Origin of the sequence: Alkalimarinus alittae (assembly GCF_026016465.1) — a bacterium.
Classification (GTDB): domain Bacteria; phylum Pseudomonadota; class Gammaproteobacteria; order Pseudomonadales; family Oleiphilaceae; genus Alkalimarinus; species Alkalimarinus alittae.
This window is the reverse complement of sequence record NZ_CP100390.1, coordinates 2,772,501-2,830,171: the sequence shown is the minus strand read 5'-3', so window position 1 is coordinate 2,830,171 and position 57,671 is coordinate 2,772,501. Positions and strand designations below refer to the sequence as shown.

At 43.1% G+C, this 57,671-nt stretch carries 54 protein-coding genes (2 of these 54 cut by a window edge); 41 read left to right on the top strand and 13 right to left on the bottom strand.

From position 1 onward, the window contains the following. The 24 genes from NKI27_RS12845 to NKI27_RS12730 form a co-directional block, all read left to right on the top strand. A protein-coding gene (locus NKI27_RS12845) for a flagellar basal body-associated FliL family protein (protein WP_265046440.1) crosses the window boundary here: on the top strand, positions 1–30 show its end. It extends 480 nt beyond the left edge of the window; 30 of the gene's 510 nt are visible here — the last part of the coding sequence; its start codon lies beyond the left edge, outside the window; its stop codon occupies positions 28–30. An 11-nt stretch (positions 31–41) separates the two neighbouring features. Then, on the top strand, positions 42–1,049 hold the full coding sequence (fliM, locus tag NKI27_RS12840; RefSeq protein ID WP_265046439.1) for a flagellar motor switch protein FliM: 1,008 nt from the start codon (positions 42–44) through the stop codon (positions 1,047–1,049). A 76-nt stretch (positions 1,050–1,125) separates the two neighbouring features. After that, positions 1,126–1,554: a flagellar motor switch protein FliN gene (fliN, locus tag NKI27_RS12835; RefSeq protein WP_265049519.1), complete on the top strand. Its 429-nt coding sequence runs from the start codon at positions 1,126–1,128 to the stop codon at positions 1,552–1,554. A 4-nt stretch (positions 1,555–1,558) separates the two neighbouring features. Then, entirely contained in the window at positions 1,559–2,092 is a 534-nt protein-coding gene (gene fliO, locus NKI27_RS12830; protein WP_265046438.1) for a flagellar biosynthetic protein FliO, read from the top strand. A 52-nt stretch (positions 2,093–2,144) separates the two neighbouring features. Beyond that, a complete protein-coding gene (gene fliP / locus NKI27_RS12825) occupies positions 2,145–2,846 on the top strand; it encodes a flagellar type III secretion system pore protein FliP (RefSeq protein WP_265049518.1) in 702 nt (233 codons plus the stop codon). A gap of 12 nt (positions 2,847–2,858) precedes the next feature. Then, the gene (fliQ, locus tag NKI27_RS12820; RefSeq protein WP_265046437.1) at positions 2,859–3,128 is read left to right on the top strand and encodes a flagellar biosynthesis protein FliQ; all 270 of its coding nucleotides are present in this window, start codon (positions 2,859–2,861) and stop codon (positions 3,126–3,128) included. A gap of 16 nt (positions 3,129–3,144) precedes the next feature. Continuing rightward, positions 3,145–3,933, top strand: coding sequence for a flagellar biosynthetic protein FliR (fliR, locus tag NKI27_RS12815; RefSeq protein ID WP_265046436.1), 789 nt, complete (start codon positions 3,145–3,147; stop codon positions 3,931–3,933). 1 nt (position 3,934) lies between these two features. Next, complete coding sequence (flhB, locus tag NKI27_RS12810; protein ID WP_265046435.1) at positions 3,935–5,068, top strand: flagellar biosynthesis protein FlhB; 1,134 nt, start codon at positions 3,935–3,937, stop codon at positions 5,066–5,068. 195 nt (positions 5,069–5,263) lie between these two features. Next, positions 5,264–7,438, top strand: a complete 2,175-nt coding sequence (gene flhA / locus NKI27_RS12805; RefSeq protein WP_265046434.1) for a flagellar biosynthesis protein FlhA — start codon at positions 5,264–5,266, stop codon at positions 7,436–7,438. A gap of 141 nt (positions 7,439–7,579) precedes the next feature. Continuing rightward, positions 7,580–8,926 carry a flagellar biosynthesis protein FlhF gene (gene flhF / locus NKI27_RS12800; protein WP_265046433.1) on the top strand — a complete coding sequence of 449 codons (1,347 nt, stop codon included), beginning with the start codon at positions 7,580–7,582 and terminating at the stop codon, positions 8,924–8,926. Between the two features lie 263 nt (positions 8,927–9,189). Beyond that, positions 9,190–10,002, top strand: a complete 813-nt coding sequence (locus NKI27_RS12795; RefSeq protein WP_265046432.1) for a MinD/ParA family protein — start codon at positions 9,190–9,192, stop codon at positions 10,000–10,002. A gap of 32 nt (positions 10,003–10,034) precedes the next feature. After that, complete coding sequence (locus tag NKI27_RS12790) at positions 10,035–10,745, top strand: RNA polymerase sigma factor FliA (protein WP_320109464.1); 711 nt, start codon at positions 10,035–10,037, stop codon at positions 10,743–10,745. A 175-nt stretch (positions 10,746–10,920) separates the two neighbouring features. Beyond that, positions 10,921–11,307 (top strand): chemotaxis response regulator CheY, encoded by a 387-nt coding sequence (gene cheY, locus NKI27_RS12785; RefSeq protein WP_265046430.1) that lies wholly within the window; start codon positions 10,921–10,923, stop codon positions 11,305–11,307. 14 nt (positions 11,308–11,321) lie between these two features. Continuing rightward, the gene (locus NKI27_RS12780) at positions 11,322–12,110 is read left to right on the top strand and encodes a protein phosphatase CheZ (protein ID WP_265046429.1); all 789 of its coding nucleotides are present in this window, start codon (positions 11,322–11,324) and stop codon (positions 12,108–12,110) included. Between the two features lie 10 nt (positions 12,111–12,120). After that, entirely contained in the window at positions 12,121–14,313 is a 2,193-nt protein-coding gene (locus NKI27_RS12775) for a chemotaxis protein CheA (RefSeq protein WP_265046428.1), read from the top strand. Positions 14,314–14,410: 97 nt separating this feature from the next. Then, entirely contained in the window at positions 14,411–15,619 is a 1,209-nt protein-coding gene (locus tag NKI27_RS12770) for a protein-glutamate methylesterase/protein-glutamine glutaminase (RefSeq protein WP_265046427.1), read from the top strand. Beyond that, positions 15,619–16,359, top strand: a complete 741-nt coding sequence (locus tag NKI27_RS12765; protein ID WP_265046426.1) for a flagellar motor protein — start codon at positions 15,619–15,621, stop codon at positions 16,357–16,359. Before NKI27_RS12770 ends, NKI27_RS12765 begins: the two co-directional genes overlap by 1 nt. A gap of 17 nt (positions 16,360–16,376) precedes the next feature. Then, on the top strand, positions 16,377–17,159 hold the full coding sequence (motD, locus tag NKI27_RS12760; RefSeq protein WP_265049517.1) for a flagellar motor protein MotD: 783 nt from the start codon (positions 16,377–16,379) through the stop codon (positions 17,157–17,159). A gap of 244 nt (positions 17,160–17,403) precedes the next feature. Further along, positions 17,404–18,186 (top strand): ParA family protein, encoded by a 783-nt coding sequence (locus tag NKI27_RS12755; protein WP_265046425.1) that lies wholly within the window; start codon positions 17,404–17,406, stop codon positions 18,184–18,186. Positions 18,187–18,283: 97 nt separating this feature from the next. Further along, complete coding sequence (locus tag NKI27_RS12750; protein WP_265046424.1) at positions 18,284–19,432, top strand: CheW domain-containing protein; 1,149 nt, start codon at positions 18,284–18,286, stop codon at positions 19,430–19,432. A 236-nt stretch (positions 19,433–19,668) separates the two neighbouring features. Continuing rightward, a complete protein-coding gene (locus NKI27_RS12745; protein ID WP_265046423.1) occupies positions 19,669–20,157 on the top strand; it encodes a chemotaxis protein CheW in 489 nt (162 codons plus the stop codon). Positions 20,158–20,180: 23 nt separating this feature from the next. After that, a complete protein-coding gene (locus NKI27_RS12740; RefSeq protein ID WP_265046422.1) occupies positions 20,181–20,579 on the top strand; it encodes a DUF2802 domain-containing protein in 399 nt (132 codons plus the stop codon). A 241-nt stretch (positions 20,580–20,820) separates the two neighbouring features. Continuing rightward, positions 20,821–22,497, top strand: a complete 1,677-nt coding sequence (locus NKI27_RS12735) for a sensor domain-containing diguanylate cyclase (protein WP_265046421.1) — start codon at positions 20,821–20,823, stop codon at positions 22,495–22,497. After that, positions 22,490–23,827, top strand: a complete 1,338-nt coding sequence (locus NKI27_RS12730; protein ID WP_265046420.1) for a DUF1329 domain-containing protein — start codon at positions 22,490–22,492, stop codon at positions 23,825–23,827. Before NKI27_RS12735 ends, NKI27_RS12730 begins: the two co-directional genes overlap by 8 nt. Positions 23,828–23,837: 10 nt before the next feature. Here the strand turns inward: NKI27_RS12730 and NKI27_RS12725 are convergent, their stop codons facing one another. Together NKI27_RS12725 and fliK are read right to left on the bottom strand one after the other, a co-directional pair. Next, a complete protein-coding gene (locus NKI27_RS12725; protein WP_265046419.1) occupies positions 23,838–24,164 on the bottom strand; it encodes an EscU/YscU/HrcU family type III secretion system export apparatus switch protein in 327 nt (108 codons plus the stop codon). Positions 24,165–24,197: 33 nt separating this feature from the next. Continuing rightward, on the bottom strand, positions 24,198–25,676 hold the full coding sequence (gene fliK, locus NKI27_RS12720; RefSeq protein WP_265046418.1) for a flagellar hook-length control protein FliK: 1,479 nt from the start codon (positions 25,674–25,676) through the stop codon (positions 24,198–24,200). Positions 25,677–25,909: 233 nt separating this feature from the next. Here fliK and ccmA point away from each other — a divergent pair, with 233 nt between their 5' ends. From ccmA to ccmI, 9 genes are all read left to right on the top strand, one after another. Next, entirely contained in the window at positions 25,910–26,638 is a 729-nt protein-coding gene (ccmA, locus tag NKI27_RS12715; protein ID WP_265046417.1) for a cytochrome c biogenesis heme-transporting ATPase CcmA, read from the top strand. Then, positions 26,635–27,354 carry a heme exporter protein CcmB gene (ccmB, locus tag NKI27_RS12710; protein WP_406802424.1) on the top strand — a complete coding sequence of 240 codons (720 nt, stop codon included), beginning with the start codon at positions 26,635–26,637 and terminating at the stop codon, positions 27,352–27,354. The genes ccmA and ccmB overlap by 4 nt, the downstream gene beginning before the upstream one ends. 69 nt (positions 27,355–27,423) lie before the next feature. After that, positions 27,424–28,170 carry a heme ABC transporter permease gene (locus NKI27_RS12705; protein WP_265046416.1) on the top strand — a complete coding sequence of 249 codons (747 nt, stop codon included), beginning with the start codon at positions 27,424–27,426 and terminating at the stop codon, positions 28,168–28,170. After that, the gene (ccmD, locus tag NKI27_RS12700) at positions 28,167–28,346 is read left to right on the top strand and encodes a heme exporter protein CcmD (protein WP_265046415.1); all 180 of its coding nucleotides are present in this window, start codon (positions 28,167–28,169) and stop codon (positions 28,344–28,346) included. Before NKI27_RS12705 ends, ccmD begins: the two co-directional genes overlap by 4 nt. After that, positions 28,343–28,819: a cytochrome c maturation protein CcmE gene (ccmE, locus tag NKI27_RS12695; RefSeq protein WP_265046414.1), complete on the top strand. Its 477-nt coding sequence runs from the start codon at positions 28,343–28,345 to the stop codon at positions 28,817–28,819. The genes ccmD and ccmE overlap by 4 nt, the downstream gene beginning before the upstream one ends. A 73-nt stretch (positions 28,820–28,892) precedes the next feature. Beyond that, the gene (locus tag NKI27_RS12690) at positions 28,893–30,923 is read left to right on the top strand and encodes a heme lyase CcmF/NrfE family subunit (protein ID WP_265046413.1); all 2,031 of its coding nucleotides are present in this window, start codon (positions 28,893–28,895) and stop codon (positions 30,921–30,923) included. Positions 30,924–30,981: 58 nt separating this feature from the next. Continuing rightward, on the top strand, positions 30,982–31,518 hold the full coding sequence (locus NKI27_RS12685) for a DsbE family thiol:disulfide interchange protein (RefSeq protein ID WP_265046412.1): 537 nt from the start codon (positions 30,982–30,984) through the stop codon (positions 31,516–31,518). A 33-nt stretch (positions 31,519–31,551) separates the two neighbouring features. Continuing rightward, positions 31,552–32,034 carry a cytochrome c-type biogenesis protein gene (locus tag NKI27_RS12680; RefSeq protein WP_265046411.1) on the top strand — a complete coding sequence of 161 codons (483 nt, stop codon included), beginning with the start codon at positions 31,552–31,554 and terminating at the stop codon, positions 32,032–32,034. 3 nt (positions 32,035–32,037) lie between these two features. Beyond that, positions 32,038–33,387, top strand: a complete 1,350-nt coding sequence (ccmI, locus tag NKI27_RS12675; protein ID WP_265046410.1) for a c-type cytochrome biogenesis protein CcmI — start codon at positions 32,038–32,040, stop codon at positions 33,385–33,387. A gap of 100 nt (positions 33,388–33,487) precedes the next feature. Here the strand turns inward: ccmI and NKI27_RS12670 are convergent, their stop codons facing one another. From NKI27_RS12670 to NKI27_RS12655, 4 genes are all read right to left on the bottom strand, one after another. Further along, a complete protein-coding gene (locus NKI27_RS12670; RefSeq protein ID WP_265046409.1) occupies positions 33,488–34,237 on the bottom strand; it encodes a YciK family oxidoreductase in 750 nt (249 codons plus the stop codon). 20 nt (positions 34,238–34,257) lie between these two features. Next, on the bottom strand, positions 34,258–34,929 hold the full coding sequence (locus tag NKI27_RS12665; RefSeq protein WP_265046408.1) for an HAD-IA family hydrolase: 672 nt from the start codon (positions 34,927–34,929) through the stop codon (positions 34,258–34,260). A gap of 27 nt (positions 34,930–34,956) precedes the next feature. Further along, positions 34,957–35,670 carry a bifunctional 2-polyprenyl-6-hydroxyphenol methylase/3-demethylubiquinol 3-O-methyltransferase UbiG gene (ubiG, locus tag NKI27_RS12660; protein ID WP_265046407.1) on the bottom strand — a complete coding sequence of 238 codons (714 nt, stop codon included), beginning with the start codon at positions 35,668–35,670 and terminating at the stop codon, positions 34,957–34,959. A 95-nt stretch (positions 35,671–35,765) separates the two neighbouring features. After that, entirely contained in the window at positions 35,766–37,097 is a 1,332-nt protein-coding gene (locus NKI27_RS12655; protein ID WP_265046406.1) for a TRZ/ATZ family hydrolase, read from the bottom strand. Positions 37,098–37,291: 194 nt separating this feature from the next. Between NKI27_RS12655 and mtnA the strand changes: the two genes are divergently transcribed. Further along, positions 37,292–38,341 carry an S-methyl-5-thioribose-1-phosphate isomerase gene (mtnA, locus tag NKI27_RS12650; protein WP_265046405.1) on the top strand — a complete coding sequence of 350 codons (1,050 nt, stop codon included), beginning with the start codon at positions 37,292–37,294 and terminating at the stop codon, positions 38,339–38,341. Between the two features lie 25 nt (positions 38,342–38,366). Then, positions 38,367–38,657, top strand: coding sequence for a hypothetical protein (locus NKI27_RS12645; protein WP_265046404.1), 291 nt, complete (start codon positions 38,367–38,369; stop codon positions 38,655–38,657). 52 nt (positions 38,658–38,709) lie between these two features. Here the strand turns inward: NKI27_RS12645 and NKI27_RS12640 are convergent, their stop codons facing one another. The 4 genes from NKI27_RS12640 to NKI27_RS12625 all read right to left on the bottom strand — a co-directional run bounded on the left by NKI27_RS12640 (position 38,710) and on the right by NKI27_RS12625 (position 45,615). Next, a complete protein-coding gene (locus NKI27_RS12640) occupies positions 38,710–39,582 on the bottom strand; it encodes a helix-turn-helix domain-containing protein (RefSeq protein WP_265046403.1) in 873 nt (290 codons plus the stop codon). A gap of 69 nt (positions 39,583–39,651) precedes the next feature. Further along, the gene (locus tag NKI27_RS12635) at positions 39,652–41,811 is read right to left on the bottom strand and encodes a carboxy terminal-processing peptidase (RefSeq protein WP_265046402.1); all 2,160 of its coding nucleotides are present in this window, start codon (positions 41,809–41,811) and stop codon (positions 39,652–39,654) included. Between the two features lie 375 nt (positions 41,812–42,186). After that, the gene (locus tag NKI27_RS12630) at positions 42,187–44,334 is read right to left on the bottom strand and encodes a 3-hydroxyacyl-CoA dehydrogenase NAD-binding domain-containing protein (RefSeq protein WP_265046401.1); all 2,148 of its coding nucleotides are present in this window, start codon (positions 44,332–44,334) and stop codon (positions 42,187–42,189) included. A 72-nt stretch (positions 44,335–44,406) separates the two neighbouring features. Then, positions 44,407–45,615: an acetyl-CoA C-acetyltransferase gene (locus NKI27_RS12625; protein ID WP_265046400.1), complete on the bottom strand. Its 1,209-nt coding sequence runs from the start codon at positions 45,613–45,615 to the stop codon at positions 44,407–44,409. Positions 45,616–45,906: 291 nt separating this feature from the next. Here NKI27_RS12625 and NKI27_RS12620 point away from each other — a divergent pair, with 291 nt between their 5' ends. Beyond that, on the top strand, positions 45,907–46,173 hold the full coding sequence (locus tag NKI27_RS12620) for a late competence development ComFB family protein (RefSeq protein ID WP_265046399.1): 267 nt from the start codon (positions 45,907–45,909) through the stop codon (positions 46,171–46,173). A gap of 100 nt (positions 46,174–46,273) precedes the next feature. On the opposite strand, the gene NKI27_RS12615 is transcribed toward NKI27_RS12620, so the two are convergent. Further along, complete coding sequence (locus NKI27_RS12615; protein ID WP_265046398.1) at positions 46,274–49,093, bottom strand: DUF349 domain-containing protein; 2,820 nt, start codon at positions 49,091–49,093, stop codon at positions 46,274–46,276. A gap of 144 nt (positions 49,094–49,237) precedes the next feature. On the opposite strand from NKI27_RS12615, the gene NKI27_RS12610 reads away from it, so the two are divergent. Continuing rightward, positions 49,238–49,729: a regulatory protein RecX gene (locus tag NKI27_RS12610; RefSeq protein ID WP_265046397.1), complete on the top strand. Its 492-nt coding sequence runs from the start codon at positions 49,238–49,240 to the stop codon at positions 49,727–49,729. Positions 49,730–49,749: 20 nt separating this feature from the next. Here NKI27_RS12610 and mltF read toward each other — a convergent pair whose 3' ends face one another. Further along, positions 49,750–51,240, bottom strand: coding sequence for a membrane-bound lytic murein transglycosylase MltF (mltF, locus tag NKI27_RS12605; protein ID WP_265046396.1), 1,491 nt, complete (start codon positions 51,238–51,240; stop codon positions 49,750–49,752). A gap of 311 nt (positions 51,241–51,551) precedes the next feature. On the opposite strand from mltF, the gene purL reads away from it, so the two are divergent. Further along, positions 51,552–55,454, top strand: coding sequence for a phosphoribosylformylglycinamidine synthase (gene purL / locus NKI27_RS12600; protein WP_265049515.1), 3,903 nt, complete (start codon positions 51,552–51,554; stop codon positions 55,452–55,454). A 494-nt stretch (positions 55,455–55,948) separates the two neighbouring features. After that, a complete protein-coding gene (locus NKI27_RS12595) occupies positions 55,949–56,260 on the top strand; it encodes a Nif3-like dinuclear metal center hexameric protein (RefSeq protein ID WP_265046395.1) in 312 nt (103 codons plus the stop codon). A gap of 21 nt (positions 56,261–56,281) precedes the next feature. Here NKI27_RS12595 and NKI27_RS12590 read toward each other — a convergent pair whose 3' ends face one another. Then, positions 56,282–56,818 carry an NUDIX hydrolase gene (locus NKI27_RS12590; RefSeq protein ID WP_265046394.1) on the bottom strand — a complete coding sequence of 179 codons (537 nt, stop codon included), beginning with the start codon at positions 56,816–56,818 and terminating at the stop codon, positions 56,282–56,284. A 137-nt stretch (positions 56,819–56,955) separates the two neighbouring features. Here NKI27_RS12590 and NKI27_RS12585 point away from each other — a divergent pair, with 137 nt between their 5' ends. Together NKI27_RS12585 and NKI27_RS12580 are read left to right on the top strand one after the other, a co-directional pair. Continuing rightward, the gene (locus NKI27_RS12585) at positions 56,956–57,480 is read left to right on the top strand and encodes a gamma carbonic anhydrase family protein (RefSeq protein WP_265046393.1); all 525 of its coding nucleotides are present in this window, start codon (positions 56,956–56,958) and stop codon (positions 57,478–57,480) included. A 29-nt stretch (positions 57,481–57,509) separates the two neighbouring features. Further along, on the top strand, positions 57,510–57,671 hold the 5' portion of the coding sequence (locus NKI27_RS12580) for a DUF1289 domain-containing protein (RefSeq protein WP_265046392.1). Its footprint extends 27 nt past the window's final position; the window shows 162 of its 189 coding nt (coding positions 1–162); the start codon lies at positions 57,510–57,512; its stop codon lies off the right edge, out of view.

Here is a 57,671-nt window from a genome sequence, read left to right as displayed (position 1 = left end):
GTATTATTTACTAATTTTGTCATGCAATAACGGGAAGCCAAGTGCAAGATTTACTATCACAAGACGAAATTGATGCGCTCTTACACGGTGTCGATGACGGTGACATTGATACAGATGATGATCTGGATGATGAGGGTGTCAGAAGTTATGACCTCGCAAGTCAAGATCGAATAGTTCGTGGGCGAATGCCCACGCTTGAAATGATCAATGAGCGATTTGCTAGGTATACGCGCATTAGCTTATTTAACTTATTGGGTCGCAATGCCGATGTTGCAACAGGCGGTATCCAAATTCTTAAATTTGGCGAATATATCCATACGCTTTATGTACCTACCAGTTTAAATCTTGTAAAAATTCGCCCGCTTAGGGGGACCTCACTATTTATTTTTGATGCAAAGCTTGTCTTTAAGTTGGTTGACAACTTCTTTGGTGGTGATGGTCGGCATGCAAAAATAGAAGGGCGTGAGTTTACACCCACCGAAATTCGTGTCGTACAGATGGTGCTAGAGCAAATCTTTGTTGATATGAAAGAGGCTTGGAATGCCGTCATGAAAGTTGACTTTGAGTATGTTAACTCAGAAGTTAACCCTTCAATGGCTAATATTGTGAGCCCCAGTGAGGTCGTGGTTGTTAGCACCTTTCATATAGAGTTAGATGGCGGTGGTGGTGATTTACATGTCGCAGTCCCTTATTCAATGATAGAGCCTGTTCGCGAAGTTCTTGATGCGGGTGTACAAAGTGACATTGATGATATTGATGAGCGATGGGTTAACGCGCTTCGACGAGATATTCTTGATGCTCGAGTTCCTATTAATGCAACGCTGGTTGAAAAGAGAGTCTCGTTAAGAGATATATCTAAGCTCAAAGCTGGGGATGTTATACCGGTTGAGCTGCCAGATGTTGTCACCATGACAGCCAATAAAATTCCAATGTTTACAGCTAAAGTGGGTCAATTGGGACCTAGTTTGGCGCTTAAAATCGAGAATCGTGTTGGACGCGAAGGCTCTAACTTGAGCAAAAAAGCCGGGAGTGAAGTAAGCGATGAGTGAAAATGATCTACCTGATGAGCAAGGCGAAGCAGGCAAGAGCGAAGATGAAAAGTTAGCTGATGAGTGGGGCGCCGCTATGGCTGAGTCCGGCGATGCTGATAATAGCGTCGATGACGAATGGGCTGCGGCAATGGCTGAAGCGGAAGCCACAGGCGATGATGATGGTGGTGATGGACTCGATGTTCAGGCGGCCCCTTTAGAGGCTTTTGATAGTGGGCCAATGCAAGCAGGAGGCGGTGGGCTAAACCCAGATCTTGATGTTATTCTTGATATTCCTGTGATGATATCTATGGAAGTTGGAAGTACACAAATACCTATTAGAAACCTGCTACAGCTTAACCAAGGCTCAGTTGTTGAGCTCGACCGACTAGCAGGTGAGCCTCTAGATGTGCTGGTCAACGGTACCCTCATTGCCCATGGCGAAGTTGTTATGGTTAATGAAAAGTTCGGTATCCGTTTAACGGATGTTGTGAGTCCTTCTGAACGAATTAAGCGATTGAAATAGACCTATGGATGCTGACAAAGAGAAGCAACATCGCTGGTTTATAACGGTGTTGTTAAAAACATCCACACGCATCGCTATTTTGCTTTTTTTTGTTTGTATTGCAGGAAAAACGCTAGCGGAGGCAGCAAAAGAAACGCCGCTGAGTGATGAACCCGTTGTTGAGGTTGTGGTGGAAAGCTCGCCCGCTAAATTGCCTGCATCGCCAGGGGTTAATTCGTCAGATTGGCTTAAAGCAATACTCGGGCTTATTTCAGTGGTTGTACTGATTTTTGCTATTGCATGGTTTGTGAAGCGGTTCACCGGGCTTGCTGTATCAAATCAGCAGCAGATGCGAATTATTTCAGCTATTCCTGTTGGGGCCAAAGAACGTATTGCGCTAATTGAAGTTGCGGATAAACAAGTTTTGGTAGGGATAACCCAGCACAATATTAATTTATTACACTCATTTGAAGAACCGGTCGTTAATAACAATGATAAAACAACTGTTGATTTTTCTAGCCGACTACAGGCCATTCTTAGTAAAGGGCCTTCAGATTAAGGCGTTAGCCAGAAAGGTGAGCGGATTACTTGCCTTAATAGTATTGGCCGGAATGTCTTTTTCGGTAGCGGCTGAACCTACCGGCATCCCCGCACTCACGCTGGTGACCGATGAAAGTGGCGGTCAGCAATATACGGTGACGATTCAGATTTTGGCGTTAATGACTGCATTAACGTTCTTGCCCGCTGCATTAATGATGATGACGTCGTTTACGCGTATTATTATTTCCTTCTCGATCTTACGTCAAGCAATGGGCCTTCAGCAGACACCATCAAACCAGATATTGATTGGCCTCGCGTTGTTTTTGACTATTTTTATCATGACGCCAGTTTTAGAGGAGGCGAATCGTACTGCAATTCAGCCATACCTAGATGAACAGCTTGCCCCGATGGAAGCGTTGGAAAAGGCTAGTATACCCTTCAGGAATTTTATGCTGGCTCAAACGCGAGAAGATGACTTAAACCTATTTGTGCGTATCTCAGGCAAGGAGTTTCAAACGCTTGAGGATGTATCATTTTGGGTATTGATGCCGGCGTTTGTGACGAGCGAGTTAAAAACCGCGTTTCAGATCGGTTTTATATTATTTATACCATTCTTAATTATCGATATGGTGGTAGCGAGTGTCTTGATGGCGATGGGTATGATGATGTTGTCGCCGATGATTATCTCGTTACCCTTTAAAATCATGTTATTCGTACTCGTTGATGGCTGGGCGCTCATTATCGGCACCCTGGCGGCTAGTTTTGGAATTTAGGGGGCGAACCTTATGACGCCAGAAGTTGCAGTAGAAATAGTTCGTGAAGCACTTTATCTTATACTGCTGATGGTGACGGTTATTATAACCCCAAGCCTCATTATAGGCCTGATGGTGAGTGTCTTTCAGGCCGCCACACAAATTAACGAGCAAACCTTAAGTTTTCTACCCCGATTATTAGTAACGCTTGCGGTTATTATCGTCATGGGACCTTGGATGGTGCAGCGCTTGTTAGAGTATTTTGAGCGACTAGTGACCAATATTCCTATGTTGATTGGTTAGTCTGGGATGGTGTTGAGTGCAATTCACTGAGCAAGTGATATTTAACTGGATCGCAGGTCATTTATGGCCGCTATTTCGCATCGCCAGTTTTTTTATGATTATCCCTATTATTGGTACTCAATTAGTACCTGCACGGATCAGATTAGGTTTAGCGTTGATGATAACCATTTTGGTTGCTCCGTTAATTGACAATATTCCAGTGATCGACCCTCTTTCATTATCATCCATCGGAGTGCTGATTCAGCAAATGTTTATCGGCAGTACGATGGGCTTTATGTTTGTGCTGTTTGTGCAGTTGTTTGTGGTGGCAGGACAAATAATCGCCATGCAAATGGGGTTGGGGTTTGCTTCAATGGTTGACCCCACCAATGGCGTATCAGTGCCTGTTTTATCTCAAATTTTCTTAATTTGTGTCACCTTGTTATTTTTGGCAACTAACGGACACTTGGTGATGATTGAGTTATTTCTAGAGAGTTTTCGAGTATGGCCAATTTCGGGAAGTTTATTTACACCCGGAGGTTTTACGCCTGAAATACTTTGGCAAATGATACACCGTATCTCTTGGATGTTTGCATCAGCGCTATTAGTTGCCTTGCCGGTTATTACATCGGTGCTGGTGATTAATATTTCCTTCGGCATTATGTCCAGAGCGTCCCCTCAAATGAACGTTTTTGCACTGGGTTTTCCAATCTCACAGCTATTTGGAATGTTAATTATCTGGATCGGTTTTATCGGTTTTATGCCTCAATTTCATCGCTTTACCGGAGATGTTTTTGAGTTTCTTCGGTTAATGCTAGGGGTGTAATATGGCTGAAGGGCAAGATAGCAGCGCAGACAAAAGTGAGGACCCCACCGCCAAACGGCTACAAAAGTCCCGTGATGAGGGGCAAATTCCGCGTTCCAAAGAACTTAATACCATGGCGATACTTATCGGGGGAGCGGCAGGCTTATTAATGTTTGGCGATCACTTGGGGATGGCTCTCAAAAGTGTTATGCAGCATAGCTTTTCGTTTGATCGTGAGGTGTTGTTTGATATACGGCAAATGGGGCTGTTCTTAGGGCATAGTTTCACTGAAGTGGCTTGGGCTATGGCCCCTTTTTTGGGTATTTTATTGGTGGCCTCTATTTTAGGGCCGATTAGTTTAGGTGGGTGGCTGTTTTCTGCCAAAGCGCTAGCGCCTAAGTTTAGTCGTTTGAATCCTGTTGAGGGAATTAAGCGAATGTTTGCAATAAAGTCGCTAGTTGAGTTGGTTAAGAGTATTGCGAAAGTGACTGTTGTTGTAACAGTGGCGCTGTTAATGCTCGATGCTTATACGGCGGAGTTATTGGCAGTTGGTACGTTGCCGGTTATTCCTGCGATGGGGAAGGCAGTCAATATTTTGGCCTGGATAGTCTTTTGGCTTGCCTGTTCAATGATAGCGATCGCCGTCGTGGATGTGCCTTTTCAGATATATGACCACAATAAAAAACTTAAAATGACCAAGCAGGAAGTTAAAGACGAATACAAAGATACCGAGGGTAAGCCCGAAGTTAAGCAGAAAATTCGACAGTTGCAGATGGAAATGGCGCAGCGTCGAATGATGCAAGATGTGCCGCAAGCTGATGTCGTTATTACCAACCCCACACACTTTTCTGTGGCATTAAAATACGATGGTGACACCATGGTAGCGCCTGTTGTATTGGCCAAAGGTGGAGACGAGCTAGCACTTAAAATCAGAGAGATTGCAAACGAGCACAGCGTTGAGATTGTACAAGCGCCGCCTTTAGCGCGCTCTATTTACTATAACTCAGAAGTTGGAGATGAGATTCCTAGCGGCCTTTATGTGGCTGTCGCGCAAATTCTAGCTTATATCTTCCAGTTACGCCGTTTCCGCGCAGGCGCTAACCCGAAACCCGAAATGCCTGATTTTCCTATCCCTAACGATTTGAAACACGATTGATGCCTATTTCAAAAGGGAGATTTATATCACCTCATGTTAACTTGAAACCTCAGCATTAACGCGACGTCTGACCAGTACCGGAAACAAAATAAGATAAAACACTAAAGTCGGTATGGTTCCTGCAATCAACATTATTATCTAATAATTTATGTCAAAAAAGCGTCAGTGCGCTTTTATGTGTTGATTGGAATACCTATGGTACAAGCATTCAGCTTAGAAAATTTTAAAAGCCTTACGCAGGGTAATCTTGGCATACCGTTATTGTTGCTAGTGATTTTAGGCATGATGATTTTGCCTATGCCTCCCTTTCTGCTGGATTTACTTTTTACCTTTAATATTGCGTTAGCGATTGTCGTTCTACTTGTCTGCGTATATGCCATGCGCCCAGTTGATTTTGCAATTTTCCCAACCATATTGCTGGTTGCTACTCTTCTAAGGCTTGCACTTAACGTGGCATCGACACGCGTTGTGTTGCTGTATGGCCATGAAGGTGGAGATGCTGCGGGTAAAGTGATAGAGGCATTCGGTGAGGTTGTCATTGGCGGTAACTATGCCGTAGGTTTAGTCGTGTTTGCGATACTGATGATCATTAACTTTGCGGTAGTGACTAAAGGTGCCGGTCGCGTTTCAGAGGTTAGCGCGCGCTTTACCCTAGATGCTATGCCAGGTAAGCAAATGGCAATAGATGCAGATCTTAATGCCGGTTTAATTGGGCAAGAAGACGCAAAAGCTCGACGTGAAGATATTGCCCAAGAGGCCGATTTTTACGGTTCAATGGATGGTGCTAGTAAGTTTGTACGGGGTGATGCGGTTGCGGGCCTGATGATACTGGTCATAAATATCATTGGTGGTTTGACTATTGGTATGGTTCAGCATGGGTTAGATTTTAGCCAAGCCATGGAAAACTATTCGCTGTTAACGATTGGTGATGGTTTGGTTGCACAGATACCTTCGTTATTATTATCAACCGCAGCCGCTATTATGGTGACGCGTGTCAGTACTACACAAGATATGTCTCACCAAATGTATAACCAAATGTTTGCCTCGCCACGATCGCTTGCGGTGGCAGCCGGGATTTTGATTATTATGGGGCTTATTCCAGGGATGCCTCATATGGCATTTCTAGGTTTAGGAGCGCTTGCAGCGGCGGGGGCATATTATATTTGGTATCGAACTAATCGCGGTCAGGTTGATGAGGGTGTGGTCAGGCCTGGCGCGCCTAGTGGAGGGGCTTCAGGCGGGGCTTCGGGTGTTGCGCCTTCATCGGCTTCTGGCAGTAGTCCTCAGGCAGTGCAGCCATCAGGCGAGCCTAAAGAGTTGGGTTGGGATGACGTGCTTACGGTTGATGTTGTTGGGCTTGAAGTGGGTTATCGATTGATTCCATTAGTTGATAAGTCTCAAGGCGGGCAGCTTTTAGGAAGGATAAAGGGGGTTAGGAAGAAGCTTTCTCAAGAGCTGGGCTTTTTGATGCCGTCTGTACACATTAGAGATAACCTCGACCTCATGCCTAACGTCTATCGCATTACGTTAATGGGTGTTAATTTGGCAGAGGCGGAAATTCACCCTGATCGTGAGCTAGCGATAAACCCCGGACAGGTATTCGGAAAGCTTGAAGGGATCGAAGGTAAAGACCCTGCTTTTGGCTTAGATGCCGTTTGGATTGAGTCTAGCCAAAAAGACCATGCACAAACGCTTGGATATACCGTAGTAGATGCAAGTACTGTGGTCGCGACGCATCTCAACCAAATCTTACAAAAGCACGCTCATGAGTTGATAGGGCATGAAGAGGTACAGCAGTGGCTAGAGCAGTTGATTAAAGCTTCACCTAAGTTAGGTGAGGAGCTTGTTCCGTCAACACTATCGGTTAGTTTGTTACTGAAAATACTACAAAACTTATTGATAGAAAACGTGCCTATTCGCGATATGAGAAGCATTGCAGAAGCGATTGTGAACGTTACGCCTAAGAGTCAAGACCCTGTGATATTAGTGGCTGCAGCGCGACAATCTTTGAAACGTCTGATTATTCAAAATATTTGCGGGGCAGAAGGTGAGATACCGGTGATTACATTGGACCCTGAGTTGGAACAACTATTGCTTAAGTCTGTACAGCAGGCACAAAAAGTTGGCGCGGGAGACGATGTTGGGCTGGTGCTTGAGCCTAGAATGATTGAAAAACTACAGCGGTCGTTAAATGATGCCGCTCAGCGTCAAGAGGTCATGGGTAAGCCGCCGATACTACTGGTATCAGCTCCTTTAAGGCCTGTGCTAGCAAAATTTGTAAGGTTTGGAATAGAACGGCTACATGTGCTCTCTTATCAGGAAGTACCTGATAACAAGCAGATAACGATAGTGGCAACAGTCGGACAGTAAGCGCGTTCGTAAAGCCGCCACAATAAGACAGTAATTTGACGGTTAAGAATCATGACCACTCAATAAACGTCAAATAATAAGCTAAATGATATGGGGTGCTTGGACAATACCAAGTACCAGAAAGAGTTGAGGAGAGTTGCCATGAAAGTAAAACGTTTTTTTGCCGCAACAATGCAAGAAGCCTTGCGTATGGTTCGCGAAGAGATGGGTGCCGACGCGGTGATTCTTTCTAACCAAAAGGTCGGTGGCGGAGTAGAAATAGTGACTGCGCTGGACTATGACGAACAGCTTGCGATGAGCCAAGTCGAACTAACGAGCGCAGAAGATAAGGCTCCTTCACCTACGCAGATTGGCCGAATGCAGGCTGAGCGTCACGTTCGCTTGCAAGAGGAAATGGAAAGAGCGCGAGAGAAGATTAGCGGTGTTAAAGGTCGTCGAACAAATGAGACTGAAAATGAACCTCGTGTGACACAGTCAAACGCTACCACGAATACAGATGCGCAACCTGTCTCTGAGCTTGAGACGATGAGAGCAGAGCTGCACCACCTAAGAGATTTACTTAATCAGCAGCTTAAAACCAATGACGAGACACGCAAAGAGCAAGAAACAGAGTCTTCAATTGTCAGATCGAATATTGCTGATAGATTAGGTCGAATGGGGATAGAAAAGACGCTGATAGATGCTTTGTTACCTGGAATTAAGGCTGGGGCCGATATTAGTGAAGCCTGGAATAGAGTATTAGCAGAGCTTTCCCACGTATTGGCTGTCGAAAGTGAAGAGCTTATTGATCGCGGCGGAATCTATGCATTAGTGGGTCAAACCGGCTCTGGTAAAACGACCACCATCGGTAAAATGGCTGCACGGTACGTGTTAGAGCATGGGCCTGAGTCAGTAGCGCTAATAACCACTGACCGTTACCGAATAGCTGCGCATGAGCAGTTAATGGTATTTGGGCGTATTCTAAATATACCTGTAAGGATCGTCGATGAGCATAATTCGTTAGATGATGTTATTGACTCTCTGCAGGATAAAAAGCTCGTACTTATTGATACAGCAGGCTTAAATCATCAGGACCCAGATTGGGCTGAACAACTGCATGAGATTCGTGACTCTAAATATGCTATTAAAAGTTATCTAGTGCTATCGGCTATCACCCAAACGCAAATAATGAAATCTACCTATCACTATTATAAGATGGTTGGCCTTGCAGGTTGTTTGGTGACTAAGTTGGACGAAGCTGTCAGCTTAGGTGAGGTTATAAGCTTTTTGTATTTGAGCGGTTTATCGGTTGCCTATGTGACGGATGGGCAGAAAATACCAGATGATATTCACCTTGCTAAAGCGCACTCGATTATCAGTCGAGGGGTTAGTTTATTTAAAGAGCAAGAGAAGTTTGAGTCGGAGTTACTGTCTAATACTCAGGGGCGAATACAAAATACGGGCAGGGCGAATGAGTTTTCATCAATGTATTTTGGTCACACCGCCTGAAATTAAAAACATAAAACAGTATCCTCTGCTAAACTGATGAAAAGTTTAGTTGTTTTACTGTCAGCTAGGTGACTTGATAGTCTATTTATTAGTCAATGTTAAGGCTGGAATCGAAAACGTTTGATCGTGATGTTGCTTCATCCGCTAGAGGCACTACTCTCATATGGCTGCAAAGAGTGGCTGGAGGTGAACCAGAATGAGTACTTATTCGTTAAGCACAGTGAGCAGCAAATCGTTAGTAGTAATAGGGGAAAAACACCTGTATGAGTAATTCAAATTCAGTCCAGGTTATTGCGGTTACCGGCGGTAAAGGTGGTATTGGCAAAAGTAATGTTTCTATCAACCTTGCGTTGGGGCTTGCTGCAATGGGTCGCAGGGTTGTTGTGCTGGATGCCGACTTAGGGTTGGCAAATATTGATGTCCTTTTAGGTATTACGTCAAATAAAAATTTATCCGATGTGTTATCGGGTGAGTGTGGTTTGAGAGAAGTAATGGTCAATGGACCTGGGGGGATTAAGGTTGTTCCTGCTTCGTCAGGCACTCAAAAGATGGTGTCGTTAAGTCCGCTTGAGCATGCAGGATTAATCAATGCATTTAGTGAGATCTCTGGCGACCTTGATGTTCTTATTGTAGATACTGCAGCCGGTATTTCTGATGGTGTTATAAGCTTTTTAAGGGCCGCTCAAGAAATACTCGTAGTCGTTGTTGATGAACCTACTTCAATTACAGATTCCTATGCGCTGATTAAACTATTAAACCGCGATTACGGTATTCACCGGTTTAGAGTGCTGGCCAATATGGTTAAAACCCAGCAAGAGGGACGTCATTTATACTCAAAGCTGGTAAAAGTTACCGATCGGTTTCTTGATGTGGCGCTTCAATATGTGGGAAGTATTCCATTTGATGAAGCGGTGAAAAAATCAGTGCAACGTCAACGTGCTGTGCTAGACGCTTATCCTCGTGCAAAGGCCTCATTAGCCTATAAATCGTTAGCGCAAAAAGCTGATAGCTGGCCTCTACCGTCATCACCTAGAGGTCATCTTGAGTTTTTTGTAGAACGATTGTTGCAGGCTTAAATTATTAATTTATGGCATTGGTACACGGCCAGATGATGTATAGTGATTCAAACATTGAACGGGCTGATAGTTTAGTTCGACAACACGCACCTTTGGTGAAGCGTATTGCTTATCATTTAATGGCAAGGCTTCCCGCTAGCGTGCAGGTCGACGATCTCATTCAGTCTGGGATGATGGGGCTATTAGAAGCCTCTAAAAAATATGAACCATCGAAAGGAGCGTCATTCGAAACCTATGCAGGTATTCGTATACGTGGCGCAATGATGGATGAGATTCGTAAAGGTGACTGGGTACCCCGGTCGGTTCATAGAAATACGCGAAAAATATCAGAAGCGATCAAGCGGGTTGAAGATCTTAAAGGAGGCGACGCAAAAGATCATGAAGTGGCCGCTGAGCTCGATATGGAATTGGATGAGTATTACGCTTGTGTAAAAGATAGTGCGAGTGGAAAACTTTTCAGTTTTGAGGAAATACTAGAGGGGGGGGATGCAGCCGTTGATCAAACCCCTGAAGCTGTGGATAATCCCTACGCAGAATTACAGGATGATGCGTTTAAAGAAGGATTAGTAAAAGCCATTGCTTCGTTGCCCGAGCGCGAGCGGCTAGTGCTCTCGCTTTACTATGATCAAGAGCTCAACCTGAAAGAAATCGGGGAGGTGCTTTCGGTAAGCGAATCGAGGGTTAGCCAAATACATAGTCAGGCGGCGTTGCGCTTACGTTCTCGGCTTATTGACTGGCATTAAAATTGATATGCACATAGCTACTTGAATTTTTTAAGAAAAAGAGAGTAGTGATTTTGCGAAACTTTAAAAAAAACTGGATACCCCTCGAACTCAAGCTAGACTTATATTTATACCATAAACCTGAATAGAGTTCGGGCTAGATAAGGGTTCCAGCTTCGGCATTTTGGAGGTCGACTTGGATAAAAATATGAAAATTCTGGTAGTTGATGATTTTTCAACTATGAGAAGAATTATAAAGAACCTATTAAGGGATCTTGGCTTTACCAATGCAGATGAAGCAGATGACGGGAATACCGCTCTGCCAATGCTTCAGACGGGCAAGTATGATTTTTTGGTAACCGACTGGAATATGCCAGGGATGACTGGTATAGACTTGCTGCGTGCAGTACGAGCAGATGCAAACTTGAAAGGGTTGCCTGTTTTGATGGTGACAGCTGAGGCCAAGCGGGATCAAATTGTTGCTGCGGCTCAGGCAGGGGTTAACGGTTATGTTGTTAAGCCTTTTACTGCGGCAGTGCTAAAAGAGAAAATTGATAAAATCTTTGAGCGTATCGATTCTTGAGCGCGGGTTAGTGCATGACAAATAAAGAAGAAAACACGCAATATACGCCAGAATTTGAAGCGCAACTAAAGCGTCAGGCTTCTGACCTAAAAGACTTAGTAGACGCAGGCAATATCACTGAAGCAATAAAGGTTGTTGCTGAACTCAACTCCACGCGAGATCAAAGTCTGTATAAAGAAGTCGGGCGTTTAACGCGTACTCTTCATGAGTCAATTAGAAATTTTCACCTTGATTCTGCTGCAGATACAAATCAAGACGAGCTCTCTAAGATAGATGATGCCACTGATCGACTCTCTTACGTTGTTGATATGACGAATAAGGCTGCAAATAAAACGCTAGACCTTGTAGAAGAGAGTATGCCAATTGCTTCAGAAATGAAGCAAGAGGCCGATATTCTGAAGGGAGATTGGAGTAAGTTAAGGCGTAGAGAGATGAAGCCTGAAGAGTTTCGTCTTTTATACAAGAGAATGGACTTGTTTCTTAATAAGCTAAGTCAGCAGTCAGACCAAGTTTATCGAAACTTGTCAGAAATCCTGCTTGCCCAAGATTTTCAGGACCTTACCGGTCAAGTGATCAAACGGGTAACAGGCTTGGTGCAGGAAGTAGAAGAAAATCTTGTAAACTTAGTGGCTATGGCGGGTAAAGTCGATCAAATTACCGGTACTGTTCATGAGTGGTTAGAACAAAAAGAAGAAAATAATATTGAGCGTGGTGAAGGACCTCAGATGAACGCCGAAGAGCGTATCGATGTGGTTTCGAGTCAAGATGATGTGGATGATTTACTCTCCAGTCTAGGTTTTTGAGGAGTGCTGCATGGGGTTTGAAGCGGATGAAGAGATTCTTCAAGACTTTTTAGTAGAGTCTGGGGAAATTCTTGAGCTTCTGTCAGAGCAACTGGTGGATTTGGAGCAAAATCCGGATGATACGGATTTGCTTAACGCGATTTTTCGTGGGTTTCATACAGTAAAAGGCGGAGCTGGTTTTCTACAGCTTGATGCGTTGGTTGAGTGCTGTCACGTAGCGGAGAATGTGTTTGATATTCTTCGTAATGGCAAGCGCAGGGTCGACGCAGAGTTGATGGATGTAGTACTGCAAGCGCTTGACGTCGTTAATGAAATGTTTGATCAGTGCCGAAACAGAGAGGAACTTGTTCCGGCTAATCCTGCTCTTATAGAAGCCCTCGCAAAACTTGCAGTGCCTGAAGTCGCAGGCGCAGCTGTATCAGACGATACGTCTATAACAGTTGATGAGGCCCCTTCAGTAGACAATGCTCCAGAAGACGGTGATATTACAGATGATGAGTTTGAGCAATTACTCAATGCGCTTGATTCACCAGAAACGCCTTCGGACGCGACGTCTAATGTAGACGCACCTTCAGTCTCATCTGATGATGAAATTACTGATGAAGAGTTTGAAAAACTGTTAGATGACTTACATGGAACGGGTAAACACAGTAGCGCAGACGATAATGTCGCCTCTGAGCTTGCTGCCCCTGAGTCCGGTGAAATTACCGATGATGAATTTGAGCGTTTACTTGATGACTTGCACGGTAAAGGCCAGTTTAAAGATGAAGTAGCGAGTGGAGGTGCTTCTACGCCTGCTGATGCGCCATCAACAGGGGCGCCAGCGAGTGATGAATCATCTGATGTAATCGACGACAGTGAATTCGATAAACTACTCGACGACTTACATGGACAAGGGAAAGGCCCTACTGTGGGCGGTAGCAAGCCAACTCCAGAAAGTAAGCCAAAGCCCGAACCCGCTCCCAAAGCGGCACCTAAGCCAGCTGCGCCTGTCACTCCCGCAGCCGCAAAAAAACCTGCAAGCAAAGAACAATCGATCGCTACTGAAACAACCGTGCGCGTTGATACTAAGCGACTCGATGACATCATGAATATGGTCGGTGAGTTAGTCTTGGTTAGAAATCGACTCAAGCGGCTTGGCGACGAAAGTGAAAATGAAGCAATGCATAAAGCGGTGTCTAATTTAGATGTCGTGACTGGCGATTTACAATCTGCTGTGATGCAAACGAGGATGCAGCCGATTAAAAAGGTATTTGGCCGATTCCCTCGAGTGGTAAGAGATCTCGCCAGAAACTTGAAGAAAGAAGTTAATCTTGTTTTGAAAGGTGAAGATACCGACCTAGATAAAAACTTGGTTGAAGCGTTATCTGATCCCCTTGTTCACTTGGTGAGAAACGCAGTTGATCATGGAGTCGAATTACCTGACATCAGAGAAGCCAATGGTAAACCAAGAATAGGTCAGGTTATTTTAGCGGCAGAGCAGGAAGGTGACCATATCCTTCTCTCTATTAAGGATGACGGGGCGGGTATGGACCCCGATGTTCTGCGACGAAAAGCTGTTGAAAAAGGGTTGTTTGACGAAGATGCCGCTGAAAGACTAACTGATACAGAGTGCTTCAATTTGATCTTTGCGCCTGGTTTTTCTACCAAAGTAGAAATCTCGGATGTATCAGGGCGTGGTGTTGGGATGGATGTTGTTAAGACTAAAATTACGCAACTTAACGGCACCATCGCTATAGACTCTGTCTTGGGTAGCGGCTCTCACATTGTTATTAAAGTACCGTTAACGTTGGCAATTATGCCGACGCTAATGGTGTTACTCGATGACCAGTCGTTTGCATTTCCGCTTGTAAGTGTTGTTGAAATTTTTCATCTCGACTTATCGAGTACAAATATTGTTGATGGTCAAGAGTGTGTCGTGGTGAGAGATAACGTGTATCCACTTTTCCATATTAAACGATGGTTAGTTAAGGGTACGCCAAATCAGCCTGAAGCAGAATCTGCACATGTTGTTATAGTATCGGTAGGGACTAAACGAGTAGGCTTTGTTGTGGACCAATTGGTTGGCCAAGAAGAAGTGGTTATTAAACCGTTAGGGCGAATGCTGCATGGCACACCGGGTATGTCTGGGGCAACGATAACGGGTGATGGACGGATAGCGTTAATTCTTGATATTCCCAGTTTGTTACAGCGTTATGCATAACCTTGCCGAGTATATTTAATAAACCGTTAGAGCGATTATAGAAACGTCCTGAGGTGTAAAAGCATCTGGGGACGCATTTCTATCTGGAGATTCATGAATGACGGTTACCGTCTTAGTAGTTGATGATTCCGGATTTTTCAGGCGGCGAGTCTGCGAAATACTAGGATCGATAAGCTCAATTAAGGTCGTTGGTACTGCTAGTAATGGTCAGGAAGCACTTGAGTTGGTCAAAAAACTTAAGCCTGATGTGGTGACCATGGACTACGAGATGCCAGTAATGAACGGTGTGGCTGCAGTTAAGCTGATCATGCAAGAAGCGCCTACACCTGTGTTAATGTTTTCTTCTCTTACTTATGAAGGTGCGCGTGTAACCCTTGATGCACTAGAAGCCGGTGCTGTTGATTTTTTACCCAAGAATTTTGAAGATATTGCGAGAGACTCAAGCAATATTCAATCGTTGCTTAAGCAGCGAATATTAGCGGTTGCAGCTACTAATAAAAATCGATTGTCTTCCCCACGCACCTTCTCTCAAGATACACATAAATCCACTTCACCACAGCTAAGTTCGACACGGTTAAATAGTCGAACCACTATAGACAGGAAAACAGTAGATAGTGTAAAAAAGTCTACAATGGGTGCTGTACCAGCACCCGATAGTCAGAATGCAGAAAGGCGGCCTTTTTATGAAAAAAAAGCACCTGCATCTAAGTCTGTTTCAAGTAACAAACTCAACCATCCTGTAAGTCTGGTTGCGATAGGCACCTCAACAGGCGGGCCTATTGCGTTACAGAAAATACTCACCCAATTGCCATCCAACTTTCCCAAACCCATCCTGCTTGTACAGCACATGCCTGCGTCTTTTACGCAGGCGTTTGCTGATCGGCTGAACCGACTTTGTCAGATAACTGTCAAGCAAGCTGAAGACGGAGATGTGCTGACGCCCGGTGTAGCTTTATTGGCGCCAGGGGGAAAGCAGATGATTATTGAAAACCGCTCAGGTGTGGGGCGCATTAAAATTCTTGAAGGTGATGGTCGGATACATTACAAACCGAGTGTTGATCTAACATTTGGTTCAGCAGCGAGGAATTATCCGGGTAAAACGCTAGGCATCATTCTCACCGGAATGGGGGCAGACGGTAAGGACGGTTGCCGGTTAATGAAGCAGACTGGATCAACGGTCTGGGCACAAGATGAAAAAAGCAGCGTGATTTACGGTATGCCGATGTCTGTGGTTAAGGCAGGATTAGCTGATGAAATATTGAATATATCGGATATTGCAGGGCGCATTGTGACTGGAGTGATGTAATGGATTTACTCAGTATTATTGGCGTTATTTTAGCCTTTGGTGCAGTTATTGGGGGTAACTTCCTAGAAGGGGGGACCATTGATGCATTGATAAACCTGCCAGCGACCATCATTGTTATTGGCGGTACCTTTGCCGCCATTATGTTGCAAACATCACTCAAACTTTTAAAGCACGCAGGGCGTATGCTGCTTTGGGTTTTTGTGCCGCCATATGTCAGTTTGGAAGATGGTGTCGATAAAGTAGTGCAATGGAGCATGAGAGCCCGAAAAGAAGGGTTGCTCGGGTTAGAGGCTATTGCAGGTAAAGAAACAGAACCGTTTGCCAAAAAAGGGTTGCAGCTGTTAGTCGATGGGGCAGAACCCGATATGATTAGAAGTGTCATGGAGTTAGACCTTATAGCCAAAGAAAATCGCGACTTTGATGGTGCAAAAGTGTATGAAAGTATGGGGGGGTATTCGCCTACCATCGGTATCATTGGGGCGGTTATGGGCTTGATTCATGTGATGAGCAACTTAGAAGATCCTGCCTCCCTAGGAGGGGGGATTGCAACTGCATTCGTAGCTACAATTTATGGTGTCGCGTTTGCTAACTTATTGCTGTTTCCTGTTGCGAGTAAGTTAAAAGCGGTAATAAAGCTTGAATCCTTGTATCGAGAGCTGATTATTGAAGGACTAATATCAATCTCTGAAGGCGAGAACCCCCGCTCAATAGAGTTAAAGCTACGTGGCTTCCTTCATTAACATAGGATCAACGAGTGATGAGACGACATAAAGAAGAGGAAGAGTCTCACAACAAAGAGCGTTGGTTGGTGTCTTATGCTGACTTCATAACCCTATTGTTTGCATTTTTTGTTGTTATGTATTCAGTATCTTCGGTGAATGAAGGTAAATATAAAGTGCTGTCTAAAACCCTAGAAGGAGCTTTTAACACCGTTCAACGCACGACAAAACCTATCCAGGTGGGTGAGTTTTCGCCTCTGTCAGAGGATGATAACGCAAGTGATCAGCAGATTCAGCCTATCGACACAATTCCCCGAGGAAGCGATGGGCAAATAAACGATAGAACCAAAGGAATGAGAGCGCTTGCCGATAAATTCTCGGCTGAATTTTCTGGGCTTATCACGGATGGATTGGTTTCCGTCAACGAAAATAAAGACTGGGTAGAAGTATCTCTATCAAATAAAATCTTGTTTAAAAGTGGTGACATTGAACCCGATGCGGGCGCCTTTCCTATTCTTGAACAGATCGCGGCCATTTTAAAGCCACAAGATAACGCCCTGTTGATTGAGGGGTTTACAGATAACATACCTATTCGTACTCGAGCGCACCCCTCTAATTGGGAGTTATCTTCAGCTCGTTCAGCCGCGGTTGTTCGCTTATTGGCGGAAGAAGGCCTTGACCCTTCAAAAATGGCTGCGATAGGCTATGGTCAGTTTCAGCCTGTTGCAAGAAATGATACGCCTGAAGGCCGCAGTCGAAATCGTAGGATTGTGTTAGTCATTTCAAAAGACCCTAATGTTAGAGCCACCTTACGCAACTAAGGTTAAAACGCCTCTACTTTTCTTTACATTTTTCTATGGCATGATTCCTGCTCTTTAGTACTAATATAGTACTAATATAGTACTAATCGAGTAATAGCGGCAAAGTGATGCCCCTTGGTTTGTATGTTGTGGCGATGAGAATCCCATTTAATTACTAAACCTGTTGTTAAGTTATTGAGATTGTTGTCGATATAACTAGCTTGGGTCTTTTATTTTAATAGACAGAAAATGAAGAGGTTACGCTGTGCGTATCTGGGCAATTGCAAATCAGAAGGGTGGTGTAGGTAAAACGACGACCACTGTTGCGCTGGGCGGGATATTAGCTAAAGAAGGTAAGCGCGTGCTATTGATGGATCTTGATCCACACGGCTCACTGACTAGTTATTTTAAATACGACCCTGATACCATCGAACATAGCGCATTTGATTTGTTTTTGCATCAGGGTAAAGTGCCAGAAGACTTGCCATCAACATTGATTGTGAAAACATCAATGCCTGGCTTAAAGTTAATGCCTGCATCGACAGCATTAGCCACACTAGAGCGACGCATGGTTGGGGTTGAGGGTATGGGGCTCATTATCTCGCGTGCTTTGGCTATACTCTGGGATGATTTTGACTACGTATTGATTGATAACACGCCGTCACTGGGTGTTTTAATGATCAATGCGCTCGCGGCTAGTCAGCACCTTATGATACCTGTGCAGACTGAATTTTTAGCCCTTAAAGGCCTAGAAAGGATGATGCACACACTTGAGATGGTGATAAAATCTCAGAAAAGTAAATTGACGTACACCATTATACCGACCATGTTTGATAGACGAACTCAGGCGTCAGTGCAGAGCCTTAGATCGGTCAAAAATACATGGGGTCAACAAGTCTGGAAGTATGCCATTCCGGTTGATACAAAATTTAGAGACGCCAGTAGGATTGGCATCGTACCTTCTGAGCTGGATGCGTCAACTCATGGTGTGCGAGCTTATAAAAAGTTATTAGAAAATATCAGGGAAGGCGAAACAGTCAATGCCTGATTGTGTACGGGTAAATACGGTCAATGACCTGTCATTTACCGGTTGCATCATTCGTTATAAACGTTCGATATAAAGTGTTCGATATGAGTAGTTCGATATGAGTCGTAAACGATATACCGATACCATAAATCCTCAAATTGCGGTGCAAGACTATCTTAACGATTTATTGCAAGCGCAACCTACCACGTCACCGTTGGACAAGCTAAGGCAGGAAGAGGAAGACAAGGCTCTGCAAGCAGAGGCAGACAAAAACGCTCAAATTTTCAGAAAAAAGGAACAAGATAAGCTTGTTCAAAAGCCTGTTATCGCAGCACCGAGTACGCAAGCGTTAAGCGTCAGACCTCAATCGTCCTATACTAGTGTTAGTGCGGCATATTCTGCTGGCAGAGAAACGTCACTGGCAGCCCAAAGACTTGAGAAAAAAAGAGCTTTAGGAAGAGCGTCTCAGCGGGACTTTCGTGAGCCGTTATCAATTAAGCCGTTGCCATTAAAGGTCATGCCGGTTGTTCAGTCGCTTGAAGGCAGTGTAGTGGAAACGACTCAAGCACCTGCTTCAGCACCAACCATTAGCATTAAGGAAAAACTGGAAAAAACAGTAACAAGACCTGCTGCCACATTAGCTAAACATAAACCGACAGAAATCCTTCAGCACCCCGAAAACCTCCAATCCGCTGAGCGGGCATTAACTCAACCCGTTGAAACCTCGGTCGAGATAATAGAGGAAGTACCTCCCGTATCGACTGAAGACCAGAAATCTTCAGGTGAATGGCTCGAAAATGGAAGACCGCAATGGGCTCAAGGGCGTTTTGAGTGTTTACTTTTTACCGTTGCAGGGCTGAAATTGGCTGTGCCGTTAGTGTCTTTGGGGGCTATTCATACTATTGATCAAGAGCTAACACCACTCGTTGGGCGGCCTCGTTGGTTTTTGGGTTTACTGCCGGTTGGTGAAAAAAATATTCGAGTGGTTGATTCTGCTTTATGGATTATGCCTGAGCGTTATCATGAAGGCGTTAAAGATGGGTATCGGTTTGTGATTCGGCTTGATAATAGCGAATGGGGCATGGCGTGTGACTCAGTTGCTCAATCGATCACTATTTCGCCTGAGGAGGTTCGTTGGAGAACTAATAGAGGTAAAAGGCCTTGGTTAGCCGGCACTGTGATTGATCATATGTGCGCGTTAATGGATGTTGCCGCTGTTGCTCGTCTTCTTGATACTGCAGAAAAAACCAACCATTCCCCGATTTAAACCGTTAAATCCTTTAATTTTAGCTTACGCTAAATCTTATTCTTATCACGGTTCTGTCACTTATCTAAACTCTGTCTATACTATACCTAAGCATTTATGACTTTTTATTTATAACGTGGCATGAATTGTGCGATAGAGAACTAAATTAAGTTTAAAAGATGATTTTTTGACAGCTTTTTTGGTATAAACAATTTTTGACGCTCGATTATTAAAAATAGGATCAAGAGGTTCGGAATATGGCATCTAGTACAGCTCATAGTGGTCAAACTGCAGAAGATCCTATCTTCCAGTATGTAACCTTTCGTTTAGATGATGAAACATACGGTATAAACGTAATGCAGATTCAAGAAGTGTTACGTTACACCGAAATTGCACCGGTGCCAGGTGCGCCAGATTATGTATTGGGAATTATCAATCTTCGCGGTAATGTGGTTACGGTAATTGATACACGAAAGCGGTTTGGACTTACTCAGTCTGATATTTCTGATCATACCCGTATTGTGGTGTTGGAAATAGACAATCAGGTGGTAGGTGTATTAGTCGACTCTGTGGCAGAAGTGGTTTATTTAAAACAGTCAGAAGTTGAGACTGCGCCGAATGTTGGTAATGAAGAGAGTGCTCGATTTATTCAAGGCGTGTGTAATAAAAATGGTGAGCTTATTATTCTTGTTGAGTTTGAAAAAATGCTCAGCGAAGATGAATGGGCTGATATGTCAAGCCTGTAAGGTTTGAGAGTAAGGAGAAATATATGCTAGAGCAATATGCACCATTATTAAGTTTGGCTGTGTCTGCCGCGTTGGTGGGGTATGTCGTTTATCTTAGGCATACGATTAGTAAGCAGACAGCAAAACAAAATGAACTGATTAAATCGGTGAGTCAGGAGCTGCAAGCGATTGGCAGTGGCTCTATGGGTATTGGTCGAAAGCTTATTTCACTTGAAAAACAAATATCAGAATTAAAGCATAATCAGGATGAAATGGTTAAAAATGATCCGAATAGGGTTTCTTACACTGAAGCAACACGCTTAGTTGAACTAGGTGCAGATGTAGAAGACCTTATGAATAGTTGTGGTATCTCGCGCCCTGAAGCTGAGTTAGTGACAGCGTTAAGTCAGAAAAATCAGTCTTGTGATATAACTGTAAATTAGTTTTTAGAGTGCATGCGAACCGCTATTTGAACTCCCGCTAAAGGCGGGATTTTTTATGCGTACTACCATATTTTTAGAGTAATAAGGGGGGCTATATCTAGCGGCACTGCTACACTTAATAGTAACGTTGGTCGATGGGGTGTGGATTACGTAGCACAATCCATTGGTTTAAAATTGTCTCGGTATCGGACTATATAACTAAACGATGTTTCATTATTTTTTCTTACCTGCTCGCAGTCTCATGAACCGCTTTACGTTTCCTGCGAAGTTCTTTTTGGTATCAATGCTTTTTGCTGTACCACTGAGCATCACGAGTATTCAGTCGACTATTGATAGCAATCAACAACTGAGAGCTACACATCTTAAATATATAGGCGCTAAAAATATCAGTGATTTTTTGCCAGTTATCGTGGCCTTGGAAACATTACGAGATCTAAGTGTCGTAAAACGGTTTCATAGTTCACCGATAACCGAAGAGAAATACGATAGTGCTAAGAATGATGTATTAGCGAAACTAAATTACTTTATTGAACATAAGCTGAGCAATGCAAGTCAGTTGATTAGTATGGAGCTATTTGCTTTAAAGCGATCAATTCAGGTGTTGAGTCTGTCATCAGGGTCTGAAGCTGATTTAGAAAGTGCCATATTTGATAAAGTAAACTTGATTGTAGACTCGGCTTATTCTATTCAGTATCAAATCGCTAATATGAATGGTTTGCTGGGGGATATAGACCCACTGGCGAACCACTTAGTGGTGATTCTAACCGCTGAGTTGCAAAAATCGTTTGAGGCTATGGGTGAAGTGCGTGCTTATGGCAGCTATTTTATAACGAATAAAGTATTGAGTTCTTCTGGGGTTGAACTAATTAATAATGGGCAAGCTAAATTGAAAGATGGCGAAGGGCACCTAAGAGATCGCTTAACGGGTCTGCTGTCATCGTATCCTAAAATCAATAATAGTCATATTATTGACACCACTGCGGTCAATCACTTGGACGAAATATACCTACAAATTGATGATCAAATTTTGTTAGACCCAGACTTAACAACCCCTATCGATGTGTTTTGGCTGCAGTCTAGTGATTCTATTAACGGCTTTAACCAATTTAGACGAGGATTAATCAGCTTTTTAGAAGATCATTATGTAACTGAAGAAGAGGAAATGCAGGTTAAGCGCAGTACTTATGCTTTTGCTATAGGCGGGTTGGTTTGTGTGTTTCTTTACCTTTTTATTGGGTTCTATTTAGGTGTTAAAGGCTCATTAAAACAATTATCAAAAGCGGCAGTACAGGTTGCAAATGGGGCGTTAGATAAGCCTATTATGATAAAGTCGCATGACGAATTAAGCCATCTAGCGGCTCTCTTTGAAGCCATGAGAATCCAACTCAAAGAGAGGCAACAAGAACTTATTGAAACGACCATTACAGACGCTTTAACAGGTATTAGAAATAGAAAGTATTTTAATGACAGTCTAAAAGAGCGCTTTAATCTTAGTCGTAAAGCCGACCAGACTACGAGTTTATTAATGATGGATATTGATCATTTTAAACGTGTTAATGATACCTATGGGCACACGGCGGGGGATAAGTGTTTGCAGTTAGTCGCACAGTGTCTGCAAGATAGCCTTGGTCGCCCCGGCGATGTGGTTGCTAGGTATGGCGGAGAAGAGTTTGCTATCTTGTTGCCTGACACTGATGAAAAAGGGGCTACCATTATTGCGGATAAAATTTGTAATAATATTAGAAAATTACCTATCGATATCGAAGGCGAGATTATAACGATTACCATTAGTATTGGTATTTCAACATCCAGTTTAATACCCGACTGTAAAGAGGAACGTTTGGTTAATTTGGCAGATGAAGCACTGTATAAAGCCAAAGAGACGGGGCGTGATAAGTGGGTATCGGCTCATGCATAATCAACGGGCCTTTATTATCGCGTTAGCGCTGATGCTATATTCCTCTTTTGCCTATAGTACAGAGAGTAGTGGTAAGACGCCGTTAGCAGCATTAGGGCTTACACCTTTGGGAGCAGAGGCAGGGGGTAATGCAACCGGTGTTATACCTGCGTGGAATAAAAGTGACATTTTGACTCGGCAACAGTTAGCAGCAATAGCAAATGAGCAGCCTTTGTTTTATATCGCTAAGGACAACCTAAATAATTACAAAGACAATCTTAGTTTAGGGCAGCAAGCGTTAATAAAGGCTTATCCAGACAGCTTTAAAATGCCCATCTATAAAACATATCGTACTCATCATGTACCTGAGTATGTCTATCAGGCGACGCAAAAAAATTATTTGTCGGCACGTCTGATAGATGACGGAAACGGCATTACAGATGTTTGGCAGGGAGTACCTTTTCCAGTCCCTCAAAATGCTTTAGAAGCTTTGTGGAATCACCTTGTTGCGTGGCGAGGGGTTCACATGAAGGCAAATGTGTCAGAGGTATTAGTGCAGGCAAATGGACACTATCAAGAAATACTTTCAAAAGGGGAGATAGCCAGCCCATATTATGCGCCCGATAGAGGTATTTTTTCTGAAAAACATGTGAAAACCTACTATCTCACCCGAACCGTTTCTCCTCCTAGTATGGCGGGAGGCGGACTACTGATTTATGACACCTTAAATCAACGACTGAACCCCAGAAAGTCATGGTTTTACGACGCTCAACAGCGACGAGTAAAGCGGATTCCTGTTTTGGCATACGATACGCCTAACCCCAACTCAGAGATGGTGAGAGTAGTGGATGAGGTTGATTTATTTAATGGGTTACCTGACCGGTACGACTGGGAGCTTCTGGGAAAACAGGAGGTTTATATCCCTTATAACAATGAATTACTTGTCGATATCGGGATAGAGGCGCTATCCACTAAACATCATATTAACCTCGATCGTACAAGGTATGAGTTGCACAGAGTTTGGGTGCTAGAAGCCAAGTTAAAGGAGCGTGAGAACCATATATATGGACGAAGGCGACTTTACCTTGATGAAGATTCTTGGTTAACGCTGATAACGGAACAGTATGACAAAAGTGATAAATTGTGGCGGGTTAGCTTATCCTACACGAAGTTTTTTCCGCAGATGCCGGGTATATGGAAAGTCGCAGATACGTATCATGATTTAAAAAGTGGGCAGCATTTTACCCAGTCATGGAAAGAACTTGAAAATTCGCCAGTAGAGTTCTTTGGTGAGCTGCCAAGCAAGCGATATTTTTCACCTTCTTCACTCAGACAATCAAGTCATCGATGATATTGTTTTTCTAATTTATTGGTTTTTCTCTTCGTTCCATCTCCCCACTCTCCCTATTAAAACCTTCTGGTACTTTGTTTTGAATGTGATAAGCAAAGGCAATTATTTCGGCAATGACCTTATATAGAACTTCAGGAATGTTATCTCCAAGTTCTAGTTTGGAAAGCAGTGCTACTAAGTCGGCATTTTCATAAAGAGGAACATTAGATTCTTTTGCAATACGAATTATCTCATCAGCGACAGAGCCTTCACCGGTTGCAGTAATGGTAGGGGCCTCTTCACCATCGTATTTTAATGCGACAGCTGTATTCGTCTTCTGTTCTTCAGATTTTGCCATGGTCACTTCTATGAACGGATTATTAGGGTGTCGTTATGCTTTTATATCCACAATTTGCTGGTCTATGCGTGTTTTTCGCATATTAGGCTGCCCTTGTCGACAGGTGATATCTTCAACAGTTAGACCTAACTCAGAAAAGCTGTCTCTTAAGTTATGAGTTTCCTGATTAATTAACTTCAGTGTTTTTTGTTCCTCGGCCCAAATAGTGGTTGAAACTGTGGGAGGCGAAAGATTGACTTGAATGAAAATAGGGCCAAGCCCTTCTAGATCGAATGTGAGTGCCAGTTTCCATTTTGACTTCTTCTCTGTGTCAGCGTCATTATCATTATTATCTTTTTCTTCATCTATTCTTAATTGCACTGAATCAATTTGATTTTGCGACGTTAGAAATGGAAGCTCCATTTGCCATGTTTGCACAGATGTTGTATCTGTAGAAGCTGTTTGAGCTTGATACAGGCTATTGAGCTGTTGGAACTGAATGCGGTTAAGGGCGCCAGCCAAGCGTTTTAATAGATCGCCGACTGACAAGTTTTTGTCATACTGCGAGGTTGATTTTGTGGCACTGAGTGGCGAAGGAAAATTAAACGGATTAACCAATAGGTTAGGATCGGCTTCGGCCATAAAGCGGGGGATTTGACCTGTCGCAGAGTGTTTGGCTGCGTAAATGCTATTTAAGCTGTTAATTAATTGACTGATAGTTGACTTTAAGTCGGTGGGGGTTGCCATGCCTGTCGTAGTGAGTAATGCATTTGCTGAGTTTGTAGTAGTTGATGAGGCACTTGTTGTACTGGTTGACGTAGCAGACTTTATAGCCTGAGCGAGGGCTATTGTTGCGTTGCTTAGTAGTGAGCCACTGAGCGAGGTCGAGCTTGCTTGGGATAAAGTCTGTTGTTTACCTGCACTGGCAAAGGTGCTTTCCATAAAAATGCCCGATTGAGACATGGCTTGTTTAACGAGCTGAGCAGGGTTCGACTGCTGATTGTTGCTAATGTTTGTAGAGAAACTAGCCGCTTTGGGCAGCAGGGCGGTTAACTGTTCGGTCAGTCGCGCTACTTGGCTATTCTCAGCTCCGAGAGTGGGGAGGTTTTGTAAAAGGGTCGTTAAAACTTTACCAACGGGCTGCTGGTAAGGCAGTACTTTTGAAAGTGCCGAAATTAACGTAGCAGCATCATTGTTTGCTGGTTTCGGGAGAATCAACTCGCCTTTGTTGTTAACATTTAGGTTAACTATTTGGCCTGGCTGTAGCAATATGTTGGTTTTAACTGCAAGCTTTTCGCCACCGATCTCTAGGGTAACATTAAACTGGTTTTGCGTGGCGCGTGCTGTCGCTATGTTCAAGGTTTCGAGAACTTTTGCGCGAACGGCCTGACCCACTTTTATATTAATGCTGTCTAGAGAGGTCGCAGGCTTGTCTGAAGGCGCTGCCGACTGGGCTTCAGGCCGGTTTGAAGAAGGCTTTGATGACGATGAACGTGTTTGGGTGCTATTGTTATTGGGCGCATCGATCGACATGAAATTATAGTGTCCTCATCTTCTTACTCGGAGCCTTTAAGCTAAAACCTTAACGAGTTGTAATCTTTGCCCCAATTTAACGTGAGTTAGGTCAAGGGATTTGTTTCAAACCTTACTATATAATAGGCCTGAGTTAAGCATTAGGGAAGTTTATTCCGTTTGTGTATACTGTGCGGCCTTAAAGGCTGATGGTGCTGCAAACAGATTAGCCAAATTGTTGTTGAAGGTTATAAATGTCTGCTGTTCCGCCTACTGTTATCGACACATCTACTAGCGAATTATTGCGCGCCGAATCACTGTTTTGTGAACGTGATGAACGTGTATTGTTTGAAGACCTTAACTTTTCAATAAATGCCGGCGAGATAATCCAAGTAGAAGGCCCTAATGGTTCAGGGAAAACAACATTGCTGCGTATTATGAGTGGGCTGTCGGGCGCTTACGAAGGGGCTATTTTCTGGAAAGGTGAGCCGGTTAACGCCTCTCGAATAGACTTCCTTTCAAATCTTCTTTATTTAGGTCATAAACCTGGTGTTAAAGCGATCCTTACGCCAGTTGAAAACTTACGAGCCCTGATGGGGGTGCGTCAACATGTATCTGATGACCAAATACACTATGCATTAGAAAAAGTCGGGCTATATGGTTATGAGGATGTGCCCTGCCACAACTTATCGGCTGGACAGCACCGTAGAGTCGCACTCGCTCGACTTTATTTATCCACGGATGCGCTATGGATACTTGATGAAGCATTCACTGCGATCGATAAAAAAGGCGTCAAAGAACTCGAGACACTTTTACAAACGCGCGCACAACAAGGCGGTGCGGTTCTGTTAACGACTCACCATGAGCTACAACTTGAAAGCGGGTTTAAAAAATTACAGCTTGGCAAGCCTGCTGGTGCTTGTACTTTGATGGCCGGTACTTCGGTGACAGGTACCTCGATAGTTGGTGGAGCTGAAATATGAGTAACGGAATGCCTACTATTGCGGCCGCTACAACGCCTCCATCGGTAATGAATACCTTTATTGCCGTATTAAAAAGAGACCTGACCCTCGCTTATAGACGTCGTCAAGATCTTGTTAATCCGCTGATCTTCTTTACGATTGTCGTGAGCTTATTTCCTCTAGGGGTTAGTCCTGAAAAATCCTTTTTGCAAGAAGCGGGTGCTGGTGTTGTATGGGTGGCGGCATTACTTGCGACGTTATTATCATTAGATAGTCTTTTTAGATCGGATTTCGAAGATGGTTCATTAGAACAGATTATTTTAACGCCTCAACCTTTGTTTATAATGGTTTTAGCTAAAATATGTGCCCATTGGTTGGTGACTGGAGTGCCACTTATTATTTTATCGCCAATGCTAGGTGTTATGATGCACCTCGATTTTGAGACGATTAAAGTGTTAATGCTTACATTATTGTTGGGTACCCCGGTACTAAGCCTAATTGGGGCAATTGGTGCGGCATTAACCGTAGGGCTTAGAGTAGGGGGCGTGTTAATTTCATTGTTGATTTTACCCCTGTATATCCCTGTGTTAATTTTCGGGACCGGAACGGTTCAAGCTGCGGCTAACCTGTTGCCTATTGATGGTTACATTGCGTTAATGGGCGCTATATTTGCGCTGTCATTGACATTGTCACCCATAGCGGCGGCGGCAGCATTAAAAATTAGTTTATCCAATTAAATCTATTTAGATTAATTATTGTTAATGGATAAACAAAACTTTTTTAATTTAAAGTACGAGAAATTATAAATGTGGACTTTTTTTCACAAGCTAGGCTCCCCTAAATGGTTTTACGATATATCGGGTAAATGGCTGCCATGGTTTGCTATTGTATCTACTTTATTGCTTGTTGCAGGGAGTGTGTGGGCGCTTGCGTTTGCCCCCGCTGATTACCAACAAGGGAATAGCTTTAGAATTATTTATATACATGTGCCTTCAGCCATCCTGGCTCAATCCTGTTTTATGATGATGGCGGTTGCAGGTGCTATTGGCTTGATATGGAAAATGAAGCTAGCTGATGTGTTTGTTAAAGCAGCGGCCCCTGTTGGAGCGTCTTTTACATTTTTGGCATTATTGACCGGCGCCGTATGGGGTAAACCCACATGGGGAACTTGGTGGGTGTGGGATGCACGCTTAACCTCAATGTTAATATTATTGTTTCTTTATTTTGGCATTATGGCGCTCCAGTCTGCTATTGAAGACGCGTCTACTGCGGCTAAAGCGAGTGCGGTCTTAGCATTAGTGGGAATGGTCAATATTCCAATTATCAAGTACTCCGTGGAATGGTGGAATACCCTTCATCAGCCAGCCACATTTACATTGACCGAAAAGCCGGCTATGCCTGCAGAGATGTGGGTGCCTTTACTGGTAATGCTAATCGGCTTTTACTGTTTTTTTACAACCGTTATTTTGCTGCGTACTAGAAATGAAATTCTTGTACGTGAGCGCCGAACAAATTGGGTTAAGAAGCTAGTCACTAAAGGAGGCGCTTTATGAGTTTTGAGAGTTTCTCAGATCTTTTAGCCATGGGAGGACACGGGCTGTATGTCTGGTTGTCCTATGGCGTGGCAGTTTTGATTTTTGTCGCTAACGTGATAGTGCCGATACAAAAAAAGAAAGACATTATTAAGAAACACTTACAACGATTGAAGCGGGAGAAAGTCGCGCAATGAACCCAAAACGTAAGCAACGATTAATATTGGTACTGTTTCTAGTCTTCGGATGTGCTGCAGTGGTCGGTTTAGTATTAGTTGCATTGCAAGAGAACATTAACCTTTTCTATAACCCAACCCAGATATCAGAAGGTGAAGCACCTGAAGGGGCTCGAATTAGAGCTGGCGGCATGGTAGTAGATGGGAGTATTAAAAGAGATGACGCTAGTTTATTAGTGAACTTTGAACTGACTGATTTCAATGCTAGCATCCCAGTTGCCTATACAGGAATATTGCCTGACTTGTTCAGAGAAGGACAGGGCGTTGTTGCAATGGGTAATGTAGATGCTAATGGCGTTTTTCAAGCCGATGAAGTGCTCGCTAAGCATGATGAAAAGTATATGCCCCCTGAAGTGCAAGATGCACTCGATAAATCAGGAAAAACTGCAGACGGTCAAGACGTTAAATCGTATACCGAAAAGCAGACATACTAACTATCGAACTTGTTGTTTGATGACACTTAAACATTGTAACGCGTTTAAATAACGCTAAAAACAGGAAGTAGATATGTACTCTGAGCTAATACCAGAGCTAGGTCATTTTGCGTTAATACTCGCATTTGCCATTGCTATTATCCAGGCAATAGTTCCGCTGGTAGGTACCATTATAAGAAGTGAACTATGGATGAGCTTTGCTCGGCCTATGGCGACAGGGCAGTTTGTATTCATGATGCTCAGCTTTGTATGTCTAGCGCTGGCCTTTGTTGCCGATGACTTTTCGGTGCAATATGTTGCGACGCACTCAAACTCTCACTTACCTTTTTACTTTAAGCTAAGCGCTGTATGGGGTGGGCATGAAGGTTCACTGCTGTTGTGGGCATTAATACTCGCAGGGTGGAGCTTTGCTGTTGCCATTTTCAGCAGAGATCTTCCGCAAGATATGCTAGCGCGGGTATTGTCTATCATGGGGATGATTAGCGTCGGGTTCGGACTCTTTATTTTGGCTACTTCTAACCCATTTACGCGATACCTGCCAGAGTTTCCTCAAGAAGGCGCAGATTTAAATCCATTACTTCAAGATATTGGTCTAATTATTCACCCGCCCATGCTTTATATGGGGTATGTTGGTTTTTCTGTAGCGTTTGCTTTTGCGTTAGCTGCACTAATGAGCGGTCGGTTAGATGCGGCTTGGGCACGCTGGTCTCGTCCTTGGACAACCGTTGCATGGGCGTTTCTTACATTAGGTATTTCATTAGGCAGCTGGTGGGCATATTACGAACTTGGCTGGGGCGGCTGGTGGTTCTGGGATCCAGTTGAAAATGCTTCATTTATGCCTTGGTTAGTAGGTACCGCTTTAATGCACTCGTTGGCCGTTACCGAAAAGCGTGGCGTGTTTAAAAGCTGGACGGTGTTGTTAGCGATTATTGCATTCTCATTAAGTTTACTGGGTACTTTCTTAGTTCGCTCAGGGGTATTGACGTCTGTTCATGCCTTTGCGTCTGACCCTGATCGTGGTGCGTTTATACTAGGCCTACTGGCCATTACGCTGATTGGTGCGTTAACACTCTACGCATTAAGAGCGCCTGCAGTGAGTAGTCGTGCAAGTCATACGTTACTTTCACGAGAAACGTTTTTGTTGCTTAATAACGTATTTTTAATGGTGGCGACTGTTACCGTATTTTTAGGTACGTTGTACCCTTTATTTATGGACTTTATCGGCGGCGGAAAGCTGTCGGTTGGTGCACCATATTTCAATAAGCTATTTGTTCCTATCGTATCGGTTCTCGTCGCTGTTATGGGGGTGGGTATTGTCAGTCGATGGAAGGATACAAAGGTAGAGTTTTTGGTTAAGCAATTGTGGGTGGCAGCGGTATTAAGTACCGGGCTCGCGCTATTGTTCCCGTTTATGTTTGATGGCGAGTTTAACGCCTCTGTATTTTTGGGAATGTGGATTTCATTCTGGTTAATATCCGTTACGTTTAAAGATATATGGAATAAGTCATCATCAAAGCAAGGTCGATTGCATGGCTTGTCGAAATTGACTCGATCATATATCGGTATGGTATTTGGGCACTTAGGTGTCGCGTTTGCGATTATTGGTATTTGCTTAGTTTCAAATTACGAGCAAGAAAGAGACCTTCGACTTGCGCCTGGCGACAGCGTAGTGGTTGCAGGTTATGAGTTTAGGTTTGATGAACTCACCCATAAAACGGGGCCTAACTATGAAGCAGATAAGGCGATTATTTCAGTTTGGGTTGACGGGAAAAATATAACCACACTCAAGCCTGAAAAACGTATTTACAATGCTCAGCGCAACATGATGACTGAAGCATCTATCGACCCAGGTTTGTTTAGGGATCTATACGTGGCTATGGGTGAACCTTTAGATGGTGATGCATGGGCTATTCGTGTCCACTATAAGCCATTTGTGAGATGGATGTGGTTAGGTGCACTGATGATGGCTATTGGTGGGTTTATTGCTGTATCAGATCGTCGCTACCGTGTGCGCATTAAGAAAACGATCACTCAAGAAACTCAAACGGTTGGCGCTGAAACACAATCAAGCACTGACAACGATAGTCAACCTAAAACGGTTTAATGATAAGTGCTGATTGGGTTTGTCATCATGAACTTTTTAAAGGTATAGATTCATAATTATGAAACGTGTATTGCTTTTTTTACCATTGATTATTGCTGCGGCTATCGGGGTCATATTATTTTGGGGGTTAGGTAATGACCCCACAAAATTAGACTCTGCCAGAATAGATGATCCATTGCCGTTGTTTAGTTTACCCAGTTTGCAGAACCCAGAAAGGCTTCTATCCCAAGAAGACGTTAAAGGTAAAGTATCACTGCTAAACGTTTGGGCCACTTGGTGCCCTTCATGCCGAGTAGAGCACCCCTACTTACTGAAAATTGCTAAGCAGTATGGTGTGCCGGTTATTGGGTTGAATTACAAAGATGAGCGTGAATCGGCAAAGAACTGGTTAGTTCAGCTAGGCAATCCTTACTTGTTCAATATTTTTGATGAGAAAGGAAAGTTAGGCCTAGATTTAGGCGTATATGGTGCTCCAGAAACCTACATCGTCGATAAAAAGGGCATTGTTCGTTACCGTCATGTCGGCGTTGTGGATGAACAGGTGTGGAAAAGTATTTTAGAGCCTCGAATAAAGCAATATTCAAAGCAAGGCTAGTAACTTATTGCTAAGTGGATGAGACACGAAACTGTGAAGAAACTAATATTATCGTTATCCATGCTTTCATTTATAGTGCTGTCAGTGGTTGCATCAGCAAATGAAGGCTCCGACACACTGGAATTTAAAACGGATGCTCAACGCTCTCAGTATCAACAGCTAACAGAGGAGCTGCGTTGTCCTAAATGTCAAAACCAAAACATAGCTGACTCTAATGCACCCATCGCGAAAGATCTAAGAAACGAGGTTCATCGTTTGATCTTAGAGGGTGATGACGCTGATCAGATTGTTGACTTTATGGTTGAACGCTACGGTAATTTTGTAGTGTATAAGCCTAAATTTGATCCATCAACATACCTTTTGTGGTTAGGGCCAGCCATTATCGCACTTATCGGCTTAATTATTGTGGTGCTTAGTGCTAGAAAGAAGCGCAAAGAAGAAAGTACTGATAGTGCAGTGCTGTCGCAGGAAGAAAAGAACCAGTTAAGTCATATTTTGTCAGAAGACGAGAAGTAATAAATGAATGATTTTTGGGTAGTATCCGTCGTTTTAATTATTGTGGCGTTAGGCTTTGTGCTTTATCCCGTCGTTAAAGTTCATCGTGCAAAAAGTACTAAAAACTCAGAAACAGGGCAGGCAGCACTTGATCGACGCTCGCAGAATATAGTCTTTTTTAAAGACCGATTAGAAGAAATAACCGCAGAGAAAGACGCTGGCAGCTTGACTGACTCACAGTTTCAGCAGCTAAAAAGTGAGTTAGAGGCAGGGCTTATCACTGATGTTGATGGATTAAGCCACGATGAAAGTGATCAGGTTCAGAGGTCGACTGTTAGCACCGCCGCTTGGGGAGTAACGGCTGTAATGTTGCTCTGTATTCCTTTAGCGAGTTATGCGCTTTATGCAAAGTGGGGCGCGTTAGATGGAGTTGAACAGTTCCGTGAATACGGTAACTCAGTACCATCAATTAGCGAAGGGATGCCAAAACAGAATATAGATGAGTTATTGACAGCCTTGAGAGAAAAGCTAGAAGCTAATCCTGATAATCCAGAAGGTTGGTTTATGTTAGCTCGCTCTAGCATGAATCTTGAGCAGTATGATCAAGCGTCTTACGCGTTTATCAGAATGGCAGAGCTTCTTGAAAAAGATCAGCAAGACCCATCGTCTATTTATGGCTTAGCTGCGCAGGCAGAGTTTTTTGCTCAGCAAGCTCAGATGACAGATAAAGTACAAGAGCTCCTTGATAAGGCATTTTCTACGAACCCGGACGAAACAAATAGCTTAGGTTTATTAGGCATTGCGGCTTTTGAAGGAGGGCGTTACGAAGATGCCATTAAGCATTGGGGAAGAATTCTTGAAGTCGATTCAGAGAACCCAAGTAGAGATGCTATTGTTGCCGGTATTAATAAGGCAAGAGCTGCATTAGGCTTACCAGAACAGGTCGATAAGTACTCTGTAAGCATGAACGCGACAGCACCAGAAACAGCGGACAATATGGCGCCAGTGGATACGTCTGCTAATGCGAATATTGGTGTGAAAGTGCTTGTTGAGCTAGATGCTTCGTTTTCTCGCCAGGTTTCGGCGAATGATACGGTTTTCATTATTGCTAAAGCTGTTAATGGCTCACCCATGCCCCTGGCTGCCAGCCGTCAGACTGTGGCTGACTTGCCAATTTTAGTTAATTTAAATGATGCTATGGCGATGGGGCCAATGGCCAAAATATCATCGGCTGAAGAGGTCACTATTATCGCTAGAATCTCAAAAAGTGGTCAGCCGGGCGCAATGCCAGGTGATTTAGAAGGGACTCAGTCGCCTGTGCCGGTAGGCAGCAGTGAGGTGGTAAAAATTGTTATAAATGAAAAAGTGGAATAAGCATATCGCACTCTAATGAGATCGAGACGATAAAGCATAACGCTTAGATACAAAAAAGGGCCACTCAATTTAATTGAAAATGGCCCTTTTTTATTAAGCCCTATTTTTTCTGTGCATCAAACGCCTGACCTGTTTTTCCCGTGCTTTCATTCCCCATTAAGTATAAATAAATACCCATAATGTCTTCAGGTAGAGGATTATGAGTGGGATTTTCTGCAGGGAATGCATGAGCTCTCATGTTGGTACGTGTTGCGCCAGGGTTTATGCTGTTAACACGAACATTGTTGTGTTCATCATCAAGTTCATCTGCCAAGACTTGCATTAGACCCTCAACACCAAACTTTGATACCGAGTAGGCACCCCAATAGGCGCGGCCTTTTCTGCCAACACTGGACGAAGTGAAGATGATGGATGCGTCTTCCGACTCTCTTAATAGTGATATTAACGCCTGAGTCATCATAAACGGGGCGTTAAGGTTCACCTGCATTAGCTTTGTCCATTCATTAGGGTCGTACTGCTCAATAGGCGTAATGCTTCCTAATAATGCGGCATTATGGAGAATTCCATCAAGACGACCAAATTCTTTCTGAATAGTGGCCGCCATATCGTCATAATCTTTTGCGACCGCGCCTTCTAGATTCATAGGGTATATGGCAGCTTGAGGGTGTCCTGCCGCCTCAATTTCGTCATATACGTCCTCAAGTTTTTTTATTGTTCGTCCGAGTAAAATAACTGTTGCGCCATGAGCGGCATATGCTTTGGCAGCCGCTTGTCCGATGCCTGAACCTGCGCCCGTTACAAGGATTACTTTCCCTTCTAAAAGGTCTTTTGGAGCTTGATAGTCTTGCATAATAGTTTAACCTATCGTCTTTAACTGACTGCGTTTAGCCATTCAGTGAGTTCGTTTCCGTGATCGATGATCAGGTCGGCTTTCCATTCATCGACCCGTTCTGGGGTGTCTATATAGCCATACCGAGCAGCGATAGTGATCATTCCAGCACTTCGCCCAGCGTTTATGTCTCGCACATGATCACCAACATAGAGTGTTCTCTCAGGTGAACAATTTAGTTTTTTACACGCTAGAAATAAGGGTTCAGGGTGAGGTTTAGTTTGGCTTACATCATCCGGGCAAACGGTTACGCTGCAGCGATTATTGAGCGTTAACCTTTCTAACAATGGATGTGTAAAGCGTGAAGGTTTATTGGTCACAATACCCCAAGGTATCGATTTTGCCTCCAACTCTTTTAAAAATAGATCTATTCCAGGGAAAAAGACAGTTTCTTCGGCAATGGATGCTTCATACATCGCTAATAATTCTGCGTGCCGTACAGTAAACGCATCATCATTATCGTCTAGGTCGAAGGCAAGCTTTATCAATGCACGCGCACCGTTAGATACGGTTTCTCTGATTAAGTGTGAGGCAAGTGGAGGCAAGTTATGCCGTTGTCTCTGCAGATTCACCACTCTAATAAAATCAGGGGCCGTATCTAGCAAGGTGCCGTCAAGGTCAAATAAAACCGCTTCAGGTATAAATGTTAGCACTGTGTTCTCGTCTATTTATAATGGCTGTTAGCTAGGCTTAACGGCATACATTAGGTAGTTTACATCCACATCTTGGCCTAATTTATAGCGTTTTGTAAGCGGGTTATAAGTCATTCCAGTGATGTCATTTAGCTCAAAGCCTGCAGTTCTTACATAGCTTGCGAGTTCTGAAGGGCGAATGAATTTTTTAAATTCATGGGTTCCTTTAGGGAGCATTTTAAGAATGTGCTCGGCACCCACAATGGCAAATAAAAATGATTTAGGATTTCTGTTTAGGGTAGACAGAAATAGCTTGCCACCAGGCTTTAGTAGCGTAAAACAGGCTTTAATGACCGAACCAGGGTCAGGTACATGCTCAAGCATTTCAAGACAGCTGACAACATCGTAAGTGCCGGCTTCTTGGCTTGCGAGCTCTTCTACTGTGATTTGACGGTAGTTAACGCTGACGCCAGACTCAAGACCGTGTAAACGAGCGACGGCTAAAGGGGCTTCACCCATATCGATTCCGTCAACATGAGCGCCGCGCTGAGACAGTCCTTCCGATAAGATTCCGCCTCCACAACCAACGTCTAGCACTTTTTTGCCGGGTAAGTTTGCGCGCTCATCAATATAATTAACGCGTAGTGGGTTTATATCATGTAATGGTTTGAACTCACTCTCTCTATCCCACCAACGACTGGCTAATGCCTCGAATTTTGCAATTTCCTGACTATCTACATTTTTGAATGCGGGGTTATTCATTGTGATTCAACCTTAGTACTTATAGTAAATACTTTTTAATGATGTCTATTATTGATTGCTAGTCGTTGATGTTGTGTTGAGCGATTTTTAAGCGCTTAATCAACGGATTTTATTTTATCTGCCCACTGTTTTACGCGTTCAGTGAGATGAAATGTGTCGATCATTGATAGCTGACGGTTTTTCATATGAATATCACCGCCTATCCAGCTATGAGTCACTTGATGGCTATTGGTTGCATAAACAATATGAGATACCGGGTCGTAAACGGGTTGGCAGTCAATATGTCCTAGATCGATAGCAATGATATCAGCAAGTTTTCCTGCTTCAAGCGAGCCAATTTTGTCTTCTAACCCCATAGATCTAGCCCCATTAATTGTGGCCATCTCTAATGCTTGGTGTGCGTTTACAGCGGAAGCATCACCGGCCACTGCTTTACCAATCAAGGCCGCAGTTTTCATTTCACTAAGCAGATCAAGGTCATTATTACTTGCAGCACCATCTGTGCCTAATGCTACATTGATACCTGCGTTGATTAGTTTATCAATGGGAGAAAACCCACTCGCTAATTTAAGGTTTGACTCTGGGCAATGAACAACATGCGCACCACTTTGAGCGATTAACGATATTTCGTGATCGTTAAGTTGTGTCATATGCACGCATTGTAGAGAAGGGGATAGTAGCCCTAAATCTGCAAGGCGCTGTATAGGCCTGACGCCAAATTTTTCAATAGACTCTTGAACTTCAAAAGCGGTTTCATGTAGATGAATTTGAATTTGTGCGTTGAGTTGATCAGCTAACGTCGCGACCTGTTTAAGTGGTTCATCCGATATGGTGTATGGTGCGTGAGGGCCAAATGCTACCGTTACATAATCACTATTTCGGTATTGATTAAACAATTCAACACCCTTGTGAATGTACTCTTCTGAGTTCTGTGCCCAAGCCGTCGGAAAATCGATCACTGGAAAGCATATCTGGGTTCTTATTTTATGCTCAGAGGCGACTTTAGCGCTGACATTGGGAAAGAAATACATGTCGCTATAGCAGGTCGTGCCACTTCTAATCATCTCAGCGATGGCCAGTAATGTGCCATCAGCAACAAATGCTTCATCGACCCATTTAGCTTCAGCTGGCCAGATATGATCATTAAGCCATTCCATCAACGGCAGATCATCGGCTAAGCCTCGAAACAGACTCATTGCACTATGGCCGTGAGCATTAATAAGGCCGGGTAACAAGGCATGATCAGTATCAAGGTTATATGTTTCTTTTGCTGTATATTTTGCTGTTACATCGGTACTTGGCAAAATATCAATAATCTGGTTACCAGAAATTACCACACTATGATTTTCGTACACTGTATTTTGTGGGATTACAGGGATCACCCAGCGGGCATGAATTATGGTGTCTACTGATTGATTGCTAAGCATAAAATCCGTGCGAGTTATTCGGTTAATGATCGAATTAGTATACCTTGAAAGGGGTGAACTGTCTTATGGGTTTATTACAGTTTTTTCATCTATTACTGAATCATATATTAATCGTTCTATTACGGCTGTGTTACCCGTACACTAGCCGCATGTAACTAAGATTGAATGTTCGACGAAGTAAAAAGAGGTATTTGATGAGTAGTGGTGTTGAAGCTATTAAGTGGGTAGATAATCAGCTTGAGCTATTAGATCAGCGTTTATTGCCAGGCCAGGCGTTATATATTACCTGCAAAGACTCGACTGAGGTTGCTGATGCGATAACTCAAATGGTCGTTCGAGGTGCTCCCGCAATCGGTGTTAGTGCTGCTTATGGCGTTGTATTAGCTGCGGATGCCGCCTTTTCTGAGCATCAACAGGCTTGGAAAGCAAACATTGCTGAAGCCATAGAAACGCTAGCCAACTCGCGCCCTACCGCTGTTAATCTATTCTGGGCGTTAGATCGAATGCAACGGGTGATTGATACGCTTGAAGACTCTTCACCTCCACATCAGTCGCTGTTGGATGAAGCCAAAAATATTCATAGCGAAGACATTGCGGCTAACAAACAAATGGGGAAGTTAGGCGCAGAATTGATGGCAGCGTCATCAGACACCCCATTTTCAGTTATCACGCATTGTAATACAGGCTCATTAGCCACTGGCGGCTTTGGGACGGCGCTTGGGGTGATACGGCATGGTTGGGATGCCAAGATTATAAAACATGTTTATGCAGATGAGACAAGGCCATGGTTACAAGGCTCAAGGCTGACTGCGTGGGAATTACAGAGAGATGGCATTTCAGTCACCTTAAATACTGATTCTGCTGCAGCTCATATTATGAAACAGGGTGATGTTAGGTGGGTTGTTGTTGGAGCAGATAGGATTACCGCTAATGGCGATGCGGCTAACAAAATTGGTACCTATAGTCTGGCAGTCTTAGCGCGTTATCATGGCATAAAATTTATGGTAGTAGCCCCATCAAGTACGGTTGATATGTCGCTTTCATCCGGCGACTTGATTCCTATAGAAGAACGAACTGGTGAAGAGTTAACCTCTATAAAAGAGGTTCAATTAGCACCTGAGAATATCGCAGCATTTAACCCTGTATTTGATGTTACACCTGCTGAATTAATTGATGCAATTGTGACGGAGCAGGGCGTTGTGTTGAATCCTACGCTAGACAAAATGAAAGCATTATTAGGCTGAATTTGATCAATAAAGAGTAAATATAATGAGTACACCCAGTGTTAAAGATCACCCCGAGGTTAGTCTTCAAACTAAGCCAAAAGGTTTGACGCAAAAAATATGTCTCGTCTCTGCTTATATTAGTTTTGTACTTGGGGCTATAAGTGGGGTATTTATGTTTATTAAGGTAAAAGAACTTGGCTCATCTGACCCTATTTCTGCTAGCTTTCTGGCTTCATTCTTCTTCTTTGCTTTTACCGGAATATCGCTTATGTTAATGGCTAAAGCTAATTTGCCGAATCTAGGCTTTTATAAACCTGAAGGAAAAGCTGAATAGGTAGAGTGTACTTTGTAGAATGTAAAAGGCCCTCAAGCGAGGGTCTTTTTTGTTAGTCGGAGCGTTTTTGCTTTTGACCTTTCTTGTCGGGGTCAGATTTGCTCTTACTTTGTTTTTTCGGTTTTCCTTCATTCTCACTTTCTTCTTCAAACGCAACATTTTCTTGTTCTGCAATAAAATGAAGCGACATATCAAACGCTTTTTGAGTGAAGTCTAATACTTTTTTGTAACCATCATCTGATAGTTTTCTGGCTTCGTCATGAGCTCTGAAGATATTAATAAACTGCCGTTCTCTTTCGTATTGAAGTGGTAGTCTACCGAGCCCCCAATCACTTAGAATTCGCCATATTTCTGGGTTGTATGTGCGTGTATATTTAATAATGAAGGGTATTGGATCGTTTCGCGCTAAGAGTGCAGATAATCTTAATATTAATTCAAACGATAATGTCGCGGTTCCGTTCTCTACGGCTTCGAGAACTGATTTATCTTTTAAGTTAAGCGCTTCATTGGCTTCAGATAGCGTTAAACCTGCAACCTCTCGCAAATCTTTTAACGACTGACCTGCCGCTAGCATTAGTTTTAGTTGGTCTTGTGAGTGAATAAGTGCTTTGCCAACTTTAAATGATGTTTGAGTGGTTCGCTTAGCAAAATTAAATGCAGAAGAGGTAAAATCGCTGAGCCTATCGATCAGCGTATCCTCATCGATTTCTTCTTCAGGTTGTTTCTCTTGTTTGCTTTTTCGTGTTGATGAATCTTTGGTTGAAGATTCACTACTGTTGTCGTCCTTTACTGTTTTATCTGTCGCAGAAGGCTTGTATGCTTGATCGGGTATGCGTTTACCTTGCTTATTTTCAGTAGGGTCGTTTAGAGCATCCTCTAAAAACTCTTCAAGTGCATTGTGCTTGTCACGATTATCCGAGCTCATGGTGAATCCTTAATTGATAGACAGTTTTTCAGCGTCCCTTCGAAAGCGATGGGGCGCGCTAGCAAAAGGCTAGCGCAAGGTATAGCTTGCAGGCTTTTCGTTGTTGGCTGCGAACCGCTGATTGAATTCAATTAAATCCAAAATAACTTCAGCGCTCTCTTTTGCAATAAAATCGAGCTCTTTATCTTTTTTCGGGTTTGCCGCTAGCTCTTCGTCATGCTTTTCTTTCTCTTCCATTGACTTGAACGGCTCTTCACCTTTAATAACACGACTCTTATTGATCAATTCAAGCTGCTTGTTGTCTAGTTCCAGTTTCATTTTCTCTCTTTCTTCTGCATTAAGCGAAAGAGAGGTGGTCTCTCTGCGCTCATTTAAGAAGTCAATTTGCTCGAGTAACAGCTTGTATTCAGCTGTTGCGTTAAAACGTGTCTCATGACGACCTTTTAGCTGATCTAGAATATCAGATGTCGATGTATACTTTGTGTGATCAACAGGGGCAATAGCGTCCCAAGGTAGTGCTTCAGGTAGGGCGTCTTCACCAATTTCAGTTTTATCAATAACAGAAGGAAGTTCAATATCTGGAATAACCCCTTTATGTTGGGTGCTTGCGCCAGACACTCGATAGAACTTGGCTTGGGTGATTTTTATTTGACCGTGGTTAAGTGAACGAACAGATTGAACTGTCCCTTTACCAAATGTTTGGCTTCCCATAATGACGCCGCGCCCGTAATCTTGGATAGCCCCCGCAAATATTTCAGACGCAGAAGCACTCATACGATTGACCAGTACGACCAATGGACCGCCATACACTAGCTCTGGGTCAGGATCTTTGAGTACATCAACCCCTCGGCTGTTCCTAATTTGTACAGTAGGGCCTTCTTTGATAAATAGACCTGTTAGCATGTTCGCTTCTTGAAGTGATCCGCCGCCATTATTGCGAAGATCGATAACTAAGCCGTCTATTCCTTCTTCTTCTAACCCTTTGAGCAGATTTTTAACATCACGGGTAGTGCTCTTATAATTAGGGTCACCTTCTTGCATTGCCTTAAAGTCGGCATAGAATGCAGGTATATCGATAACACCAATACGGCGGGTGACGCCTTCTTTCTCTACTTCTATGACTTGGCTCTGAGCGGCCTGCTCTTCTAGCTTAACTTTGTCACGGACGATATTGATGACTTTAGTCTGGGTTTCGTCTTTGTTACCTGCGGGAATGACTTCTAATCGCACGGTTGAATGTTTTGGTCCTCTAATCAAGTCGACGACTTCATCAAGTCTCCAGCCAACTACATCAACGATTTCGCCATCTTTACCCTGTCCGACACCCACAATTCGATCAGCAGGGCTTAATTGTCCCTGTTTGTCAGCTGGTCCAGCAGGCACCATACGCAGTACTTTGGTGTACTCATTGTCACTTTGTAATACTGCACCAATACCTTCAAGAGACAAGCTCATGTTGATGTTAAAGTTCTCAGACGTACGAGGTGAAAAATAGGTGGTATGAGGATCGTAAACGCCTGTAAAGGCATTCATGTAGGCTTGGAATGCGTCTTCACTACGCGTTTGGAGTACTCGATTAAGCTGACTTTCATAACGAGTTTTAAGGGTTTTTAAAATCTCTTTATCTGTTTTTCCGCTGAGTTTTAAGGAAAGTACTGCACTTTTTAGACGCTTACGCCATAGGTCATCCATTTCTTCTTTGGTGGTCAACCAAGGGCTATCTTTTCGGTCAGTGAGTAAAGATTCCTTCTTATTAAAATCGAGCTTGTCGATACCTGCATCTAGCATTGTGAGTAGGTATCTTAGACGTTCTATTACACGCTTTTCATAGCGGTTGTAAATGTTGAATCCAGGTTCAAGTTGACCCGTTTTCAATGCGCCATCAAGGCGGAATCGGTAAGGTTCGAATTCTTCAACATCGTTAACAAAAAAGTAAATGCGCTGGCTGTCGAGAGTATCTAAATAATTTTCAAAAATGCGTTCTGAGAGGGTGCGGTCGATGGGCTGCTTTCTGTAGTGTGATAATAATAACTGCCTAGACACATGAATGCTGGCGGCTTGCTGCTCTTTATCGGGCACCAGAGGCTGAAAGTTATCAGCATCAAGTACGAGTGCCGATACTGAGGCGCTATTTAGCAGCGAGGTAAATGCGAATGCACCGACCAATAGAGAGCTACGAGTTAGGCTGAGTGAAGGAAACAGTCGGCTAAAGGCTTTTTTTGTCATCATAATAATTATTTTGTATCACGCATTATAAATGATCGTAATGATCGTAATGATCTTGGGATGAATATAAGAAATGTCTCATCATATATTCTTAATAAGGTCGAGTGTGTAAAAATCAACTCTCCATTATTTACTTGGATTATCAAACGTTTCTATTTTAAACGGTCGATACTAGAGTTCTATTATGACAGTCATAAGAACCCTAACAATATAGTTATAACGATTGTAGGGCACAGGAACCCTGCTGACTAGCGTATTTGCGATTAAATATTGTTAATTACTGTAGGGTTTCGTAGAAAAAAACGTTAAAAAGTAAGGAGGTAAAGGGTTGATCGCTAATTTTATCCTGTTAACGATCAACCGCTTGTGAGCATTTATTTAAAATTGCTCATCTTTTTCAGCTTTAACGAGTAGTAATTTAGGTGGGTTAAAGCGCTCGCCACATTCTCGGCTGAGTGCAATTGCATTATCGGTAAATGCTTTCACACCATACTGATTTATGAACTGGATAGCTCCGCCCGTCCAAGGTGCATAGCCAATCCCAAATATACTGCCTATATTTGCGTCCTTTACAGAGGTGAGTACGTTTTCTTCAATACATCTTACGGTTTCAATAGATTGAATAAATAGAAAGCGATCAATCATATGCTGTAAGTCTGCATTTTTGGCTTTTTGCTGATCTACAAAAAGGCTTTCGAGTTCTGACCACAGGTGTTTCTTACCTTTTGCGGGGTAATCATAGAATCCTGCGCCAGCTGCTTTTCCTTTGCGTTGGTGTTGATCTAGCATCTTATTGATAACGGCTTCTGCAGGGTGTGCAATCCACTGACCTCCTGCAGACTCAACATCTTGTTTTGATTGATCTCTTATATGCCTTACGAGTGTTAAGCTGACCTCGTCAATCAGGGTAAGAGGGCCAACAGGCATTCCCGCTAATTGCGCTGCATTTTCGATCGACGATGGGCTGTAACCTTCACCTAGCATAGCGATACCTTCATTTACAAAAGTACCAAAGACGCGAGAAGTGAAAAAGCCGCGACTATCATTCACGACAATAGGGGTCTTGTTAATTTGTAAAACAAAATCAAATGCTTTTGCGAGTGTCTCATCTGATGTTTTTTTACCTGTAATGATCTCTACCAGAGGCATTTTGTCTACAGGTGAGAAAAAGTGAAGGCCAACAAAATTTTCTGGCTTTGAAGAGGCTTCTGCTAACTGAGTGATGGGTATTGTTGAGGTGTTAGAGGCAAATAATCCACCTTTGGCCAGCTTTGGTTCGGCTTCTTGTGTTACTTTTGCTTTAAGCGCGCTATCTTCAAATACCGCCTCAATCACTAAATCACAATCGGTAAGATCATCTGCACTATCCGTCGCTAAAATACGGCTTAGTACTGCCTGTTTTTTATCCTCTGTCATGCGCTTGCGAGAGACGCGTTTGGTTAAAAGCGACTCTGAGTATTGTTTACCTTTATCCGCATTTTCTTGAGTGATGTCTTTTAAAACGACCTCAATACCGCTAATGGCTGCAGAGTAGGCGATACCCGCACCCATCATACCTGCACCCAATACGCCCACTTTTGATACGGTGCTTTTTTCAATGTTTGCAGGTCTGCTTGCGCCTGATTTGATTTCATTAAGTTGAAACCAAAATGTTCCGATCATGTTTTTGCTGACTTGGCCTATGACGAGTTCAGTAAAGTAGCGAGCCTCAATCGTCTGGGCTGTGTCAAAGTCTACTTGGGCTCCTTCTGCTGCAGCTGACATGATGGCTTCGGGTGCAGGATAGCAACCTTTAGTTTTGTTTCTCAGTATTGCGGGCGCGATAGCGAGCATCTGGGCGATTTTAGGGTTAGATGGTGTTCCGCCAGGAATTTTATACCCCTTTATGTCCCATGGTTGGCTAGATTTAGGGTTCTCAGTTATCCACTTCTTAGCCATCGCCATCATTTCGTCAACATCATTAGCAAGTGCATGGATTAAACCTGCTTTTAAAGCTGCTTCAGCATTGAGTTTTTTCCCTTCAGCTAAATAAGGCAGCGACTTTTCTAGCCCTAGCAGTCGAACCGTTCTGACGATACCGCCGCCACCCGGTAATAACCCTAGAGTAACTTCGGGTAAACCAAGTTGCACCGATTTATCGTTAAGTGCTATACGATGATGGCAGGCAAGACAAAGTTCCCATCCACCCCCTAGTGCGGCTCCATTGATCGCGGCAACCACTGGGATGCCCAGTGTTTCTAGTGTTCTCATATGGCCTTTAAGCGCTTGCACCATATTGAAAAATGGCTCTGCTTGATCAGGCCCAACTGAAATGAGTTCGTTTAAATCGCCGCCAGCAAAGAATGTTTTTTTGGCTGAGGCGATAATAATGCCTTTAAGGTCGTCTTGTTCGTTAACCACTCGCTCTGCAGTTAGCTGCAAGGCATCCCTGAACGCTGCGTTCATGGTATTAGCTGATTGACCAGGCATATCAATGGTTAGCGTTAATATTCCGTTATTGTCTTTTTCGTATTTTATGGCTGTCATGGTGTTTCTCGCTAAATCAGTTTTGTGTCGATGCGTTAAAAAATCACGTTGGTGCTATCTAGGGCAGGTAGGTCATACACGCTCAATGATTGTCGCAATGCCCATTCCACCGCCGACACAAAGTGTGGCCAGTCCGTATTTCTGTTGTCGTCTTTCTAACTCATCCAGAAGCGTGCCGAGTATCATTGCGCCTGTTGCACCTAATGGATGCCCCATGGCAATAGAACCACCGTTTACGTTGACCTTTTCATCTGGAACATTAAGCTCTTTTTGGAATCGCATAACGACAGCGGCAAAGGCTTCGTTAACTTCAAATAGGTCAATATCGTCAATGCTTAAGCCTGCTTTTTCGAGCGCTTTTCTGGCTGCAGGGGCTGGGCCTGTTAGCATGATTGTGGGGTCAGTGCTAGTGACGGCGGTGGCGACAATTCTCGCGCGAGGTGTTAAATTTAGTTCGCGTCCCTTTGCTTCACTTCCCACTAATATGACAGCTGAGCCATCCACGATTCCGGACGAGTTGCCAGGTGTATGCACATGATTGATGTGTTCGATATAGTGATATTTTTTTGCCGCTACACTATCAAAACCCATTTCTCCCATCATTTTGAATGATGGATTTAGCTGACCAAGGGCTTCGATGGTTGTATCGGGGCGGATAAACTCATCTTGGCTTAAGATTGTTACGCCATTTTGGTCCAAAACGGGCATGATTGATGGGGTAAAATAGCCTTGAGCTTGAGCGTATGCGGCTTTTTTCTGGCTGTTGAGCGCAAATTGATCAACATCTGTCCGGCTAAATCCGTCAATAGTAGCAATCAGATCGGCGCCTATGCCTTGTGGCATAAAACCTGTTGTAAGGTTTGTGGCTGGGTCCATCGCCCATGCGCCACCATCAGAGCCCATAGGAACTCGAGACATTGACTCGACGCCGCCTGCGACAACGAGGTCTTCCCAGCCAGAACGAACCTTCATTGCGGCCATATTGACGGCTTCTAAGCCTGAGGCGCAAAATCGATTAAGTGTTACGCCTGCTACACTTTCGTGCCAGTTGGCGACTAATGCTGCCGTTTTAGCGATATCGGCGCCCTGGTCGCCTATGGCTGTGACACACCCCATAACCACATCATCAACCTGTGATGTATCAAGGTCATGCTTTTCTTGTAGTTGTGACAAAAGAGAAGAGAGTAGGGTGACGGGTTTGACGCCGTATAATGAACCATCTTTTTTTCCTTTGCCTCGTGGCGTGCGAATTGCGTCGTAGATAAATGCTTCGTTACTCATAATTATTCGCTCACTTGATGTCTTCGGCGTTTACTTGAGTGTTTGCCGATTTTTTGTTTTCAGTATGACTACCATAGATTAGCCAAATTTGATTAAAAATGGCGATTGATGACAAAAACGTTAGCGAAAAGCGTCACTGATTCCTCAAATAAAGTCATCGTTAGTTGAATATTTGTACTAATTAACTATTTTTATAACTAACTGATTTGTTTTTGTATTCTTTACGGTCCTATGCATGCCGTGCTTTTATAGAAACTCTGCCTTTGTGATGTTTTATAAGTAGGTAACTTTATGTCAATTTTGGATAGTATTCAGAACTACTATGAACCTTTGGTAGTCGAAGCGCTGGCTGAGTTAACCAGTGGGAAAGCGTTTGATGATGATCTGTTAGAAGATGTTGTTTGCGTTGCATTAAATCATTTGCCGCCTCGGTATATTAGGCATGAAGTAGATATGGTTTATTACCTATCACCGATAGAGGCGAAAGAAATGCAAGATAAAGTCGTAAGCGCTGTTGAGGATGCTTTAGCGTATGTTATTAAAAGTTCACGCGACTAGGCATTAAAGGTAGGGATAGTAAACACAGTGGGGGCACCAAAGATTAAACAACCGTTCTAGTTTAATCTTTGGTGTAAATGCCATATTAGATAAATATGGGTTAATGAGTAAGTTTAGCCAATACGTGATCTATACGAGTCTCTAAGTTTGTTCTCACCTCTTTAGGTATTAAACAAAGCTGAAACCATTCTGCTAAGTATTTCTCAAGTTCATCTTTTTTGTTGCTGGTTTCTTGTTGGCTATTGATGCCTTGAGAGAGTCGAGCGACTTGCAGTTCCATGCGCAGCTTTTGGTCATCTGGAGGAGAATCTAGCTCTGCGGCTATTTCGCATTGGATGCAAAGCTTTTTTGCCTCATCTGATGAGACAGATGAAAGTGCTTTACTCGTTTCATCCTTAAGTCCATTCCATGTTGTTAACAGAATGTTATTTAATTTAATCAATTGATCTAAATCATTAATTTCATCTGTAAGGGCTGACATGTTATCTAGCGTGTCGCCTGACTGTAGCCCCTCAGCTGCATTTCGAATGAGTTTTGTAATCCTATTGGTTTCTAGCCAAAGAGCACTTTCTTTTTCTGCATTTTGTTTAACTTGCTCAGATTTTATAGCGCTAATAATTTCTTCGAGTTTGTGGCTCAGGCGTTCGTGATCTTTCTTGGGTAAAGGCGGTATTGCTTTAAAACGCTGACGTAGTTCGGTTAATGTTTTGCTTGATGTTAATTCGTCATTAGCCGAAATGTTCTCGGCCTCTTCACAGAGTGCTTCTGCTTGGGCAACCGCTTCATTAATGGCTTGTTGCTTGCTCTCATTCGCGGCATCTCGACGCTTAAATATCTCATCACAGGCGGCTCGGTAATCCTTCCATAAGTTTCGGTCGTCTTTATGAAGGGTTATGCCGATCTTCTGCCATTCTGATTGTAGAGCCTTGGCGCCTTCAATGGCTTCAGATAAAGGTTCATGCGTGATGAGGGCTTGAGTTTTTTCAACAATAGATTGTTTTAATTGCTTATTACGTGAGCGCTCATCATCGAGGTATTGGTCGAGTTTAGCTAATAACTCATTAAATGATTTTTGTACCGCTTTGTTTTCTTTGAACTCTACAGGGTAGCAAGCCTTCCACTCTTCTCTTGCTGCGCGGTTGATTTTCTCAACGGCTTTCCAATCAGTATTCTCCCAGTCATTTTGAGCGACAAAATCACTGACCTGCTGGCAAATGGTTTTTCGTTTTTCTACATTACTTCTTTTGAGTGCTTTTTGCTCTTCAAAGTATTCACGACAAGGTGCATAAGCAGCGTCACAGCCAGCTTTAAATCTCATCCACATTTTCTGGTCTGAAGAACCGCCTAGTTTTTTCCACTCGTCCTGCAACTCTTTTATTTTGTCAGCTTTAATCTGAGGCGCTAGATGTTGCTCTGCTAAACGCTCTACCTGCTCACAAAGCTCGGTTTGCTTTGGCGTAACAGCATAGCCATGCCAATCCCTTAATTCATCTAACTGCTTGCCCAGTAATTGCAGTTTGCCTGTGTATTGTGAAACGACTGCTTTGTCAGCGCCTTGTAGCTGGTGGTTGAGCTCTTTAAAGCGTTGCGATGATTGCTTGAGTGCACGGCTGCTTAGGTCCTTATCCAATAAGGTCAGCTGTTCTTCGATTTGCTGTTGTAACTTAGCAGTATCCTGAGAGTTCTGTTTTCGTTTGTCAGTAATGCTGCCTGCCGCTTTTGAAAGCTGTTTAAGCAGGGGAGGTGAGGGGAACTCATTGGGCCAGTCGACATCATTGATAAATGCTTTGATCTTATTCAGGTCAGTTGTGCTATCGCTATTGTCTACTGTTGATTCAGTGTTTTCTAATGCTGAAAACTGATCTTTATTGCTAATGAAAAACTGAGCAGACTTAAGAAAATGTTTTAAGTCTCGCATTAGTTGTTGGTAGCGTGTTTGCCCTGTTTTTTCAACTGAGCACCCTTTTGTTGCTTCTAGCCATCTTGTTTCTTGTGTTTTGATAATGGCATCTAGAGCAGGTAAATCACTGGCAGACTCAATAGGTGCTTGTTTAAATCGCTCGATAGTTTGGTCGAGTGTGTTGAGCGTCTCTATGCGCTCTTCAATTTGTTGCGCTATCTTTTGTTGCGCTAAAACGGCTTCTTCTTGCGCTTGTTTAAAATGCTCTGATTTTATGCTGCAGGCTTGTTTGCTTGCTTCGAATCGTTGACGTAATTGACTGTCCGTGCATTCACCAAGCTCATTCCATGCATCTAAAAGCGATGTTAGTTTGGCGCTATACAGTTTTACTGTTTCACTGTTTGCATGAATTTCTAAAGATTTCACAACGGTCTCTTGTTTCTCTTTAGTTTCAGCTAGCTGCTTTTTACTTGCTTTAATCTCTTTCAACTTAGATTTAGCTAACTGATATACTTTTTTATCTTTTGCTTTTGCTTGTTTTTCAATGATGACAAGAGGTTCTTCATCAACAACTAGCTCAACGGCCGAAAGTCTGAGTTGATTTAGTTTTGCGTTTATCGCAATGGATTGTAGTGCAGTGCTAGAAAGCTTAACGAGGGCACCAAGATATTGTTCTGCGTTTTCAGAGTTTAAAATAAGTTCAGTGAGTAATGCTTCATCTGTTATTAGTTCGTAAATGGGTAGGGCGTTAGATTTTGCTAACCCTTCAAGCCTGTCTTTGACGGCTGGTTTAATGAGATCGGATGGTTCCTGATATAGACTTAATAATATGTTAATCGAGTCTATTTTATTGATCGCTGCGCGTCTTACTTGGTTGTCGGCATCATTTCTGGCTAAATCTAGAAGAATTTTATTGTCTTCTTCTGCTGAAGGATTAAGCGTTGATATGTACTCTTTACGAGTAATAGCGTTAGAACTTTTCCACTTAGGTTTAAATAGCTTTTTAAGAAATGCTGACATGAGTATCTTTTCACCGTTATTATTGAGCTTAAATTTAAGCTTCGAAACAGACGCCCGTAGTGGGGTCGATTAGTTTAAGGGGCATAGTCTAACCCTGATTGTTCAAATGCGGAATGTTTGTTTAAAGATATTTTGGAGATATTGATGAATTCATCTGAATCTGAGTGCGAGCAAGGCTCAGGCATGAATAAAGATGAGCTGAAAGATATAAAAGATAGACTTATTCGGGCGCTGGCAAGGCGAGAACATAGTCGTTATGAACTCAAGGTCAAAATGGTTCTTAAGTCTTTCGGTGAGCATGCTATTGAGCGAGTGCTAGACGAACTAGAGTTAGAGGGGGTGGTGAGTGATGCGCGCTTTGCTGAGGCCTATTGTTATCATCGAAGATCGAGAGGCTTTGGGCCTACTCGTATTGCCTCTGAGCTGCGAGAAAGGCAGGTGTCTGAGGTGTTGGTTGATGATAACTTAGATGAAACAGAGCACCATTGGTATGAGTCTGCGGCTTATCAAAGAGAGAAAAAGTTCGGAAAGGGGAGGGTTGCTGATTTTACTCAAAAAGCTAGGCAAATGAGGTTCTTAATGCAGAAAGGCTTCAATCATGATCATATTTCTTACGCGATCAAAAAGGTGAGTTAGCCATTAGATCAAACGCAGCCTTATAGTGTGGGCGGCATATCTTGCAAGGTGTCAGGGAACATATAATTGTCTGAAGGCTCTTCGCTATAGGGCTCTTCTGATGATTTGCTCGCAATAATGCCTTCATCAACCTGAGGTTGCTTCATCCAGGTTAGGACGTCGTAATATCGTCGAATATTTTGAACATATACGACAGGTTCTGAACCTCGAGCATAGCCGTGCCTAGTTTGTTTATACCACTTTTTCTTTTGCAATAGTGGTAAATACTCTTTTACATGTAACCATTGGTCAGGGTCTTTGCCGTCTTTTTGGGCAAGAATACGTGCGTCTTCTACATGCCCAAAGCCGACGTTGTAAGAGGCAAGTGCCATCCACGTTCTATCGGGTTCCTTGATTCTATCAGGTATTCTTGCCCTTATTTTTGCAAAATACTTAGCACCACCTTTAATGCTAGCGCTAGGGTCCAATCGGTTTTTGATGCCAAGCTCTTTCGCGGTTACCCGTGTTAGCATCATCAACCCACGCACACCTGTTGGAGAGGTTGCGTTAGGGCGCCAATGAGATTCCTGATAGCCAATCGCAGCCAGTAGACGCCAATCTAATTCATAATTGTCGGCTTCTGCTTTAAAGGTTTCTTCGTAACGAGAAAGGCGTTTATTAATATGGTGGATAAACGTTCTAGCGCCCACATAGTTAAGCTGATTCAAGTGGCCGTAGTACCGTTCTTTAAGTTGCAATAATGTACCGTCGTTTTTTATTTTCTCAAAAAAAAGTGTAGCTTTTTGAGTTAATGAATCATCTTCGCTGGCCGGAAAGTACCATACAAAGTTGAGCGGCTTACTTAGGCTGAACGCTGCGACCGCTTTGGGGTAATAGGCTTGATGAATCGCCAAATCAGTAGAGTCAACAATTGCATAGTCAATAAGGCCTTCACTTACTTGTTTAAGTAGGTCTGAGGTCTCTAGTTCTTCTGATTCCTCCCAAGTAAGATCTATAAAATCTTGCTTGAGTTGTTTTAGAAGATCAATATGATGGCTGTCAGCGACGACGACCAATCGCTTCCCCACTAAATCCGTTAATTCTTTAGGACGAGAAGTTCCTAGGCGGTAAACAACCTTTGGGGTTATTTCAAGATACGGTGATGAGTATTCGAAGCGTGCGTTTCTCCCTTCTGTCGCGGCTAGCCCTCCCGCTGCAAAGTGAGCATAGCCTTGATCAATAACGGAAAGTAGTTCGCCAAGGTTGTCGGCCACTCTTAGTCTTAACTCGACACCGAGCTCTTCAGCAAAGAGTTTACTTATTTCGTAATCGAAGCCTGCGGGTCCATCTTTGTCTTCAAAATAAATGGCGGGGCCGTTACGGGTGATGACGTGCAGAACATGCTCTTGCTCAATTTTTTCTAGAGTAGTGGGTCGTGAACAGCCCGCGAGAGAAAAAATAGTAAACATAAAAACCATGAGCGACAGAGCGCTGGGCATGAAACCGCTTCTCAATACGTTTTTATCCGACATCTACTTACACTCTTCAATCTTACTGCCTTACTGCTATTTAGTGGTCGTCAATTGAGCTTCATTAATGACTAGGATGAGGCAGTGCACACACTAAATATTGAGTTTTCTACAGTTTTTATATCTGTGCATACTTCCAGTTAGGCGGTTTATAGTCAATAGTGCATGTTTAGAACTGTGAAAAACATTGTAAAACTTATGTGGCGGTATATGGAGAATGGTATTAAATAGGTAAATCAATGTTGTTGATAGGGGCGTATTTCAAGTATTATACGCAACTTTCTTTCACTCCTTCCAAGAGGCACAGCCAAGTGATGCTGGAACTGCGAGGCGCACCCGCCCTTTCTTCTTTTCGTAACACAAAAATGCTATCGGCTATCAAAGAGCAGGTTTCTGCTGTTGATTCTGTTTATGCAGAGTTTATGCATTTTGTTGATGTTGAAAAAGAGCTAAAAGCGGAAGAACTAAACACCCTACACCGTATCCTTAAATATGGTCCTAAAGCTGATGTCGAAGCCACAGAGGGTCAGTTATTTTTAGTGGTTCCACGTCCAGGCACTATTTCCCCATGGTCAAGTAAAGCAACCGATATTGCTCATAATTGTGGACTGGAAAAAATTAAACGAATTGAGCGGGGGATTGCCTACTTTGTTCGTTCTGATAAAAAGCTCGATAAAGCTGAGCGAGAGCGCTTGTCTGCATTCTTTCATGATCGTATGACTGAAGCTGTATTCTATGAAATGGCCGGTGCAGAGTTACTATTTAGCGTTGCTGAACCTGAGCCCATGAATACTGTAGATGTGCTGGCGCACGGACAAACTGCGCTTGTAGAGGCTAACCGTAAGTTGGGCTTGGCTTTAGCAGATGATGAAATAGAGTATTTGACCTCAGCATTTATTGGTTTAGAGCGAAACCCTACAGACGTTGAGTTGATGATGTTTGCTCAAGCAAACTCTGAGCACTGTCGACATAAAATATTTAATGCATCATGGGATATCGACGGTGAGTCGCAAGATAAATCACTGTTCGCGATGATCAGAAACACCTATGAAATGAATAGTGAGGGTGTGCTTTCAGCTTATAAAGATAACGCGTCTGTTATAGAAGGCTCAAAAGCAGGACGTTTTTATCCTGACCCTGTAACAAAAGAGTACGCCGCCCATCAAGAAGATATCCATATATTGATGAAGGTTGAAACTCATAACCACCCAACGGCTATATCGCCCTTTTCAGGTGCAGCGACAGGTAATGGTGGAGAGATTCGTGATGAAGGCGCTACCGGTAAGGGTTCTAAACCTAAAGCGGGTTTGAGTGGCTTCACCGTCTCTAATTTGAAAATCCCTGGTTTTGAGCAACCTTGGGAAGGCGATTACGGTAAACCGGATAGGATAACTTCTGGGCTTGGTATTATGCTCGACGGACCTATTGGTGGTGCGGCGTTTAATAATGAGTTTGGTCGCCCCAACTTATGCGGCTACTTTAGAACATTTGAAGAGACTGTTGCGGGACTAGAAGGCGATGAAGTTAAGGGATATCACAAGCCAATAATGATTGCCGGCGGCCTAGGTAATATTAAGGCGAAGCATGTAGAAAAGGGTGAAATCCCTGTAGGCGCAAAGCTAATTGCGCTAGGCGGACCTGCAATGCTCATTGGTTTGGGAGGTGGAGCTGCATCTTCAATGGACTCAGGAAGCAGTCAAGAAGATCTTGATTTCGCTTCTGTCCAAAGAGAAAATCCAGAAATGGAGCGTCGTTGCCAGGAAGTAATCGATCGGTGCTGGCAGCTAGACGATGATAACCCTGTTGCCTTTATCCACGACGTGGGTGCCGGTGGCTTATCGAATGCGTTTCCTGAGCTTGTTAAAGATGGCGATCGAGGCGGCATATTTAATCTAAGGGATATCCCTAGTGATGAGCCCGGCATGTCACCCCTTGCGATTTGGTGTAATGAATCACAAGAGCGTTATGTGTTGGCGGTAGCACCAGAGAATCTCGCTACATTTGATGCTATTTGTAAAAGAGAGCGTTGTCCTTATGCTGTTATTGGTGAGGCAACAGAAGAAATGCATCTTAAGTTAAAAGATGAGCATTTTAACAATAATCCTGTTGACTTGCCGATGGATATTTTATTTGGTAAGCCACCTAAAATGCACAGAAGTGTTGAAAGAAAGAACTTCACCAAAACTGTGTTTGATTCTACTGGTATTGATATATCAGAAGCTGCAAACCGAATACTCAGGTTACCGAGTGTCGCGAGCAAGAGCTTTTTGATTACTATTGGTGATCGATCGATCACAGGCTTAGTTGCACGAGATCAAATGGTTGGCCCTTGGCAGGTGCCTGTTGCTGATGTGGCAGTAACTGCATCATCTTTTGACACCTATAGCGGTGAAGCAATGGCGATGGGAGAACGAACACCTATTGCTATCATTGATGCGCCCGCTTCTGGTCGGATGGCGGTGGGTGAGGCTATTACCAATATAGCATCTGCTTACATCGAAAAAATATCTGATATTCGCTTATCCGCTAACTGGATGGCAGCGGCTGGACACCCTGGTGAAGATGAGAATTTATACGATACCGTTAAAGCGGTAGGTATGGAATTGTGCCCTAAGCTAGGGATCACGATTCCAGTAGGAAAAGACTCTATGTCAATGAAGACGGTATGGGATGATAATGGCAGCCGAAAAGCTGTTACTTCGCCCTTGTCTCTAATTATTAGTGGTTTTGCTCCAGTCATTGATGTTAGAAAAACCGTAACACCGCAGCTGAAAGTCGATCAAGGTCAGACAGATTTGATTTTAATCGATTTGGCTAATGGTCAAAATAGATTAGGTGGCTCAGCCTTAGCTCAAGTGTATAAGCAAGTGGGCGCTGTAGCGCCTGATCTTGATGATGCTGAAGATTTAAAAGCGTTCTTTGCCGTTATTCAGGGTCTGAATGGTGATGACAAGTTATTGGCTTACCATGACCGCTCTGACGGCGGTATGTTTGTCACGTTGTGCGAGATGGCGTTTGCAGGTCACACAGGTATAGACGTTAAGCTAGATTTGCTAGCTGAAGATAAGTCTCATTTTGCGCGTGAATTGTTTAACGAAGAGCTTGGTGCTGTTATTCAGGTGCGCACAGAGGATACTGAGTTTGTGCTGCAACAGTTTAACTCGGCAGGTCTGGGTGAGCATGCGCTGGTGGTTGGTTCACTTAATGAAGAAGATGAAATTAGATTCCTTTTTGATGGTGAAACAGTACTGGGTGCTCCTCGTGCTGAATATCAGCAAGTTTGGTCAGAAACAAGTTATCGAATGCAGGCTTTGAGAGATAACTCAGAGTGTGCGTTAGAAGAGTATGAGCAGATCTCAGATGTTCAAGACCCGGGGTTAAATGCAGTGGTTACATTTGATATCGCTGAAGATATTGCTGCACCCTACATTAATACCGGCGTTCGGCCGAGAATTGCTGTACTAAGAGAGCAAGGTGTTAATGGCCAGGTTGAAATGGGGGCAGCATTTACACGAGCTGGTTTCAGTGCGGTAGATGTTCATATGAGCGATATTTTGTCTGGCAGAGTAAGTTTGCAAGATTACAATGCTCTAGTGGCTTGCGGTGGATTCTCTTACGGAGACGTTCTCGGTGCCGGAGAGGGTTGGGCAAAGTCTATTCTATTTAACAACTTAGCAAGAGATCAGTTCTCAAGCTTCTTTGAGCGAGCAGATACTTTGGCTTTAGGGGTTTGTAATGGTTGTCAGATGCTTTCAAACCTTCACGAGCTAATCCCAGGTGCAGACCTATGGCCACACTTTGTTAGAAACCGTTCAGAGCAGTTTGAAGCGCGACTGACTATGGTAGAGGTACAAGATTCACCGTCAGCATTTTTTGCGGGGATGAATGGTTCTCGTTTACCTATTGCTGTTGCACATGGCGAAGGGCGAGCAGAGTTTGCTTCTAATAGCCAGTTGTCAGCGCTCAATGAGCGTGGGCTTGTTGCGCTACGTTATGTGGATAACCGTGGTGATGTTACTGAAAGATATCCGGCGAACCCTAACGGTTCCCCAATGGGGCTTTCTGGTGTAACCAGTGATACTGGTCGAGTGTCTATTATGATGCCGCACCCAGAAAGAGTTTTCAGAGCTGTTCAGAATTCTTGGCATCCAAGTGAGTGGAGCGAAGATGCCCCATGGATGAGAATGTTCAGAAACGCTAGAAAGTGGCTTAATTAAGTAAAGTATTAGCTCTCAAAAAACCGTCTCAAGTTTGAGGCGGTTTTTTTTTGGAGCGCTATAAAGCGATCTTTGTAAATAAATGTAACTTAATGATAGTCTTTGTAATGTGTTTGGATGTTTTGCATTTTAATATCATCTAATTAGGCTAGTTTTGATGTTAAATAACTAAATAATAATGCTATTTATGTCTTGATTTTTGTATAGATGCTGTTCTTTATGCACATTTTTATAAGTTTTGGATAAATAGGGATTGGTTACATGGTTTATATTAATTATTTAGCCTGTTGACAAATATAAGTTATTGAAATTTAAAGTTAATATGTTTTGGGTTGATTTCTCATCAATCTGACGGGGTGTCAGTGTTTATGGGGGGTTAGCAGGTTTTTCAAGGCTTTATCCCCAAAGTTATCCACAGAAAGTGTTAATAACTGAAAGCGTTATATTGATGTGTGTGGTTTTTGTAACCAGGGGGCGTTTTTTTGGGGGGTATAATGTATAAAATTTGTTTTTATGTTCCTGAATCTCATCTAGAGATTGTAAAAATGGCGCTGTTTAATGCTGGCGCTGGAAGGCAAGGGTTGTACGAGCATTGCTGCTGGCAGTCAAAAGGAGAGGGACAATTTAGGCCTATGATAGGTAGCAATCCGTTTATAGGTGATGCTGGAGAATTGGAAGTGGTGAGCGAATATAAAGTAGAAATGGTGTGTATGCGTAAATTTACTAAAGATGCTGTTGAAGCCTTAAAGCAAGCTCATCCTTATGAAGAGCCTGCTTTTGATGTTTCTGAAATAATTAGTGTGTAATTAGATGCTGAGGGGGGATGGCTATTTATCTCGTAGAATATCTTTAACGTGTACGGGAAAGTAATCAAGTGGATGGTCAGATATATAGTGCTTTAGTGTTTGAAATACGGTAGGAAATGAGATCTGATCCCATGGAATCTCTTGTGGTGTGAATAGTTTCGCTTCAAGGGTTTCTTCCCCTGCACCAAAATTTCCATCAAGTAGTCGAGCTCTAAAAAATATATGAACTTGATCGACCTCGGGAACATTCATGACAGTGTATAGGCCCTCTAGTTCCACAGTTGCTTCGGCTTCTTCTAGTGTTTCTCTTAAGGCTGCTTCAGACGTTGTTTCTTGGTTTTCCATAAAACCAGCAGGTAGCGTCCAATAACCAAGTCTAGGTTCAATTGCGCGTCTGCAAAGTAATATTCTTCCCTCAAAGATAGGAAGTGTACCCGCCACAATTTTGGGGTTTTGGTAATGTATGATTTCACAGTGCGTACAAACGTGGCGTAACCTGTTATCACCCTTTGGGACTTCATTCTTTACAGGGTTTCCACACTCACTACAAAATTTCATTATGTTTTCCAGATTGTTAGGTTTCATAAAATTATATATCGATTTAAAAGCAGCGTCATGTATTAAGGTGGCTGCTTTAACTGTTTATAGTCTGGTAAGATTAATATTTTTAATAGTTCGATTGTTGTGAGGTGAGCGTGATTTACGATCTAGGTGACAGAAAGGTTGTGTTGGAGGAGGGGGGGCATTTTGTTGCACCTAATGCGACATTAATCGGCTCGGTTACGCTAAGGGAGAATGCAAGTATTTGGTTTAATGTCGTTATTCGTGCAGATAATGATTCAATAACAATTGGCGCTAATAGCAATATTCAAGATGGAAGTGTGTTACATACAGATTCGTCTTATAAGCTTGAAGTAGGCAGTGGTGTTACTGTTGGGCATAAAGCTATGCTGCATGGTTGTGTTATTGGCGATTATAGCTTGATAGGTATTAACGCTGTAATATTGAATGGTGCAAAAATAGGAAAACACTGCCTAATTGGGGCTAATACACTGATACCGGAAGGTGTTGAAATTCCAGATGGGAGCTTAGTTGTTGGTAGTCCGGGTAAAGTGAAACGACCGTTGACGGATATTGAAAAGAAAGTACTCGAGGCAAGTTCTGTACATTATGTTCAAAATGCCGGGCGCTATAACAAGCTACTTGTTGAACAAAGGTGATAGATTTTGAAATTTAAGGTGTTTTGAGTATGGGTAAATATGACGCTAAAGATGTTAAATCTCCATGTGTGAGTATATGCGCACTTGATGAGAATGAAATCTGTGTTGGTTGCTATAGAACGGGTATGGAGATTTCTCGCTGGGGTGGAATGAGCGGGGATGAGAAGCGTGAGGTTATGATGCAAGTTAAA

Excerpts from the sequence above, each read along its gene's own strand:
- NKI27_RS12730 (WP_265046420.1), top strand. The coding sequence starts at position 22,490 with ATGCATAATCAACGGGCCTTTATTATCGCGTTAGCGCTGATGCTATAT.
- NKI27_RS12770 (WP_265046427.1), top strand. The coding sequence starts at position 14,411 with ATGACGGTTACCGTCTTAGTAGTTGATGATTCCGGATTTTTCAGGCGG.
- ccmI (WP_265046410.1), top strand. The coding sequence starts at position 32,038 with ATGAATGATTTTTGGGTAGTATCCGTCGTTTTAATTATTGTGGCGTTA.
- ubiG (WP_265046407.1), bottom strand. The coding sequence starts at position 35,670 with ATGAATAACCCCGCATTCAAAAATGTAGATAGTCAGGAAATTGCAAAA.
- NKI27_RS12590 (WP_265046394.1), bottom strand. The coding sequence starts at position 56,818 with ATGAAATTTTGTAGTGAGTGTGGAAACCCTGTAAAGAATGAAGTCCCA.
- ccmD (WP_265046415.1), top strand. The coding sequence starts at position 28,167 with ATGAGTTTTGAGAGTTTCTCAGATCTTTTAGCCATGGGAGGACACGGG.
- mtnA (WP_265046405.1), top strand. The coding sequence starts at position 37,292 with ATGAGTAGTGGTGTTGAAGCTATTAAGTGGGTAGATAATCAGCTTGAG.
- ccmB (WP_406802424.1), top strand. The coding sequence starts at position 26,635 with ATGAGTAACGGAATGCCTACTATTGCGGCCGCTACAACGCCTCCATCG.
- ccmE (WP_265046414.1), top strand. The coding sequence starts at position 28,343 with ATGAACCCAAAACGTAAGCAACGATTAATATTGGTACTGTTTCTAGTC.
- NKI27_RS12735 (WP_265046421.1), top strand. The coding sequence starts at position 20,821 with ATGAACCGCTTTACGTTTCCTGCGAAGTTCTTTTTGGTATCAATGCTT.
- fliP (WP_265049518.1), top strand. The coding sequence starts at position 2,145 with ATGTCTTTTTCGGTAGCGGCTGAACCTACCGGCATCCCCGCACTCACG.
- NKI27_RS12795 (WP_265046432.1), top strand. The coding sequence starts at position 9,190 with ATGAGTAATTCAAATTCAGTCCAGGTTATTGCGGTTACCGGCGGTAAA.
- fliO (WP_265046438.1), top strand. The coding sequence starts at position 1,559 with ATGGATGCTGACAAAGAGAAGCAACATCGCTGGTTTATAACGGTGTTG.
- mltF (WP_265046396.1), bottom strand. The coding sequence starts at position 51,240 with ATGTCGGATAAAAACGTATTGAGAAGCGGTTTCATGCCCAGCGCTCTG.
- NKI27_RS12780 (WP_265046429.1), top strand. The coding sequence starts at position 11,322 with ATGACAAATAAAGAAGAAAACACGCAATATACGCCAGAATTTGAAGCG.
- NKI27_RS12670 (WP_265046409.1), bottom strand. The coding sequence starts at position 34,237 with ATGCAAGACTATCAAGCTCCAAAAGACCTTTTAGAAGGGAAAGTAATC.
- NKI27_RS12705 (WP_265046416.1), top strand. The coding sequence starts at position 27,424 with ATGTGGACTTTTTTTCACAAGCTAGGCTCCCCTAAATGGTTTTACGAT.
- NKI27_RS12790 (WP_320109464.1), top strand. The coding sequence starts at position 10,035 with ATGATGTATAGTGATTCAAACATTGAACGGGCTGATAGTTTAGTTCGA.
- NKI27_RS12645 (WP_265046404.1), top strand. The coding sequence starts at position 38,367 with ATGAGTACACCCAGTGTTAAAGATCACCCCGAGGTTAGTCTTCAAACT.
- NKI27_RS12765 (WP_265046426.1), top strand. The coding sequence starts at position 15,619 with ATGGATTTACTCAGTATTATTGGCGTTATTTTAGCCTTTGGTGCAGTT.
- NKI27_RS12745 (WP_265046423.1), top strand. The coding sequence starts at position 19,669 with ATGGCATCTAGTACAGCTCATAGTGGTCAAACTGCAGAAGATCCTATC.
- ccmA (WP_265046417.1), top strand. The coding sequence starts at position 25,910 with ATGTCTGCTGTTCCGCCTACTGTTATCGACACATCTACTAGCGAATTA.
- NKI27_RS12740 (WP_265046422.1), top strand. The coding sequence starts at position 20,181 with ATGCTAGAGCAATATGCACCATTATTAAGTTTGGCTGTGTCTGCCGCG.
- fliK (WP_265046418.1), bottom strand. The coding sequence starts at position 25,676 with ATGTCGATCGATGCGCCCAATAACAATAGCACCCAAACACGTTCATCG.
- NKI27_RS12620 (WP_265046399.1), top strand. The coding sequence starts at position 45,907 with ATGTCAATTTTGGATAGTATTCAGAACTACTATGAACCTTTGGTAGTC.
- NKI27_RS12625 (WP_265046400.1), bottom strand. The coding sequence starts at position 45,615 with ATGAGTAACGAAGCATTTATCTACGACGCAATTCGCACGCCACGAGGC.
- purL (WP_265049515.1), top strand. The coding sequence starts at position 51,552 with ATGCTGGAACTGCGAGGCGCACCCGCCCTTTCTTCTTTTCGTAACACA.
- NKI27_RS12775 (WP_265046428.1), top strand. The coding sequence starts at position 12,121 with ATGGGGTTTGAAGCGGATGAAGAGATTCTTCAAGACTTTTTAGTAGAG.
- NKI27_RS12630 (WP_265046401.1), bottom strand. The coding sequence starts at position 44,334 with ATGACAGCCATAAAATACGAAAAAGACAATAACGGAATATTAACGCTA.
- fliQ (WP_265046437.1), top strand. The coding sequence starts at position 2,859 with ATGACGCCAGAAGTTGCAGTAGAAATAGTTCGTGAAGCACTTTATCTT.
- NKI27_RS12750 (WP_265046424.1), top strand. The coding sequence starts at position 18,284 with ATGAGTCGTAAACGATATACCGATACCATAAATCCTCAAATTGCGGTG.
- NKI27_RS12640 (WP_265046403.1), bottom strand. The coding sequence starts at position 39,582 with ATGAGCTCGGATAATCGTGACAAGCACAATGCACTTGAAGAGTTTTTA.
- NKI27_RS12615 (WP_265046398.1), bottom strand. The coding sequence starts at position 49,093 with ATGTCAGCATTTCTTAAAAAGCTATTTAAACCTAAGTGGAAAAGTTCT.
- NKI27_RS12595 (WP_265046395.1), top strand. The coding sequence starts at position 55,949 with ATGTATAAAATTTGTTTTTATGTTCCTGAATCTCATCTAGAGATTGTA.
- NKI27_RS12685 (WP_265046412.1), top strand. The coding sequence starts at position 30,982 with ATGAAACGTGTATTGCTTTTTTTACCATTGATTATTGCTGCGGCTATC.
- NKI27_RS12610 (WP_265046397.1), top strand. The coding sequence starts at position 49,238 with ATGAATTCATCTGAATCTGAGTGCGAGCAAGGCTCAGGCATGAATAAA.
- fliN (WP_265049519.1), top strand. The coding sequence starts at position 1,126 with ATGGCTGAGTCCGGCGATGCTGATAATAGCGTCGATGACGAATGGGCT.
- NKI27_RS12655 (WP_265046406.1), bottom strand. The coding sequence starts at position 37,097 with ATGCTTAGCAATCAATCAGTAGACACCATAATTCATGCCCGCTGGGTG.
- flhA (WP_265046434.1), top strand. The coding sequence starts at position 5,264 with ATGGTACAAGCATTCAGCTTAGAAAATTTTAAAAGCCTTACGCAGGGT.
- motD (WP_265049517.1), top strand. The coding sequence starts at position 16,377 with ATGAGACGACATAAAGAAGAGGAAGAGTCTCACAACAAAGAGCGTTGG.
- flhB (WP_265046435.1), top strand. The coding sequence starts at position 3,935 with ATGGCTGAAGGGCAAGATAGCAGCGCAGACAAAAGTGAGGACCCCACC.
- NKI27_RS12690 (WP_265046413.1), top strand. The coding sequence starts at position 28,893 with ATGTACTCTGAGCTAATACCAGAGCTAGGTCATTTTGCGTTAATACTC.
- NKI27_RS12635 (WP_265046402.1), bottom strand. The coding sequence starts at position 41,811 with ATGATGACAAAAAAAGCCTTTAGCCGACTGTTTCCTTCACTCAGCCTA.
- NKI27_RS12725 (WP_265046419.1), bottom strand. The coding sequence starts at position 24,164 with ATGGCAAAATCTGAAGAACAGAAGACGAATACAGCTGTCGCATTAAAA.
- flhF (WP_265046433.1), top strand. The coding sequence starts at position 7,580 with ATGAAAGTAAAACGTTTTTTTGCCGCAACAATGCAAGAAGCCTTGCGT.